The sequence below is a fragment of the Pseudoalteromonas sp. PA2MD11 genome, from assembly GCF_017808125.1.
GTDB lineage: Bacteria > Pseudomonadota > Gammaproteobacteria > Enterobacterales > Alteromonadaceae > Pseudoalteromonas > Pseudoalteromonas simplex.
Genome location: NZ_JADKNF010000011.1, coordinates 1 through 57,671 on the forward strand (window position 1 = coordinate 1; position 57,671 = coordinate 57,671).

Below are 57,671 nucleotides of genomic sequence, written 5' to 3' on the forward strand. Positions count from 1 at the left end.
GCGGGATGGAGCAGCCTGGTAGCTCGTCGGGCTCATAACCCGAAGGTCGTCGGTTCAAATCCGGCTCCCGCAACCAACTGAAATTGAAGATTAAAATTAAATGAGTTTGATAAGTAGGCACGCGAAAGCGTGTTTTTTTATGCCTGAAATTCAGGTTCAGAGCCGAAGGTCGTCGGTTCGCTCTCAAAATTCACAGCTCCCGCAACCAACTGAAATTGAAGATTAAAATTAATTGAGTTTGATAAGTAGGCACGCGAAAGCGTGTTTTTTTATGCCTGAAAAAGTAAGTCTTAAGTAATCATATCACAATCAGTTTGAAGCCGAATTGTGTTATTTGTAGGCTTTAGCCAAGGCGCTACTTTAGCGCCGAAAAACATTTCACGGCTAAAGTCGTTCCATGTTTTGATGTAGGCGTGAAATTTATTTCGCGCGTTATCTTTTGAATATTGCGCGATATAAAATCGCGCCTACAATGCTCGCTTACCGCTATGATAACTCACGCCTAGCATGCTTAAGGTAAGCTTGTAGACTTTCTTGCCAAAGTATTAGGGCTTCGGTTAATAGTTCTTTTAAGGGCTTGTTATCAAGTAACTTACGTTCGATGCGCTTCAGCTCTGTACCGTATCGATTAAATCCTAGCTGCAATGCTGTGCTTGCTTGACGGTGAATCAGTTTGATGCACTGCTCTTTATCATCATCTACAAGTTGTTGACAGCGAATGAGTTTATTTCTAGCAGATAAAACAAACTCATTGTAAATCGATGATACCTCATCCTCGCTGAATGAGCTTATCAATGTAGCAGCTGCCGTTTCATCGTAAAGTGTATCTCGTAATTCCACCGCGATACTCGCAGATTGGTTTGTTTGTGAATCGCTCAGAGCTTGACGTAATTTCTGCTGCTTTATTGGTTTGCCTACAATATCTTTTATACCTAGTGATAAATACTCTTTTATTTCATCTGGACTGAGGCTAGCGGTAAATGCTAATACTGGCGTGCGTTGATTTAAATGGTCGATATTTTTTAGCTTTTTTAAGACTTCTTGCCCTGTTAAATCAGGCAAATTCATATCGAGTAATACCACATCAAAGTGATGTTTCTGCATCAGTTCAATCGCGCTATTGCCATCTTTTGCAAGTTTTATCTTGTGCTCATCATCAGCCATAAATTCGATGGCAATTTTCTGATTTAAATCGAGATCTTCAACTAATAACACGTCTAGGCCAGTAACATAATCCTTTGATTGGTGACGCTGTTCAACTAGGCTAAGCTCACCAATAGCAAGTGAAATATCAAAACTGAAAGTACTGCCTTTTTTAAGTTCACTAGCGATGTTTAGTTTACTTCCTAGTTTTTCAAGTAAACGGCTGGTTATTGCTAATCCAAGACCTGTGCCTCCTTTCTCTTTTCCTGCACTACTTTGAACATAGGGCTCAGTAAGATATGCAATTTCTTCATCCTCAATGCCTGGCCCCGAATCTATAACGCTGATCCTAATCAGATGATCTAGCTGCCTTTCATTAAGAAGCTGTACATGTATTTTTACAACGCCTTGATCTGTAAACTTTATAGCATTGCCGACTAAATTTATAATGACTTGCCTTAGCTTTTGTTGGTCGCAGTAATAACATGCTTGTTCAGGTAAGTCATAGACAAGCTCAAACCTTAAGTGCTTTTGTTCTGCAAGAGGGCTAAGCAACAGGCAAAGATTATTTAGCCATGTCTTAAACTCTACATCTTCTTCATAAAGAGCTTCATCTCGCTGATCTAAGCTGGCGTAGTCGAGAACTTTATCTACCAATAGGTTGAGTGACTCGGCTGAATTGATTATCGCTTCGCAGTATGGTTTGTCACGTGGGTCACTCGATTGATTCATAATTAATTGTGCGCTACCTAAAATCCCATTTAAAGGTGTGCGGATTTCATGACTAATCGTTGATAAGAATAAACCTCGTATTTCTAGGTCTTTATGTGCCTTTTCAGCAAGCTGATTTAAATTTTGTTCGCGACGTTCATTACATAAAAGTGCCATACCTGTGGCATAAAATATTGGTGCAATAACACCATTAATTAATAAAGTGATGCTAAACCAATTTGAAGTTAATAAATTAGCTATATGAATATCGCCCATCATCAAAGTGCGGCTGGAAAAGAGCGCTAAAGTGATGCTAAGAATTAAAATGTAAACAATACTGCCATTGGGGTAGTTTTTTCGCCCATTACGAATGAATAATAGCAGTAAAAATGATGCCTCAGCGATATGTTGAAGATCTGAAATTAGAATTCGGTTGCGAAGCTGTGTGCTGTCAGTAGCAAGGTAAATCATGGTAAGTGATGATATGAGTGTAAATGCAATAAAGCCTTTAAAGCCTATACATTTTTTATTTAAAAACTGACAAATTGCGATTACATGAATAATGGACGCACAAAATAGAAGGGTGTTTGCAATCGCAATACTGGCAATACTACTAATATGACCAAAAAGTGCGAAGCTCATCACTGATGCAAACATGACTAAAGGGTAAAAAATATAAAGTAACGTCCCTGGTGTGTGTTTATTAGTACGCCAAGTTAAATAATTCAGTAGTGTCATTACTGCCATCATGGCAGCACTTGCATAGTATAAAGTGGCTGAATCGAGCATTTTTTTACCACAAAGTTGCTTAGAGTTTGAGGATAAGGGCTATTATGTTGTTTAGCAAGCAGAAACAAAAACAGACGCAAGTAGCGTCTGTTTTAACAAGTAGGATATATAGTGCAGCTTAGCGAATTTCGTCAGGTATATTTTGCTGAGCCCAAGAAAGTAGCTCGATACGGTTACGGCATTTAGTTTTACGAAATGCACTATATAAGTGAGTTTTAACAGTATGAGGACTAATGCTAAGATCTTCAGCAATCTCTTTATTTTTAGAACCTTTACTCATTAATGAGATTATAGCTTTTTCGCGTTTAGTTAACTTAACTGGCTCAATGTCACCATCAGTCAATTTATGTAATGCGTCTTTGTTAAATTGCAACATACGATTTAGTGCATTACACATGATGTCACGACGATACCACAGCTGATCTTCAAGTAACAAGCGGATGCCTTTCATAAGTACGTCAGCGTTATCAGTGGTATAAAATACACCTCTAATACCGCTTAAAAGAGCACGATTAGCTAACTCAGGGTTCTCATCTAAGTTAAATAATACGATATCGCATTTAATTCGTAGATTAACTAACTGCTCCTTCAATTTCCCCCACGGATCTGTACTTGACGTTTCAATGAATAGCAATCGTGTGCCTTCAGGTACTTCAGAAATATCAGTACCAGATGTCACAGCGAGTCCTTGTGTTTTTAACAGTGGTTCTAATACATTTACACCAATCGTGTTAATCGGTTCTGGATCTAATAATAAAAAGGCTGAACTACTCATATTTATTCACTCTTGAAAAAAGTTGACAATTGCATCCTATCACGCAATCCACCCCTTTCGTATTAGAAATTTCTGAGACTTGTGCAGGAAAAGTACAGTTTGTGTCTATTTTGTGTCAAAAAATACAGCTAGTTAACTAATTGCAATACATTAACTAGCTGATCTGTCACTATTATAGACAAAAACAGTATCTTTGTTCTACCTTTTACATATTTTTACATACTAAAATATTAGAGATTGGTTTTTTTCTTGTCTTGATACGGAGGCCAGCCCATTGTTTTACCTGCCAGCATATGTAGGTGTATATGGTACACAGTTTGTCCGCCATGGTCATTACAGTTCATTACGACGCGAAAACCGTCTTCACTAAAGCCAAACTGTTTGGCAAGTTTGGCAGCAACCACATATAAATGACCGACTAAAGATGCATTTTCTTCTGTAACATCATTAATCGTCGCTATTGGTGTTTTTGGGATGATCAGCACATGAAAAGGGGCTTGTGGGTTAATATCTTTAAAAGCTAAAGATAACTCGTCTTCATATACAATATCAGCAGGGATCTCTCGGTTAATAATCTTTGTAAAAATAGTCTCTTGGCTCATACTTAGCTCTCTTATAAATGTGGTTAAATGACCGCCCACTAATGACAAACTTTATTTGCAGTGTCAAACTGAAACTGCCGTAAATTGAACAACCAAGGAGTGAACATGCGTAAGTTAGTATTACTGAGTAGTGCGTTAATGCTATTAAATAGTTTAAGTAGTATCGCTGAGACTATTCACTTTCCAGAAGAGTTTGTACCCTTACAAGTCGGAGAGCGACTTATTGAGCAGTCGTTTTTCAGTCGTGTTGACGATGTTGAACTTGCTCCTGGTACTTACCAAGTGAAGATGAAATATACCGATCTTTACGAGCAAGGGTATGATGACCACCAAGTTGTTGAATCAGAGCCGTTTTGGGTTGAGCTCACGGTAGAGAGTGGCAAAGACTATGACTTAGTGTTTAATCGTGCCAGTAATGCTGTTGCTGCAGAAGTGTTTGCTGAATCACCGCAAGTAAGCTTAAAAGCTAAGGGCAGTGAACTCGCTGTGCCACTATCGATAGTTAGCTATCGTGCAGCTAGCGCGCCTGTACAAGCTGTGGCTAGTGCCCCAGTTGCTGCTACAAGCAACAAGCCTGCGACTGCAGTACCTGTCACATTGCCTGCAAAAGTACCCGGCGGACAAGCGGGTTTGAAAAATATGCCGAATGCGGCTGCGATGCTTGAGTTTTGGTGGCAACAAGCAAGCCCTGAAGAGCGCCGTGCGTTCTTGCAAAAAGTAACCAACTAATAAAATAATTAAAAAAGGCGCTGATTGCAGCGCCTTTTTTGTGTTTGATGACTTACTTTGCAAATAAGTCGTCAACAGTACCTTGTGCAAGTGGGTGGTAACCCGGACGTGCTTTTAAGTACACATCATGCGCCCAGTCTTTTTTACCGTTTTTAATAAGTGCTTTATAGAGTGGCACAATTAACTTACGACGACCGATGCCTGATAGGTGTTCATCAAGCGCTGGGTAAATTGGCTGATAACCATTACCTACCGCTAGCATAAACCAAGCGAAAGCACTCTCTGCATTAGTTGACTGTGTTAGGTTGAATTGATTATCAAGCTCAGTCATTTTTTCGATGCTTAAATCGCGAGGTAGATTATTTAAAAAGTGTAGCCACTCGTGAACTGACCAATCCGCTGTTGGTAACTGGGCTGCACTGATCTCACCGTTTAACCATGTTTTGGTTACAGCATCAACTTTGTCGAAGGCATCAGACGTTGGGTTAGGGGCATCGCTTGGTAAACCAGGCTCAAAGATCCACTCATTAACTTTATCCATGCTCACAACGCCTGGATATTTTTCGATCAAGTTAGCTTTTAAGTAAGTAACAAATTGCGCTGTTGTAAGAGACTTAAACGCAAATTGGTCAAAGTAACCCTTTACGAATGGGTCAAACTTATCACGGCCAAATTTGTTTTCTAGATAGATTAAGAAAAGCTGACCTTTAGTGTAAGGCACCGAGCTAAATGCATCATCAGGATCGCGGCCATTAAGTTTTAAGTTAAGTCGCGTATCTGGTGCTGGTAGAGTTTTAAGTAATGCACGTAAGCCTGCTGCATCAAGCGCTTGTTCCATAACTGCACGGTCACGGCCAAACACTTCTTCCATAATGCGGTTTTCAACGTAAGACGTGAAACCTTCGTTTAGCCATAAGTCTTCCCACGTCGCATTGGTTACTAAGTTACCAGACCAAGAGTGAGCAAGCTCGTGAGCAATTAGGTTTACTAAGCTTTTATCGCCAGCAACAACCGTTGGTGTGATGAATGATAAACGAGGGTTTTCCATGCCACCAAATGGGAAGCTTGGCGGTAGCATTAATAAGTCATAACGACCCCATGCGTATTCGCCATACATCGCGTTAGTTTTATCGATCATCGCTTGCGTGTCGTTAAACTCAGCAACTGATGCATCTAAAATTGTTGGCTCAGCAAAGATACCCGTTTGCTTAGACATGGCTTTAAATTCTAAATTACCTGCACCAATTGCGATTAAGTATGGCGAAATTGGTTGTGGCATATTAAATAGATAATCGCCGTCCTTATAAAGTGCATCTTTGTTATCAGCACTCATTACCGCACGAATGTCTTTAGGAGTGTGAATACGTGCCGAGTAGGTTACGCGCATTGCTGGCGTATCTTGTACTGGGATCCAACTACGAGCATGAATTGCTTGTGATTGGCTGTACATAAATGGGTGTGATTTACTGGCTGTTTGCTCTGGCGTTAACCACTGTAAACCTGAAGCTTCTGGGCGGCTGTTGTAATAAATACGTGCTTTAACCGCTTGGCTTTTAAATTTAATTGTTAATTTTGAGCCCTTTACGTCATCACGTGCAGCAAGGGTGAAGTCAGCTTTGTGCCAGCTGCCTTTTTGATCTTGATACATTACTTTGTCGATATCTAAATCGCGTGTATCAAGTACCAGTGTTTTGCTTGTTGCATTGTGCCAATCTAGCGTGTGCTCAACAAAACCTTCTAGTTGTTTGTCATCAAAATCAACATCTAAATCTAGTAGTAGGTGAGTGGTTGTTACGTCATCTAAGTTTGCGTAAGTGTGCTGGCTGATTGCATCTGCAGTTGCTTGAGAGCAAGCACCGGCTATAGCAAGACTTAAAAGTAATGGTTTAAACTTCATAATAACCCTGGAACGGAAATGAAAAAGAGCCCGTTTTATAACATGATTAGTGCAGTGGGTTGAGTGATTTTTACAATCTAATGCGTATTTTGCGACGATAGGTTACACTAATGCGATTAGTTACCGGTAACCTTTGAGGCGTTTTGTGGCTCAGTCCCTGCAATCTTTTCATACCTTTTCTTTGCCAAGCCAATGCCAGCATTTTTATCAAATTGATGAAGTGAATCAGCTTTTAAGCACAGACTTTTCTGCGCCATTTTGTATTTTAGGTGAAGGCAGTAATACGGTGTTTTTATCTGACTACCAAGGTGCTGTGATCTACATGAATACGAAGGGCATCGACATAGAGCTGCAAAACGATGGCTTTTTATTGCACATTGCAGCCGGAGAAAACTGGCACCAATTAGTTGCTATGACTATTGCTAATGACATGCCTGGGCTTGAAAACCTTGCTTTAATTCCCGGCACCGTTGGTGCTGCGCCAGTGCAAAATATTGGTGCATATGGTGTAGAGCTTGAAAAGTTTGTGAGTTATGTCGACTACTTTGATATTGCCACCAAAACCATAAAGCGCTTAACTAAAGGTGAATGCCAATTTGGCTATCGTGACTCTATCTTCAAGCATGCACTGAAAAATCAAGCGGTGATCACCCAAGTAGGGTTGCAGTTACCTAAAAAATGGCAGCCAGTTCTGAGTTATGGACCATTGCAACAGCTTTCAGAACCCTCTCCACAACAGGTATTTGAGCAAATTATCACAACCAGAAACAGCAAACTACCAAACCCTAGTGAACTTGCTAATGCAGGAAGTTTTTTCAAAAATCCAGTGATCAGGAATGAGCAACTTGCGTTACTTTTAAAACAGTACCCAGAACTACCTCATTACTTTGTGGATGCTGAGCATCATAAAGTTGCGGCGGGGTGGTTGATTGAGCAAGCTGGGTTAAAAGGCTTTAAGGTCGCAGGTATTGAAGTGCATCAGCAGCAAGCGTTAGTGCTAGTAAACCACGGTAATAGTACAGGTGATGACTTAATTGCCATGGTAAAGCATGTACAACAACAGATTTGGCATAAATATCAGATTGCTTTACAGCACGAAGTACGCCTGATCAATGCCTATAATGAATGTCACATTGAATTGGGAGCTTCATCATGAAAGCGCCAGATGGAAATAAACTCGCTATTTTACAAGCTTTAAATACCGGTGGTTTTATTTCTGGTCAGCAATTGGGCGAGCAGCTCGGTATTAGCCGTGCAGCAGTGGGTAAACATATTCACTCTTTGCAGGAAATGGGGCTCGATATATTTAAGGTTACGGGTAAAGGGTATTGCCTTAATAATAGTGCAGGCTTACTGAACAAAGATAAAATCGGTCTGCATTATAATGAGTTAGGTGGCAGCACCGCTAATGTTGAAGTGCAGCCTATTATTGACTCAACCAACAGTGAGTTAATGCGCCGTTTGCAAACAGAAGTATCACTGCCATCTGGCAGCGTATTAGTTGCAGAAATGCAGCAAGCGGGAAGAGGGCGCCGTGGGCGCGTTTGGCAATCTCCGTTTGGTGCAAACTTATACTTTAGTTACTTTTGGCGTTTGGATGATGGTTTGCAAGCTGCTATGGGGGTATCTATTGCTGTTGGGCTTGCTGTTTACGATACGCTTAAAGCCTTATATCAATTGGATGTAGAGCTTAAGTGGCCAAACGATATCTACTTAAACCGTGAAAAATTAGCGGGTGTATTAGTTGAGCTTGATGGTCAGCCGCAGGGGCCTTGCCAGCTTGTAATAGGTATAGGTATCAATTTACATATGCCAGAAAGTGTTAGCCAACACATAGATCAAGCATGGACTGATTTAAGCCAGCATGTACAGGGATTAGATAAAAACAAGCTGGTGGCCTATTTGTGCTTTTATTTAGAAAAACGCTTAGCCCAGTATCAGCAATCGGGTTTAAACGATATGTATCTACAATGGAATCAATTAAATGCATTTGCAGGCGAGTGTGTTGAGCTAAATACGGGTCATCGTAGCTGGCGTGGTATTTGCGAAGGAATTGATAATCAAGGTGGCGTACGTATTCGCCAAGATGGCGAAGTGAAAAGTTATTATGGTGGTGAAATTTCATTACGTAAGGCAGAGCTATGAAACTATTAGTGGATGTTGGCAATACCGCAATTAAAGCCGTTTTGTTTGATGGTAAGGATTACCAAACCTGTGAACTCAGCAATTTACCTTGGTCACAAATAACAGAGCTGGTCTATGCCTGCGTGGGTAGCACTGAGCTACTTAAACCGTTATTAGCACAGGCGCAGCAACATGCTGTTCCTTACTTTGAAGCAGAGGTGACCGCTAAACTCGCTACGTTAACCTGTGCTTATCAGCAGTTTCAAAACCTAGGAATTGATCGCTGGCTCGCGGTGATCGCTGCGTATGTAGAATATCCCGAGCAAAACTGCATTATTATCGATGCCGGTACAGCAACGACAATTGATGTGCTCAATATAGAAGGCGCGCATCTAGGAGGCTGGATCTTACCTGGCCTTGATTTAATGACCTCATCACTTACCCAAAATACGCAACGCGTGTTTGATGATGAGCAAACCCCATTTATGACTGAGTTAGGGCGTAATACGCCAAATGGCCTAAAAAATGGTGCTATGGTTGCTACTCTCGGCGCAATCGAGCAAGCAAAACAATATCTTAACCAACAGGGGTGTCAGTTATTATTTGCTGGTGGTTATGGAAAGCTGTTAGCAGATACATATATAGATGCTAAGTTTGACAGCTTGCTCGTATTTAAAGGACTGAATTATTGGCGTGAATTAGCTATAAAGCAGTAAAAATACGGCAATTTGCCTGAATAGTGAGCGTTTAACACATAAATTCACATTTTTTTTAATTTTATGGTTGCATCACAATAAACCTTACCTTAGAATCTCGCCCCGTACTAAAGCAGTGCCGACTTAGCTCAGTTGGTAGAGCAACTGACTTGTAATCAGTAGGTCATCCGTTCAACTCGGATAGTCGGCACCACTTTCCTTTTACCGGAAGTGACTTAGTAAAGAATTTTCGTGGAGGGGTTCCCGAGCGGCCAAAGGGATCAGACTGTAAATCTGACGGCTCAGCCTTCGCTGGTTCGAATCCAGCTCCCTCCACCACTTTATTCTTGACGGTTAGAGGTAGTTTAAGAACAGGTTCCTATGCGGGCATCGTATAATGGCTATTACCTCAGCCTTCCAAGCTGATGATGCGGGTTCGATTCCCGCTGCCCGCTCCAGACTTCTGGTGTTGCTGATATAGCTCAGTTGGTAGAGCGCACCCTTGGTAAGGGTGAGGTCGGCAGTTCAAATCTGCCTATCAGCACCAGTATCGAGAACTCATCTTAATTTCTTCCTTTATCTGTCAGAAAAAACTATTTGAAATTTGAAAAAATTAAATTAATCTACCCTCGGTGGATTATTTTCATATGTAATCTAGATACACAAAACTGATAGGTTCCGTCATGGCAAAAGAAAAGTTTGAACGCGTAAAACCGCACGTAAACGTTGGTACAATCGGCCACGTTGACCACGGTAAAACAACTCTAACAGCAGCAATCACTAACGTACTTGCAAAAGTATACGGTGGTGTAGCTAAAGATTTCGCATCAATCGATAACGCTCCAGAAGAGCGTGAGCGTGGTATCACAATCTCAACTTCACACGTTGAGTACGATACTCCAACTCGTCACTACGCACACGTAGACTGTCCAGGACACGCCGATTATGTTAAAAACATGATCACTGGTGCTGCTCAAATGGACGGCGCAATCCTAGTAGTTGCTGCGACTGACGGTCCTATGCCACAAACTCGTGAGCACATCCTACTTTCTCGTCAGGTTGGTGTACCTTACATCATCGTATTCATGAACAAATGTGACATGGTTGACGACGAAGAGCTACTTGAGCTAGTTGAGATGGAAGTTCGTGAACTTCTTTCTGAGTACGACTTCCCAGGTGATGACTTACCACTAATCCAAGGTTCAGCGCTTAAAGCGTTAGAAGGCGAGAAAGAGTGGGAAGACAAAATCGTTGAGCTTGCAGAAGCACTAGATTCTTATATCCCAGAGCCAGAGCGTGACATCGATAAGCCATTCATCATGCCTATCGAAGACGTATTCTCAATCCAAGGTCGTGGTACTGTTGTAACAGGCCGTGTTGAAGCTGGTATCATCAACGTGAATGACGAAGTTGAAATCGTAGGTATCAAAGAAACTACGAAGACAACTTGTACAGGTGTTGAGATGTTCCGTAAGCTTCTAGACGAAGGTCGTGCGGGTGAGAACATCGGTGCACTTCTACGTGGTACTAAGCGTGAAGACGTTGAGCGTGGTCAAGTACTAGCTAAGCCTGGTTCAATCACTCCACACACGAAGTTCACTTCAGAAGTATACGTACTTTCTAAAGATGAAGGTGGTCGTCACACTCCATTCTTCAAAGGTTACCGTCCACAGTTCTACTTCCGTACAACTGACGTAACAGGTGACGTACAGTTACCAGACGGCGTTGAAATGGTAATGCCTGGTGATAACATCAAGATGACTGTAGAACTAATCTGCCCAATCGCGATGGACGAAGGTTTACGCTTCGCTATCCGTGAAGGTGGCCGTACAGTTGGTGCTGGTGTTGTTGCAACTATCGTTGAGTAATCAACTATAGTGATGCATTAAGCATTAAGAAAAACCCGAGCTTAGTCTCGGGTTTTTTATGGGTGAAAAAAGCTGTCAGCTTTCAGACGTCAGATTAGATCGAGAGGGTTGTTTACTTCTGTGTATCACTCAGCATTCGGCCTGTTTATTCTTCTGGTAGGTTGATTTGAGCGCAGCGAAACCCAACACAATCCATGTAAACCTTTTCTTTGGTAAAGCCAAACCACATTAAAGCACTCCCAAGGTTATGCTTGGCCTATAACCTAGAGCCTTTACCCTCGCTAACTCGCATCTAAATCCAACCCCTTGATATCTATCTTGGTTATTCATCCCTAAATTGGGAAATGATTATGAATGTTAGCTGAACTGAACTACGCTTGATTAATAACTAATAATAAATGTGTAGATTTAGGGATGATCCGTTTTTTAATAGCGCTGTTAGCACTTCTGTTCTTACCTCCAGCTTGGTCTGCATTTCATAATTACGATATTGAGGATGGATTATCGCAAAGTGTTGTGTTCGATATTGTGCAAGATCAGCAAGGTTTTATGTGGTTTTCGACGCAGGCAGGTTTAAACCGTTTTGATGGCAATGAGTTTACCGTATTCACAGCCTCTGATGAGGCAAATAGCCTAGCAAATAACTATATCTATCCATTGGCACTTGATAGCGAATCACAGCTGTTTATAGGTACGCGAAATAGTGGTGTAAACCAACTTGCATTACATAATTATCAATTTTCTGAGCCACTCTTAAAAGAGCGTCGCATCACCAGTTTATTGGTAGCGCAACAGCACGTTTATATTGGTACTTACGACGGCAGCCTGTTTCGTTACGATAAGCGAACACAGCAACTTGAAAGGCTAATAACAGACTTAAAAAAGCCTATTTATGCGCTATCAAAAATTGCCGACATCCTTTGGATTGGTACCCATGGAGCTGGGTTACTTCATTATGATCTTATTAATAAACAACAAATTAATACTATTTTTTCTGGCTTTGCTGAGCCAATAGATATTCATGCCAGTATCTTTGCTATCAAACAGGCAGCTGATGGCAGTATTTGGTTGGCAAGTCAGGGTGGTGGCTTATACAAGATTGAGTTAAGCACTAAAACAATGACGCAGTGGCTTACCTCTAATGATGGCGGTGTTGGGCTTAGCAGTAATGAAATTCGTGATATTGAGTTTGATAGCCAAGGCCAAGTTTGGCTGGCAACGCGAGGTGGCGGGGTTAATGTTTACGATCCAATTAATGCAAGCTTCACCGTTTTAGCACATGACCCATTTGATAAATATAGTCTTGCTCATAACCGGGTTTATAGTATCTACCGAGACAGTAGCGACATTATGTGGTTTGGTACTGCCAATGGGATCAGTAAGCTCGACCCAGCATCATTGCAATTTAGTAAGTTAAAAAAGCCAGCGCCACTTTCAAGTAACGATGCGTGGGCGCTATTTGAAGACTCAAAGCAACGTATTTGGTATGGCAGCTGGGGTGGCGGTATCGATATTCTTGATCAGCAATTAAATCGTTTAGAGCGCATAACCACCGAAAGTTCACCGTATTCAATCAGTAGCAATGCAATTAAAGCCATTGCCGAAGATCGTAATGGCGATATATGGATTGGCAGTTGGCAGCAAGGGATTGATGTTTTGCATACCGATGGTAGCATCAGTCACTTTCGAGCAGGTGAAGGCGAGCATGGCTTAACTGAAAACAGTATATATGCTCTTTTAGTCGATGAGAAAAATAATGTCTGGGTTGGCACGAATGGTGGAGGGCTGTTTTGCTTTGATAGGCAGCGCAGCAAATTTATTAGTTTTGCACAGCCTGTAGCGAATACACAACTTGTAATTCCAACGGCGCGGGTGACGAGTTTATATAAAAGCTCTCAAGCAGAGCTTTGGATAGGCACAGATGGTGATGGGGCTTATCATTACAACGCTGCAACCGATACTCTCACTAATTATCGCAAAGGCGACTTAGCTTTATCTGATAATACAGTGCGAGCGTTTTTAGAAATTGACCAGCAAATGTGGCTCGCAACATCGAACGGCTTAAATATTATTGATTTGAGCAATCAGCAAGTGCATCAGTTTAATGTCGCTCAAGGCCTTCCTAATCAAGTCGTTTATGCGTTGTTAAAAGATAACGACGATTGGGTTTGGCTTAGTACCAACAATGGCCTCGCTAAAATAGACCCAGCAACCATGAGCATTAAAAATTATAAAGCTCGACATGGCTTACAAGGTAATGAATTTAATGCCGGTGCTTATTTAAAAACCCGTGATGGCCGCTTGATGTTTGGTGGCACACAGGGGGTGAGTGTCATTAATCCTGCTGACCTTGGATTCAATGCCATTGGTGGCCAGTTAGCGCTTACTAGCTTGCAATTTGATGATGAGGATGTGGTAAACGAAGGAGTCAGTCGTTTAGGCAGTTTATACCAAATAGAAAAAAGCCGTTCAGTGACTATTCCTGCGGGCATCAAACGGGTTCACTTTCAGATTGGTTACTTACACTACTCTGAGCCACAGACTAACCTGTACTCTTATCAGTTAGCGGGCTTTGAACAGCAATGGCGTAAAGCTACAGGGCCTTTTTTATCTGTTGATTATACTAACCTTCCTGCTGGTAAATATCAGTTGAAAGTTAATGCTAGTAGTGAAAGCGGGGCAAATGTGCTCACTCCATTACTGTTAAACATAACCGTTCTTGCTCCTTGGTGGCAAACTAGTGAGTTTTATCTGTTAGCGGCTATGCTTATTTTGGCGATGGTGTGGCTATTCACAGTGCTTTGGACTCGCCGGATACGCAAACAAAAATATTATCTGGAGCAAATTGTTAGTGAGCGTACCGACGAAATCGCAGAGCAAAAAACGCTCATCGAACAGCAAGCTGAAGCTCTGAGTGATTCACTCGAAAATAAAGTACGCTTCTTCACGCATGCATCTCATGAATTACGAACTCCTTTGAGTTTGTTGATTGCGCCGTTGCAAAAGCTAATAGCTGATGAGCGAATTACTGAAAAGCGTGAGCAGCTGAATTTGGTATTGCGAAATAGCCGGCGTTTAGAAAATTTGGTTGATAAGCTATTAACGCTGACTCGTTATGATGAGCGCCATGAAGAGATTATAAAAGTTGTGTCACTATCGGCAATTGCCAGAGAGGTCGCAGGGCAGTTTGCTGTGTTAGGTGAAAAGCCTATCGACTTTAAGGTCGATATTGAAGAAGCCGTATTTATCGAAAGCACCCGAGAAGGGGTGATCACGATTCTTACCAACCTTTTAAGCAATGCATTTAAATATACTCAGCAAGGTCAAGTCGGCTTAACCGTAAGCGTATCAGGTGAGCTTGCCAACATAGAAGTAACAGACACAGGTAAAGGTATCGCAGACGCTGAAAAAGGCAAAGTATTTGATACTTTCTACAGAGTGAGTAGTCATGCAAATGTAGAAGGTAGTGGCGTTGGCCTAGCCATCGTTAAGCGTTTGGTTGATAAGTACAAAGGCACGCTTGTGCTGGCAAGTCGCTTAGGGGAAGGAACTAGTTTTAAACTTTCATTCCAAGCAACGCAATTTGCCGCTCAAGCTTCTGCTGCAAGTATCAGTTTAAAATCAAATGAAGTGCAGAATAAAGCCAGTGTATTAATTATTGAAGACAACGATGAGTTACGCCATTACCTTAAATCTGAGTTACAACACCGCTACCAAGTTTTATTAGCGCAAGATGGTCAAGTTGGATTACAAATAGCTTTGAGCCAAGTGCCAGATTTAATCATCACTGATTTAATGATGCCTAAAGTTGATGGCTTTACTGTGTTAGACTCATTACATAACTCGCCCGTTACATGCCATATCCCAGTAATTATTTTGACCGCAAAGGGCGATTATGAAACTCGAGTGAGTAGTTTGCAGCAACACGCGCTAGATGTGATCACTAAACCATTCGATAGAGAAGAGCTATTTTTAAAAATTGAGAACTGGCTAGGCTGGGTAGCTCAATATGCACAACAATCGAAATCTGAAAAGTCGCCACATAAAGCTCAGCAAAGAACGGCCTTTTCACTCGATCCGAGAGACAAAAAGCTGCTTGAAAAGTTAGCTGAATATGTTGCTGAGCATTTTCATCAGCAGGGCTTTTCTATGCTTGAATGTGCGAAGCACTTAGCATTGAGTGAGCGTCAATTCCAAAGAAAGTTAAAAGTATTGTTAAATATCACACCAAGTGAATATCTTCGCGAATATAGATTGCAAAGAGCTGCTGAGTTGTTACAGCAGGGTCGCCAAGTAAGTCTAGTTATAGATGATGTTGGTTTTTCTTCACGTTCGTATTTTTCTAAGTTTTTCAAAGAAAAATATGGTGTGACGGCAAAAGAATATCAATGTCAAAAACTTTAACCTACTGTTTTTTAATTACATGTCGTATTTGAGTACATTTTTGTCGGCATTCAGTACACACAATTTGAATAACTCATCTACCATAAAATCTTAATGAAAAATGAACGGGAAAACATGCTTCGAAGTACTCAAATTGACGGGCAAACATAAAGTCTAATTTATGGTTAAAAGAGTGATCGAGCGCTGACCTTGTTCATACGTTTATTAAGATTTGCTTCCTTTGAGATTGGCAACTGCTCTGCAGTTGCCTCTTTTTAGTGAGCTATACCGCAATCAATGTAAGGATTAACATGATGAGCCCTCCAAATTTCAGGTCTATGAATTTTATAAAACAATTACTTTTTGCAGCCAGTATTATTAGCTTAACAGCTTGTGGTGGGAATAATAGCAATAACGAAGATGATACCCCTCCTGTTGCCGAAGAGAATAAAAGTCCAACAGTATCAATTAACAGTGACACAGAGTTATTAGAGGGAGAGGAGCTAGTTTTACAGGCGACAGCGACTGATAGTGACGGAAGTATTAGTCAATATGCTTGGACACAAGTATCTGGTCCTACCCTTGATCTTTCTGGTAGCGATACAAGCACCTTAACAATTACAGCACCTGCAGTTGAAGAAGATGCAGATATTGTTCTTGCTTTGACTGTAACAGATGATGACGATGCAACTGCAAGTGCAGAAGTTAATATAGCTCTGAAGCGCAAGGCACTAAAAATAACATTTGAAGGCATTGTAACAGATGAGCCAATTGTTAATTCTAGTGTTGTAGTTCAAATTGGTGATGAACAGTTTGAAGTAACCGCGGATGCCCAGGGTCGTTTTAGCGTAGATATTGAAGTGGATGACTCTGATGCAAATGAATTAGTGAAGCTAGTCGCATATGGTAATAATTCAATCAATCCCGGTGTAGAGTTTGTCTCACAGCTAAAATCAATTTCAACTTTGCTGGCGCAAGCAGGAGCTGATGGAAAACTTAGTAAAGAGGATAATTTTGGCGTTAATGTAACTAATGTTACTACCGCAGAGTTTGCATTATTGACTCGTGATGGTGCTGATATCAACTCCGAAGAAGCACTCGATGATGCATTGTTAGCTGTTGATGCGGATGAGAAGTTACTTTTAGCATCATTAATTAAAATTATTGTTGATAACGAAAACTATGAACTTCCTGAAGGCGTCGAATCAACCTTAGACCTAGTATCAAGTTCTGAGGATATTGATAACTTTGTTAATACCGTAGAGAGCCAAGAACCGGGTCTAATTGAATCGACAAAAGAAGAAATTAAAGAAGATGATGAACTTGTAGATCAGACCGTTACTAGCATTGTGGGTGAGTATATTTTAATGCAGCCGCAATACTATAGAGCATCAACTGCGCAGTTAGAGTTTAAGGCTGATGGAACTGGCTATGCTAGTTTGATTGATGTCGATACAAGCTTTAATTGGTCTCAGCAAGAGCAGGATATTACAATTAATTTAGCTGAGCCTGTACTTATAAACTGCTCATTTAGCAATGATGAAAATGATCAGCAGCAGGAGGTATGTGAGTATTTAGTTGAGTTAGATCTAATTATTCTCTTGGAAAATGATGCTAATAGAACTGTAGAGTTTTCTCGCAAAACTGAAACTCGTTTCAGTAACAGCGGTGAAGTGTATAACAGCTCTGAATCTAATTATAACGCCACCCTTATTGAACAACGACAAACACTTGCAGTGACAGCAGATGAGCTTATTGGTACTTGGGTTATTGATAATTTGAGCGAGTTTGGTGGGTATAGTAGTGCTGTAAGTATTGAGCTACTTTCTGGTGGAACTGGGACGCTCACTGATAACGATAAAGCGCCTGTAAGTGTTACTTGGCAAGTTGATGAGAATCAACTGCTTATAAGTAATAGCGCAGAAAGTATCAATTATGACATCGCAATTTGGTTAGTTAAAAATGTACAAGTTGGTTATCAATTTGCTGCATCACTCGAAGCTAAAACAGATGATAGCTCGCGAACAGTTACTGGTTTAATGGTGAAAGATAACCAGCTTTCATTTACTGAAGCAGATCTACTTGGTAAATGGACTGTGTACCAAGGTTATAACTCACCACAAACAGACCTTCATTACGACGTTTATGACGATGGTTTAATGAATTTTAATTTGAATCAAAACTTTCGTTCTTGGCAAGTAAGTAGTGATGGAGAATTCTTACGTTATAACTATTTTACAAGTAATGGCATTCAGCCAATCTGCCCTGAAGATGATGTTTGCCAAGTATATAGTGAGTTTTCTCAACGTCTGCTAGCAACCAATAACGGGCAAAACTTTACTTACCGTAAGTATCGCTTTTTTAATTATGACGGAACCGAACGCCCAGAGGATTACTCATCACATCTTCGTAACTTCTCAGTTTCTAAGGAATATGGCGTATCTAAATTTGCTCCCTACTGGTTAGAAGAAAACGCTAGCTATGATGAAAATGGTTATCCGATAAACGTTGGCTTTATTGAGCTTTATTCGCCAAGGGAACGTGGTGTTGAAACTATTAAAGTTGAGACAATCTATAACGATGAATTAGATGAATATAAACGTAGAATTAGCTTTTCATATCTTGGAGTTTTAACTGAATATGACTACAGCTTAGCCTCCGGCAAATTGATGTTTAATACATCGCAAGCAGAGGTTAGTGACTTTGATAGGTATTTCTTAACGGTTTGTGTTTATGCGCAGTCAGCGAATTGTACTGAAGGTGATAAGCAAGCTTGGTTCTTTGATAAAGCGATGGCGGAAGCGCAGGTTGATATTGATCGCCCTGCAACAGAGCACCCGTTAGATGGCGCCTGGCAACTTGCCGATGAACCTGATGTTGCAGTGGTTTTACGTGATGGGAAGTGGATTCAGATTCAAGCAATGGCAGATGAAGGCGTTGATGATGCTCATCCGGGATTTGAGTTAGGCGATTTTACTTGGAATGAGAGTACAGGTGAGTTTGCTGTTGAACTAAGCGAAGATACCAATGGAAGTTTTGGGATTGACGATGCTGGCAGCATTATAGCGTCTGTCTCTGCAGATACACTTACTCTTGAAATTGAAGGGGAAGGTGATGTTGTACTAACACGTATTTATAGTCTGGGAAATCCACTAGTAGGTGCTTATTTCGATGGGTCGCTTGATGGTGACTTCTTTATGGGCATATTTAAAGAAGACGGTACTTTCTTAGAGCTTGCTCATGACACTGAAAATGATGAGCTGGGTATATCTGGAGGCTACTATAATTATGACGTTGAGAATCAAAAAGTGTTTGTCGATTTCTATGAAAAAACATACGGTAGCCCAATAGAAGAAGCTGACCCGCACTTTATTGTCAAAGCACAAGGCAACTTTTTACAATTTAAAGATGGCGATGACTTCGGTGTAATGCAAAGAATTACGCGAGTTATTGAGCAAGATTCTTTTACCGAAGTCGACTTAATTGGTACACATATTTTCACCTATATGGCCGAGAGTGGTGGTGTTGAAACATCAAATATTGTCATTGCTGAAGATGGCAGCGCTTCATTCGAATTAGATGGTGAAGTTCGTAGTGCGTCTTGGGAGCTGCATTTAGGATCTTTAATGATGTTTAGTGAGGCTACCGAGAGTCAGAATTATGGTTATGGCGTGTTAATGACTCCTATCACAACCGTTGATGGAGGATTTAGCGTTGAAACTTTAGGTTTTGAAGTACCAGAAAGCTATAACGAAGATGATGACCCTGCATTACATACATTTTTGTCAGGCAGCTTAATTAAGCAGTAATTTATACCCAAACCACCTCAAGATGCAGAGTTCAGCGTTTCACAGGTGCTTAAAATCAAGGCGTTACTTTGCAAGAATGGCAGTCCCTTTTAAGAAGTAACAACGATGAAAGTAAGTGCCTGCGAAGCGCCCAAAGGGTTGGTTTAAAAGCGATTTATACTGCGTTATTGATTTTAACAATAGAACCACTATTACTTGCAATCAATGCCTTGCCTAAATCGCTTTTAATTCCAACTGAAACTCGCACCTTGAAATGGTTTGGGTATATAAAGCCCAGTACTGTATAAAGTACTGGGCTGTTTTTTAGGATTGATAGTCGTAGTAAATCAAAATACACACCAGCTAACCTACTTAGATCTAATCTTCGCTTAAAAGATTGAAAAGTTTATGTTACAACGGCACTAACATTACTTTTTAGTTACAAACATGACTGAACTTTACCATTGGTTTGATTTAATCGGCGTAGCCGTGTTTGCTGTTTCTGGAACGCTATTAGCGTACGACAAAAAAATGGATGGCTTTGGGGTTGTTGTGTTAGCCACAGTCACTGCTATTGGCGGTGGAACTGTGCGCGACGTTATTTTAGATGTGCCCGTATTTTGGTTACATGATCAAAGCTATTTCTGGGCTATATTACTTTCTGTATTTGTTACCACTCGTTTAATCAATAAACAGCGTTCGATTTCACTTAATGCATTGCAAGTGGCAGATGCTTTTGGTTTAGCATTTTTTGCGGTGATGGGGGCGCAAAAAGCCATGCTTGCCGGTATGCCTGATACCACCGCGATTATTATGGGTGTGATCACAGGGTGTTTTGGTGGCGTTATCCGTGATGTGTTGGCTGGAAATATGCCGATGCTGTTAAAAGGTGAGCTCTATGCTATTACTTGCATCGCAGGTGGGATTGTTTACACATTAAGTATCTCACTGGGTTTAGTGACCGAAATGGCCATGGTGTTGGCTATGCTTATGACTTTATCACTGCGTTTAGCTGCAATGAAATGGCACCTTACATTACACGTTTTTAAATATCCCGACTAAGATTAGTATTAAGAATGAATGATAGGGACATCATGGATCGTGTCTTTAGCTAGAATATTTTCTCGTGCACAAGTAGGTGTGCAAGCTCCTGAAGTGATTGTAGAAGTACACTTAGGCAACGGCTTACCTGCTTTTCATATCGTTGGCTTGCCTGAAGCGTCAGTCAAAGAGTCAAAAGATAGAGTGCGTAGCGCACTCGAAAACTCACAGTTTGGCTTTCCTGACCAACGAATAACCGTTAACCTTGCGCCTGCTGATTTACCTAAAGAGGGTGGCCGTTTTGACTTGGCTATTGCAGTGGGTATCTTGGTCGCCTCTGGGCAAATAAACTGCCCCGATATTCATCGTTATGAGTTTTACGGAGAACTGGCTTTAAATGGTGAGGTAAGAGGGGTGAATGCTATTTTGCCTTCGGTGTTAGGAGCGAAAGAGCAGGGGCGCTGTTGTTTTTTACCCGCCGAAAACGATAATCTTGCAAGCCTTGTTTCGGGCGTTTCTCGAAAGGCCGTTTACTCCTTACAAGATGTTTGGAATGACTTATTAAATCAGCAACCCCTGCCACTTAATATTTGTTATCCAGAGCAGCATCCGCAGCGTGACTCGCTACTCGATTTAAGTGATGTGAAAGGCCAACCTGGAGCCAAAAGGGTACTCGAAATAGCCGCTGCTGGAGGCCATAATTTATTGTTTCTTGGCCCTCCAGGTACTGGCAAGTCAATGCTTGCTCAGCGTATGCCTACGATTATGCCAACTATGTCTGATGATGAAGCAATAAGCACTGCCGCATTATATTCGATAATTGGTCAGTCGGTTGATTTATCGAATTGGCGTGAACGCCCCTTCAGAAACCCACATCATACTTGCTCTGCTGTTGCCCTTGTTGGTGGTTCCTCAAATCCTAAACCGGGTGAAATCTCCCTTGCTCATAATGGCGTACTGTTTTTAGACGAGCTGCCCGAATTTGAGAGAAAAGTGCTCGATTCACTGCGTGAACCAATGGAAACGGGCGTGGTGACTATATCGCGAGCGGCCCGACAAATGGAATTTCCATCGCAATTCCAGCTAATCGCCGCATTAAACCCTAGTCCCACAGGAAGCCATACTGATAAGCGTGCAACGCCAGATCAAGTATTGCGGTACTTATCTCGAGTATCTGGACCATTTATCGATAGGATTGATTTACAAATAGAGCTGCCGCGACTCACCAGTAGCCAATTACAGAGCACGCAAGTAGAAGAGAGCAGTGAACAAGTAAGAGCCAGAGTCGAAAGAGCTTATGCAATTCAACTTAACCGGCAGGGCAAAGTGAATGCGCGCTTGAATAATAAAGAAATGAGCATTCATTGTGAGTTGGCAGCTGCTGAGCTGCAGTTTTTAGCAAAAGCCAGTGAAAAACTGGCGTTATCACCACGCTCTTATCATCGTGTTATTAAAGTTGCACGCACCATTAGCGACTTAAAAGCACAGCCAGCGATTACCTTAAATGAATTAAAAGAGGCGTTGAATTATCGTGCGTTTGAACGGCTAATAAGCCAATTAACGCAGTTTTAGTGAGCTTTTAAATTGATAGCATGTAGCCTTTACCGCGAACGGTTACGATACGCTTTTGGTCTTTTTCATCGCTGAGTTTTTTACGTAAGCGGCCAATAAGTACATCAACGGTTCGATCGCTTGGGCTCCAGTCAGGCTGACCAATTTCTTCGGAAATTTTTTCACGTGATGTCGCTTTACCCGCATTTGCAATAAGGCAAATAAGTACCTTGTGTTCTGCTTCAGTAAGACGAGACTCTTCACCATTAGGGGTCACTAATGTGCGGTTATCTGGGTGCAGTTTAAAGTCGGCATATTCAATAAACTCTTCACTCTCATCATCTTGCTGAGAGCCTTTTATACGCTTGAAAAGAGCGCGCATTCTTAGTTCAAGTTCAAGTAAGTCAACCGGCTTGCAAATATAGTCATCGGCACCTTGTGCAAGACCTGCAATACGGTCAGCTTGCGAGTCACGACTAGACAGCACAATAACGCCAATGTCTGTTAGTGCATTAAGCTCTTTGGCAAGCAAAAGCCCATCGCGTTTTGGTAACACAATGTCGATAACGGCTAAAGAGATTGCTTTTTTTGATGAAGCACGCGATTGTACAATGCTTAATGCATCTGCACCCGTTGAATCTACCTCAATATTAAACTCAGTTTCATTAAAATGATTAAGAATGCGTTTAACGAGTAGTTCGTCGTCTTCAACCAATAAAACTTGAATAGTCATTCGCTTTAATTTCACACTTGATTTGTTGTAATGTTAGCACTGTATGGCAAAGGCTGAGAAGAGTCATGATAAGGTTTATAACTATTTCTTACAATTTAATGGCTTAGCGATAGTTGAAAAGGATGAAAGCTGAGCACTCACACAGTGCCCAGCCAAGGGATTAAACTACTTTTCAGGATAAAGGTATTGCCACCATTGCGGCTGATCTTTTAAATTTTTATCGAAATAAGCCAGCATGGTATTCCACCAGTCGAAACGTTTATCACGAGCAAAAATTTGGTGATCTGCGCCTTTATACTCAATCAGGTCAACATCTTTACCTAATAACTTTAATGCCGTGTACATATTGTGACTTTCACCAACCGGTACGTTGGTATCCGAATCACCATGAAGGAGTAATAACGGCGTTGTTACTTTGTCAGCATGAAAAACCGGGCTGTGTTGGCTGTAAAGTGTAGGATTGTTCCACGGGAAGCTATTTTTAGATGCTTCAGCTGAGTATAAGTAACCCCACCAGCCTTGGCCCCAGTACGAGGTGATGTTTGAAATTCCAGCATGAGCAATCGATGCACTGAACATATCTGTTTTAGTTGCGAGTAGCATGGTCATAAAGCCACCGTAAGAGGCTCCTAAATTACCCACACGTTTACTATCTACAAAGCTATATTTATCTAAAAAGGCTTTTGTGCCGTCGATGATGTCGTTGGCGGTGTATTCACCCCATGCGTTGACGTGTTTAGCCGAAAATTCTTGGCCAAAGCCGGTTGCGCCAGTAGGTTGTACAACGTAAACAACATAGCCATGCTCAGCCCATAGGTTAAATGGGTAGCGACCGGTAAAACCACGAGTTACTGGCGATGTACCGCCATAATAATAAACCAGCGCAGGATATTGTTTATTGCTATCTAAATCATGGGGTAAATAAACGCGACCCTTAATTTCAATACCATCTTTATTAGTAAAGTTAAACTCTTCCAATGAGGCTACTTGTGTATTTTCATAGCCAATTGGCTTAGAGTCCCACATTACTTTAGCGCGACCTTTACCTAAGCTTAGTTGTTTTAACTGCTGAGGTGTTGACGCAGTGGTGCCGGTAACCAAAATGCGCGGGGTGCGTTCGTGTGAGTAGCTAACTTGCTCAACAACATCAAAACCCGTATTCACTTTATTAAAACGCTTTTTGCTTAAGTCGAATTGATAAAGTTGTACGGTATCTTGCTCGGTCACTTTAATAAGCGCATCACCGTTTTTAAGTACGTTTAACTGGCCGATAGCCGGGTTAAACTCTTTACTTAGCGCTCTTGCCTTTTTACCGTCACGGCTGAGTAAATAAAGTTGACCGTCATAGTTATTAGCAAGCATTCCTTCAGGAAGATTACGACCTAAGCCATTATTAAAATCTGGTCCGGCAGTGACATAAATTCCGTCGTCAGTATATTTAGCCTGATTAAATGTATTGTATTGACCAAGTACCGTAAGAGCCGATGTAGCTAGGTTTAGCTCAACAAGTTCTGTTGTTGGCTGTGGTGATAGCTGCATTGCTTGTGCTGAGCGGCTCATTAAGACGCGACCGCTTTTAGCGTCAAAATCTTCAAGTGAATGGCTAAGTGGGCCTTGGCTTAAGATTTTGCTAAGACCTGTTGGTATATCGAGTAAATAGACTTGCGATGTAGTACGAGCATAAGACCAACGGTCTTGCAGGCCTTGGTAATGCTTAGTGAGCTTGCCATTGTCTGTTGGAGACTTTGACCAACTAAAAATTAAGCTGTTGTTATCAAAAAACTGAAAGCTATTCGCACCAGAGAGGTTTCTAGCAATGACGCTAAGTTGCATGGTTTTTAGGTTTAAACGCTTAAGCTCGCCATTTAATAAATACACTAAACTTTTGCTATCTGGGCTCCAAGTAATGTTACTTGGTTGGGCTGACTCAAAGCGATAAAGTGTATTGTTTTTTTCGTCTTTAAGTTCAGTAACATATTGCGCTTGATTAGCGGTTGCATCTTCGTAATGACGTTGGCTAGTAATGAAGTAATCACCATTTGGTGCCATTGAAATATAATTGACTGTTGGCGCATCAAATAATTGCTTAGCAGACAAACCGTGTTGTTGTTTAGCGCTAAATTGCACAGTATCTAGTTCTGACTTAGCCGTAAAATCAAGCTCAACCTCATTCCAGTTGGCTACTTGCTCAGTGATGATAACAAACTGATGATCGCCTTGGCTTAAAGCTAGCTCATAGCTTTTATTTTTTTCTGTTTGCTTTTCACCATCAATAAATAGCTGTGCGTTTTCAATGCCTTTAAGTGTTAATGAGCCTTGGCTAAAACGTTCAGTTGAGGCGGTAAATTTGAGTGCCTGTAAACCACCAAGTGTTAGCGCACTCACTTTATCGAATGATTGCCAGTCAAGCTCATCGCCAAATACGCGTATGCTATCGCCGCTTTTTTGCAAGCTAGGTAGTAGGTTAGCAATAATGGCATCGCGATGATCCGTTTGATATGGCTTAAGTTGCATATTTTCGCCAAGAGGGCCAATAAATTGCACCGCTGATTTATCAATGGCAGCGGCCATCGCAGTATTGCTTAACGCACATAACGCTAATGCACTAAATGTTGTTTTTAGCTTGGCTGATTGGCTTAGCCAAGTAGTTGAAAGTGTCATAGTTTCGCCTGTTGAAGGTAATTTAAACCAATATAGCACGCTGCAAATTACCCAAAAAGTGCTCTGCGTTAGATTGCAGTCTGGTTTGAGCTTGTGGTGTTCAATTGCTATGGTGAGCAGGTTAACTTTTTAAGAGGGCTTACAGTGACATTGTTACTTGTTTATATGTTTGTTGCCATTGCGGTTTCGTTTTTGTGCTCAGTGATGGAGGCAGTACTGTTAAGTATTACACCAAGTTATGTTGCCATGCTCAGAAAACAGCAACCACAATTGGCAAAACGTGTTGGTAAGCTTAAAGACAACATAGACCAACCGTTGGCGGCAATACTCACGTTAAATACCATAGCGCACACAGCAGGTGCCGCTGGTGTTGGCGCACAAGCTGCAGTAGTGTTTTCAGATGCTGCGGTTGGCGTTGCCTCTGCAATTATGACGCTATTGGTTCTGGTGCTTTCTGAAATTATCCCTAAAACATTAGGGGCTAATTATTGGCGAGGATTAACACCCATTGTTAGTGTGAGCCTAATTTGGTTGGTGTTTATTCTAAAACCCTTTGTGTGGTTTGCAGATATTTTAACGCGCTTTTTAGGGCGTAATTACGATGAAGCCTATTATATTCGCCAAGAAATTGAAGCCATGGCTGATATTGGTACTGAATCAGGAGCCCTTGGGCAAGATGAATCTGAAATCATTCGCAGCCTGCTGCATTTTCGTCATGCCAAACTCGATACCTTAATGACACCACGTACGGTGCTTTTTAAAGTACATAAAGATTTAACTGTAAACCAATACTTGGCGGAGCATGGTTCTTCTTCGTTTTCTCGGGTATTGGTTTATGACAAAAATGGTGATGATATTATTGGTTTTGTGCATAAAAATGACATTATGCTGGCTTATCATCGTCTAGGTGAAGACTATAAAATTAGCAAGCTCGTTAAGCCTATTTACACCGTACCAGAAACCTTGCATGTGCCGACCTTACTTGAAACCTTACTGTCTGAGCGCACGCATATTTGTTTAGTCGTGGATGAATACGGTGATGTGCAAGGTATTGTCACCCTTGAAGATTTAATCGAAGCATTAATGGGGCTCGAAATTGTTGATGAGCACGATCAATCAGCTAATATGCAAAAAGTCGCCAAACAGCGTTGGCGACAACGTTTAGCATCGAGTAATACCATCGTCAGTGACGATAAGCGTCAACCTTAGCGGCGATGCCCCGCTGCGGTTTTTACCATTTGTCGCCATGAGAGTGACCAATTTAAAAAGTCTTCTTTAGCTTTCGGGCGGCACAGCAAAAAGCCCTGCATAAGAATAAACTCTTTGTAGCGGTCGAGGTATTCGAGTTCTTCCACTCGCTCAATGCCCTCGGCTACAATAGCGAGATCTTCTTGTATCGCTATATTCACTAAGCTACTAACAATCACTTGGGAAAACTGATCGGTTTCAATATTGCTAATCAGGGTGCGATCGATCTTAATTTCGGTAAACGGTAATGTTTTGAGTTGTTGAACATTAGTAAAGCCAGTACCAAAGTCATCGAGCGAAATACCAAAACCGCGCATTCGTAAACGGTTGAGTGTTTCGAGCTGTGCCGCACTTCTAAGTGCATACTGCTCAGTGATTTCGAGGATGATTTCACTTGGAGTTAAATTATTTAAGTGTAAGATTAACGCAAGTTTATCTGGGCAGCTTAAGTCTTCTAGTTGCGAGGGTGATAAATTGAAAGCGAGCTTTAAGTTTTGATCAAAGTTTTCCTTTATTTCAATAAAATCGCTAGTGGCTTTTTCAAATAATTGAAAAGTAATAAGGTTTATCAAGTCCAAATCTTCAGCAACACAAATAAAGCGTTCGGGCAAAATGATTTCTTGTTCTTGACGCGTGTTGATCCGTGCTAATACTTCAATACTTTCAACCCGGTTGTCATGACGATTAATTTTAGGCTGATAAAACGGGATCACTTCATTGTGGCTGATAGCATGCAGTAGTAATGATTCAGAAATAGGCGCCTGAGTTCGTTCAACATGAATAGCAAAGTGTTCCAACTTTTGAAGTAGTAAGTAAACTTGATTTAATTGTACTGGCTTAGAAACATTACCAATTAAGTGAGCGTTATGCTTGCGAGCTAAGTCTGCAGCTAGGTCTATAACCTTAGGATCCATCTCAGAAATAATGGCAATTGCACCTTGGTATTTCATGGCACCTAAATGGCGGATAAGTTCCATGCCATCCATGTCTGGCATATTGAGATCAGTAAAAACAGCATCAAAGTATTTCGGGGCTTTTTTTATTTTTTCTAGTGCTTCCTCAGCACTTAAGCTGGTGGTGATATGAGGGACTTCGAGCTCATTCAAAATAGCATGCATGACAATTAAAATTGCTTTCGAATCATCTACGACGAGAATGTGTCTATTTGACTTCACCATATTCACTCCATGAACAAGAACGCTATAGTTAAAAGTAGTAGATAAACGGTATTTCGTCATGTTTTTTGCTTGTTTTGTGGTGCGAAAAATATACCTCCTTGTACCTAAAGGAAATTCGTAATTTTGTAAGGCCTCAGTATAATAGCCGCACTTTTTATTCGTATTTATAAGAACTATGGTCAGACTTCAGCTGAGCCTCGCAGACGAAACCTTTATTTTGCATTTAAGCGGCTCACAGTTAATTCAGCTTTTTCATCATCAACAAGCAATTGCCTTTGATAGTCCAGAGTCAGATCTTTATGAGTTTGATTTTCAGGGGCAGCGTATTGGCCTTGATACTAGTAAAGTGCACGAAAAAAGCTTAGCAATCTTTGTTAACCAGCAGCAGGTGAGCCAACTTGCTTTACCTGAGTTACAAGAAGCTGAACCAAAACGCGGCATTATTGGTTTGCTGGCACTAGGCTTTAAATTATTCAAAAGTGCAAAAGTCGTGAAAGCGGCTTTAGCGGGTGCTTCGGTGGCAGGCTATGCGTGGTTATTCTCAATCGAGTTTGCCTTGATGCTAATTGCTTGCTTGGTGGTGCATGAATACGGTCATGTGCGCGCAATGAAATATTTTGGCATTAAAACGAAAGGTATTTACCTTATTCCCTTTGTCGGTGGTTTGGCTGTTTCTGATGATAAAATTACCACGCGATGGCAAGACGTGGTGATCTCACTCATGGGGCCCGCTTTTGGCTTAATTACCTCTGTGCTAGGAGTGGTGCTTTACTACGCCACTGAAATGGAAATATTCGCCGGTGTGGCGGTACTCAGTGCACTGTTAAACCTATTTAACTTGTTACCTATTCTGCCCTTGGATGGTGGCCATGTACTTAAAAGCATTAGTTTTTCGATGCGTTCATGGATAGGCCTAAGTGTATGTTTATTAGGTGTGTTATTTGGCTTGTGGCTGAGTTACACCTTTGGCTTGATGCTACTGGTGTTTTTCTTATTTGTAGGGGCACTTGAGATTATCTTTGAGTGGCGCGGGCGTCACTACTCACACCTCATTCCTCTTGATACTTACGGGCAAGGTTTTTCAGCAGTAATGTACGCACTGGTTGTTGCAGGTCACGTTGCGGTGATGATGCACTTTGCCGACTCACAAAGCCCAATCCTAAGCTTACCAATGAAGATCTTAGCAAGTTAATTAATATTTAAGCACTAAGTTATATTCAGCTTAGTGCTTAAATTTAATTAATATATTTTAATTATTTTTCTACTTTATTTTAGTAATTAAACCTTCAATTTGTGATGCGATTCATATTTAGGAAAATTCTGATTTACAAAAATTAGAGTGTCCCGCTAATTTTAAATTCAAGAGATATAGCAAAAGGATTTTGTTATGAGCTTGTTTAGAAAGGAAGCGGTTGCACAACAAAGTGAACGTTTAACTGGCGTAATTACCTTAGCGCAACCATTATCGATTAAATTAACTGTTGTAACCTTAAGCTCTGTTGCAGTTGCGATTATAGTATTTCTTTTTACAGCAGAATATTCCCGCAAAGAAACCGTTCGTGGTTTTCTCATGCCTAGTAAAGGCGTCATTCAGAGTTTTGCTAATCAAGGCGGAACAATTGAAAAGCTTCATGTAAAAGAAGGTGACTTTGTCATTAAGGGGCAAGCACTTGCTTCAATTGTTGTTCAGCAAAATGATAGTCAAGGTTTAGATCTCAGTTCACAATTAGTTGAACAATTAACAGAGCAAATTAAACTTTTGAATCATGAGGTTATGCAAACGAAAGTGTTGCAAAAACAAGAAATACTTAACCTTGAAGCACAGCAAACGCTTTTAAATGAAGAAAAGCTTGCACTACAAAGTCAATTAACACTCGCAGATGAAAAGCTTGACCTATTGCAAAGTCAACAAGCCAATTTCAACCAGCTTAATAAGAGTGGCTTTTTATCGAATATAGAGCGTGAGCAGCAACAACAAGCTTTACTCGATGTTAAGCAAGAAAAGCAAAACTTAGCTCGAATACTGATGCAGCAGAATAATCAACTGAGTCAATTACGCTTTAATCTTGCTAACGTTCCACAACAATATGCACTTCGCATCAGTAACTTAAAACGAGAAATTTCAGATACACAAAACCAACTATCGCAGTTAAAAAGCAACTATAGCTACACAATTACGGCTAGCAATAATGGTGTTGTTACAGGCATTCAAGTAGTCGAAGGAGAGGTGTTAAGCCAAGCAAAGCTTTTACTGCATATTATACCTGAGGGTTCTGAGTTAGTTGCTGAATTACTATTACCAACGCGCTCCGTAGGGTTTATAGAAATAGGCAACGAAACTCGGTTACGTTTTGATGCCTTTCCATATCAACGATTTGGTTTTATCAATAGCACAATTAGCCGTATTGATAAGGCACTTATTACACCAAACGAAGTGCGGTTACCTATTACATTGCAAGAGCCAGTATATCGACTTAGGGCTACGTTAAGTCAGCAGCAAATGTCTGCGTATGGAAAGGCCTTTGCGTTAAAAAGCGGCATGCTGTTTGAGGCAGACATAATGTTAGAGCAGCGCACATTGATTGAATGGTTACTCGAGCCGCTGTATAGCCTTAAGGGACGCGTGAGTTAATAGTTAGATGTAGGTCGGAATTTATTCTGAGAACAAGCAAAATTCATCTGTTTATTTGCCGTAATGAGCATTATTAAGCAGAGAATAGAGTGGCTGACTTTAGTTAACTTTAGCGAGCAGCTAAAGCCAGCCGATTAACCGCTTATTTTAAAAATAAGCAATCAACAACCGCTGATGATAGATATAAATAATCAGCTATACAAATTTGGAGCATAGATATGCGCGAATTAAATGTAAATGAAATTCATGAAGTAAATGGTGGTTTAGCGCCAATTATTTGGTTTGCTGGTGGTTTTATAGCTAGAAGGTTTGGCTCAAAGATAATTGGTGGAGCGATTGGTGGGGCGATCGGTTGGCTGAGTGAGCCGTAGGAGGTAATCATGAAAGAACTAAATAAAAGCGATATAAAACAAGTGTATGGTGGGTTTTTGCCTGCGTTGTTAGCAGGTATAGCTCTGGGTAGTGCTGCTAAAAAACTATATAATAAGTACGTTTAGCAACCATAGCAAAAAATTGAGCCTCTCAATTTAGAGAGGCTCAATTTGAGGAGTATATATGATATTTTTATTTGAAATACTAACCCCTATTTTTTTTGCTGTAATTTTTACTGTTTTGTATGAAAGATGGAAAGGAGGTGCTGTACAATCAGCAAAAACACTGTTTTTTTTGAGTTTTGCAAGATTGATAGTTTGCTTCTTAAGTGTTTGTCTGGCGCTATTTATTTTCGGATACTTATTAGAGGCCAATGAAACTCAATTAATGATTATTATAGCAGTGGTATTTGGAGTTACATATGCGGTTGTTTCTTATCTCTTAGAGTTAAAGGGGGGCAGTCATTGAGTCAACATAAGATAAATTTTAAAATTTACTCGACCCCTCCCTTAATCCTTCAATCCGAAATTGCTGAATGCGGTCTCGCTTCTATGGCTATGGTGGCCTGCTATCACGGCCATCAACTTGATATGCCAGCAATGCGAAAGCGCTTTTCGGCGAACCTAAAGGGGATGAGTTTACAGCAGCTAATTGAGCTGGGGGATAGCTTAGGATTAGCGAGTCGTGCGTTACAGTGTCCATTTGAAGAAGTACATAAACTGCAGACTCCCTGTATATTGCATTGGGATATGAATCACTTTGTGGTACTGACAAAAGTTTCTGGTAAAGGAGCTTCAGCTAAATTTGCAATTAACGACCCTGCTCTTGGTAAACGCAATTTAAATAGCGAGGAATTTAGTAAGCACTTTACCGGTATTTGTTTGGAGCTAACTCCAACTAGTAAGTTCGAAGCTAAACAAGAACAGGCACGAATGAGGTTTAGTCAGCTTTGGAGTGCTGTTACTGGTCTAAAAACTGGCTTAATAAAATTAATTGCGCTGTCGCTGGTTTTACAGCTATTTGCACTGATGACACCCTATTATATGCAGTGGGTCGTGGATGAAGTGTTGGTGAGCTTTGATGAGTCTTTGCTCACGGTGCTTGCGCTAGGCTTTGCATTAATTACGATCATTTCAGTTATTACTAATGCAGTGCGGAGTTGGTTGATTTTAAGGCTTTCGAGTCTGCTAAACATGCAAATGGGGGTTAATCTATTACGCCATTTACTGCGCCTTCCCATGAACTACTTTGAATCCCGCCACATTGGCGATATTGTTTCGCGTTTTGGCTCACTAGCACAAATACGTGAACGTATTACCACAGGGTTTGTAGAAACATTTGTTGATGGCGTTATGGCTATCACCGTATTGATTATGATGTTGATTTACTCACTCAAGCTGACAGCTGTTGTTGTAGGCGCAATTACCCTTTATACGCTTGTACGCTTAGTGCTGTATCGACCACTACATCAAGCTACAGAAGAAATGATTCAAAACTCCGCTAAAGAGCAATCAAACTTTTTAGAAAACATTCGTGGTATGCAAACAATTAAATTGTTTGGTAATGAAGCGCAGCGCCAAGGTATTTGGCAAAACCGTTATGCTGAGGTAATAAATAGTGAAATACGTTTAGGGCGATTAAATATTAGTTTTGAGTCTTTTAATAAACTACTGTTTGGTCTTGAGAATGTAGTGGTTATTTACCTTGCTGCACTTTTGGTTATGAGTAATAGCTTATCTGTCGGTATGGTGTTGGCATTTATAGCCTATAAAAATCAGCTAACAAGTCGCTTTGCAAATTTCATCGAGCAAATTATTCAATTTAAAATGATGCGCTTACACCTTGACCGTATCGCTGATATTGCGCTTACTAAGCAAGAAGCGAATCGCGATGGTGACTTGACCTATAGAGGGAGTAGCGACAATAAAGTGAAAGGTCAGCTTAGCCTTGAAAATATCAGTTTTAGTTATAGCGATGATCAAGCACCTATTTTAAAAGATATAAATTTAACGCTAAATTCAGGCGAGTCTATTGCTATTACTGGCCCGTCTGGCGCGGGTAAAACGACGTTAATGAAAATCATGTTGGGTTTATTACAACCCACATCAGGCAAAGTATTACTTGATGGCATGGATATTACCCAACTAGGCCTTAAAAATTACCGCAAACAAATAGCCGCAGTAATGCAAGATGACACGCTATTAGCTGGCTCAATCGCCGATAATATTAGCTTCTTTGATCCACAACCCAATTACTTAAAAATAGAACAGTGCGCTCGTCATGCAGCAATTCATAGTGATATTACTAAAATGACTATGGGTTATAACTCATTAGTGGGCGATATGGGTTCTAATTTATCCGGCGGACAACTTCAACGGTTATTACTTGCCAGAGCGCTGTACCAATCTCCCAGCGTCTTATTTTTGGATGAAGCAACGAGTCATTTAGATCAAGAGAACGAAGCAAAAATCAGTGAGCAAATTAAGCACCTAGAGATGACGCGAATAATGATTGCTCACAGGCAAGAGACTATCAATATGGCGGATAAAGTGTTTGAGTTACAAGGTGGAGCTTTAACAAGTACAGTAGCTCAAAATGAAACTGCGTAATCGAATGTGATTTTAGTAGCTTGTATTTTACAAGCTACTAAAGCAAAGGCTAGGCACGTTAAATTTTGTCGGAAACGGCCTAACCTATTAACAATCCGGCAAAAAATGCGAATACATGGAGAGTATATTATGCGTGAATTAACCACAATTGAAATTGGACTGGTTATTGGTGGAGTGTTATCGAATACAACAGTTAATGAAGGAGACTTTGAAAGGAAAGATAGGCCTGGGTTTGGCATGCCACACTTGCCTGTACCAACAGAAACTGATGATTGAGTTATTTTTTAGATAAGGAGTAATGTTCTCCTTATCTAAATATCATTTAAAGAATAGTAACCTGGTTAGTAACTATCACATGCTTAAGTGAGTAGCTTTTATTACGCGCTTATTTTTATGCTGAAATGATTAGATGAGTTTGCTCTACTATTAGCTATTGAAAGTTCTGTTTATGAAAAAATTTTTATTAATTTTCTTTATCACTTACATCATAACCAGAGTGGCTTTTTTTACTTTTGATTTTTCTATTTCAAAAAGTAGTAGCTTGGTAGATTATTTTATCGATATATCTGCGTTCATTTTAGTGTACTTCGTTGTTTCTAAGATCGTTTGTTTTGTATTAAAAAGAGATAAAAGAAGCGAGAGCAGTGATTCTAACTTTAAGTGATAGACTGTTGTTTTGGTAGAATGAAGTACTGATTCGGCGGTGATTTAAGACCGAATGAGAGTTTTGGTTACCTTTGGTAAACAAACCGTTTTGAAGAGGGACTCTCGCTATGAGCTTTTGCCCCTCTCTAATAGGTGATGTTTATAAAGCTTTTAAGGGTAAAAACTCAGCATTAACGATATAAACACGCCAGTGATAATCAGCTGCACAAGGCAAAATCCCATGATGTCTTTTGCTTTTAAGCCGGCAATAGCAAGTACGGGGAGTGCCCAGAACGGCTGAATAAGGTTAGTCCAAGCATCGCCCCATGCGACAGCCATAGCAACCCGTGGCATATCCGCGCCAAGTGTTTGTGCGGCTGGAATAACAATCGGCGCTTGCACTGCCCATTGGCCGCCGCCTGACGGCACAAATATATTCACAAACCCTGCACTTAAAAAGCTCCAAAATGGCAGTGTTTCGGCTGTTGCAATGGCAATAAACCCTTCAGATATTTGTTGAGCAAGTCCCGTTTTTACCATAATCGCCATGATCCCGGCATAAAATGGAAATTGAATCACAATGCCAGCGCCACTAGGGATTGCTTGCTGTAAGCTGCTAAGTAAATTATGCGGTGTTTGATGCAGTAAAATTGCGCTAAATAAGAAAATTGCGATCACGCTATTTAAGTTTAAGCCGCCTCCGTTTAACACAAAATAATAAAATAAATAGGCAAGACCAACGGCACCTACTCCCATACCAAGCAAACGACTATGTTCTATGACTTCGGCAGGGCGGGTGGGTGTTGCTATTTGCTGCGTTTCATCATCAAGCTTTGCGGGGTCAACATAAACACTATCTTTTTCGCTTGGCAGCATATAGCGATTTACCAACGGCATGATAATAAACAAGCCCACAACAATAGCGATATTAAATGCCGAAAAAATTGTGTTTTCGGTACCTATCACCCCAATGCTTTGCTGTGCAAAGTGGCCATCGGTTGCGATGGTCAGCGGCACTGAACCGGCTAAGCCAGCATGCCAAACAATAAAACCTGAATAGGCACTGGCTACTAACAAACGGTAATCAACGCGGGTTTGTTTCGCAATTGCTTTGGCGAACAAAGCGCCAATAACTAAACCGAAGCCCCAATTTAGCCAGCTAGCCAATAATGACACGAGCGTAACGAGTATAATCGCTTTGGCAGAGCTGTTGGCGAAAGTCGCAAGCTTGTTGAGTATGCTGCGCATCACCGGGGTACTCGCTAGCATGTAGCCCGTTAGCAGCACCAGCAACATTTGCATGGCGAATTGTAGCAGGTTCCAAAAACCACCACCCCAAGCCGCGAGCACTTGCGTGGGCGTTGATGGCGTAAAGAGGCTCGCAACGATAAAGCTCAGCAAAGTGAGTAATATAACAAATACAAATGGGTCGGGTAGATAACGCTCTACTAGATTAGTGAATGGTTTAGCAACGCGATTTAGCATGGTTTTTATTGTTGTCGTCGAATCGATAGTGCCAATAAATCATGAATAACGATGATTGGCAAATTGCGACGTCGTTGCTTGAGCTTATGCCTTCAAAAACAAATGCTAAAATTAATTACTGTGAATCTTGCTCAAGCACCGCTTTTAAGCGAGCCTGAACTTCTTCGACTAGCAGTATTGGCTGGAACTTTGATAAAAACGCATTACAACCAACCTTCTCAACTAAAGCTTGATTAAAGCTACCACTCAAAGATGTGTTAAGCACGATATATAGGTTTTTCATGCGGCTGTCGTTACGAATTTCGTGTGTTAAGCGGTAGCCATCCATTGCCGGCATTTCTGCATCGGTGATCACCATGAGTAATTCTTTCTCAACATCTTTGCCTTGATCAGCCCAGCCTTTTAACATTTCGAGTGCTTCAAGTCCGTTACGAGCAGGTATGATTTCGATGCCAAGTTGCGACAAGGTATCGCTTACTTGTTTACGAGCCGTTGGCGAATCATCGGCATGAAGAATTTTGCGGCCTGCAAATTCATTCACGATACTTTTATCAAGAATGTCATTAGATATTTGTACTTCATACTCAACGATTTCGGCGAGCACTTTTTCTACATCGATAATTTCAACTAGATGTTCTTGGCCATCGCGTTTTACTTTAGTTAAGGCTGTTAGGTAGTGATTTTTACCAATTGCGGTTGGCGGTGGCATGATATCTGACCATGTCATATTAATGATCTGATCAACTTTACCAATTAAAAAGCCTTGCACAGTGCGGTTGTATTCAGTGATAACTAGGTTTGTATCTTCGATGTTTTTAGCTTCAGGCATATTAATCGCCTTGCGTAAGTCAATAACCGGAATTGATTCACCGCGTATATTGACTACCCCCGATACTTTTGGGTGCGCATGAGGGATCTTGCTAATTGGTGGCAGCTTTACTACTTCTTTAACTTTAAACACATTTAGAGCAAATAAGTGACGGCTGTGAAGGTAAAATAGCAAAAGCTCTAAGCGGTTTTCACCGACCAGTTGCGTACGCTTATCAACAGAAGCAAGAACACCTGACATATTTCACCCTAAACACCTAATACAGAGATAGTATAGTCTACTATTATTTTTCATCGACATGTATGTTCAATTTAGCGCCTGTTGCTAAATATCCTGCATTACAGTACCGTATCGATAATTTCCCCCACGATAGATTGCAAGGATCATGCACTATTTTTTTAATCGAATAGTAGTTCTTATTCGCAGCCATATTGATCAAGTAAGTTGGCAGGCTGTGGTGCTTACCACGCTTTTGCATATGCTACTAATTTGGTGGCTGCTTATGCTTGCAGGAGAGCAAGCTCTTACACCTCTTGGCACTTATTTTTATTATTATGTAGTAACTACGTCAACAGTTGGCTATGGCGACTTTAGTGCGAGCACTGAGCTTGGCCGTTGGATTGTCGCATTACTGCAAATACCTTTTGGTTTAGCATTATTTGGCGTTCTGTTAGGAAAAACAGGGCAAACAGTAACTTATTTAATTAGGCGCGCTATGACGGGTGATAAAAGCTTCGCACATATAAACAATCACATTATTATCTTTGGTTGGCATGATACACGTACTAAGAAGATGGTCGATTATATCTTGGCCGATCATAAACGTTTAGATCGTCGTATTTTATTGGCCGTTACGGAGCAAATGGAGCATCCATTTTTAGCAAACCCGATGGTTGATTTTGCACGCTTAACTAGCTTTACTGACCTAGATGAGTTGAACCGAATTGCGATTGGCCGGGCCGATAAAATTATTATTGATGGCCAAGATGATGACCAAACGTTTACAACGGCATTACGTATTAGCAAGTTGGTAAATGAACAGTGCCACATTAGTGCACACTTTACTGATGAAACGAAAATCGAAATGCTACATGAGCATTGCCACAATGTAGAATGTAGCAGTGCTAAATCAGCCGAGATATTAGTGCGTTCAATGCAAGACCCAGGTTCAAGTCGCGTGCAAGAAGAGTTACTATCGACATTGCACGGTGATACTCAATTTAGTTTACCAATTCCAAAAGGCGTGCAAGCAATGGAATTTGGCAAGCTGTTTCATCACTTTAAATGTAGTCACGATGCTATATTACTGGGTGTCGCACATAATTTGAGTGCAAAAAATATGGACTTAAACCCGCCGCTTGATTACGTGGTGAGTGAGGGAGATATTTTGCATTATATCGCTGCTGAACGAGTTTTGAGCGACGAAGTTGATTGGTCAGCGTTGGTATAGTACCAATCCGCAATAATACTTTTAATTAAGTGAATTGGTATATATGAATGAAGTTGTGTTTTTAATTATCGTACTCAGTGCCTACATTTTACCTGTGGTCATTGTGCTCAATAGTAAACGCACGCAAGGCCACGAAAAGAATGCTTGGTTAATCGCTATCATCTTCTTTTCGTGGTTAGCTTTAGTAATGTACTTAACAATTATCCCTAAACACGGGCGAGTCAAAAAGCACCGTAAAGTAAAACCCAAGAGCTAGAGCCTTTTACTAGTGGCAACTTACGGTTTTTTTATTTCCCCAACGCTTTATCTAGTTCTTCTCTTAAGCGTGGGCCTTTAAGGTTTTCAGCCATGATTTCGGCAACTTTTGCATTACTGCTATTCTCAAGAGTAGTAATTCGTTCTGCTAAATCACTGGCGTAACTGTTGTTGCCGTCTCTTGTTGCGCGGAAAAATTGGCCGATGAGGGCTGTGGCAGAAATATTGCGAACATAATCATTATCGTCAGTTTGTAACAGCTTTTGAAAATGCTCAGCGAGCTTTGGCGAGACGTTATTTTGGCGAGATAAATTCTCTAAAGTACTGACACGAATTTTAGGATCATTCGTGTATTCGCTAATGCTTATCATGGCATCGATTACTGCATTTGCCTGGCTGTCATCTAAGTCGCGTCTGAGCATGCTTAGGGTCATTTTTAGTTGCCCGTAGGCTGCTAAGCGCTCATTTTCGGACTTACTCAAATTGAGTAAGGCGGCTAGTGCTTCATTTATTGAGCTGTCGGCATATTGTGGATCTGCCTTGATGCGTTCGCGGTAGTCATCAGGTAAATTACTTAGCCAGCCAAGCACAGGATTTCTTTTCTCAATTTCGACTCGTCGCTCTTGTTCTTGCTGTTCCATTGCTTGTTTAACTAATGAGGCAAGTCGCTCAGGATCAATTGTTGGCGCTTTATTTTCAAGCTCGTGAATGCGTGTTTCGAGCTCTAAGATATAGCCATGTAAGGCAACTAGGTTCTCTCTCTAGCTCTGGAATAGTTAACTCTTTTAAGTTAGGCTTCGATTGCTGAATATCTACAGGCTTGTCAGTCGAGTTTGATGTTGTATAGCTATAAATAGATAAGCCCAGTGCAATGCTTGCAAATGCCAGCGCAGTATTCCCTTGCCAAGTTGACATACGACATCATCCAAGTTGTTTTGTAATATCAGCAGATTAAAACAAGCTATTTGTATTATCAATTATTCATGCTAATAAAAAGCGCAGCTAGTTAGCTGCGCTTTTAAATAGAGTTTATATCGATTAATGGGCTTTTGCGTATGCTTCAGCTTGTTGCCATACACGTAGCATATTGCCACTTAAAATCTTTTTGATGTCATTATCAGTATAACCGCGGTCCATTAGACCTTGCACTAGGTTAGGATAGCTAGATACATCTTTTAAACCAGTAGGTAGAGAGTCGCCTACACCATCGTAATCAGAGCCAATACCCACATAATCGATGCCAATTAGCTCAACTACATGGTCAATGTGATCAAGTACTTGTTCTAAGCTTGCAAATGGAAACGGGTTTTTAGCCCGATAAGCAGCATCAAAATCTTTGCTTAGCTTAGTACCGTCTTTTTTCTTTTCAGCCTTTGCTGATTTAAGCTGATCGTACCAAGAGCCAGCCTTTGCCGTAACAAAGCTTGAACCGAAGTTAATTTGAATAACACCACCGTTCTTTTTGAGTGCTAACAGCATGTCGTCATTCATATTACGCTCAAAGCCAGGGGTGTATTTACGCAGTGACGAGTGTGAAGCAATCACGGGTACTTTCGAAATTTCCATCACTTGGTAAAACGCATCATCAGAAATATGTGATACATCAACCAGCATACCAATGTTGTTCATTTCTTTTACCAGCTCTTTACCGAATGGGCTCAGGCCTTTCCACTTACGACGAATATCATAAGATGAATCAGAAATGTGGTTACTCTGCGAGTGAGCGAGCGTAATGTAACGTACGCCACGCTCATAAAAATGCTTAAGGTTTTTAATGTCGCCTTCGATAGGTGAGCCGTTTTCCATACCCATAGCAATCGACATTTTGCCTTGTTTAAACTGCTCTATAATATCGGCAGTCGAGTCTGCAATGGCGAACTTATCTGGCGCGCGTTGTACAATCGCTTCCATAGAGTCGATTAACTGATTTGCTAATTGGTAGCTTTTACCTTTGCCTTCAAATTCTAGGTTTGCAGGAATGTAAATTGACATGAAAGGAGCGTTCAAACCACCTTGCACAGCACGCGGATAATCAAAATCACCGTCGCTTGTAGCTTTGGTTACGTCAGCCCACTTGTTATGAATACGGTAAGGCACATCGATATGGGTATCGATTAAAATAGTGTCTTTTGCCAGTTTAATGGCTTTATCTGATGCAGTAACCTGATCTGCATTTGCTTGACCAATTAAGGCCAAAGAAACTGCGGCAACCAGTGAGCTTAGTTTTTTCATTTTTTAATGGCTCTTTAAGTTAAAAAGCCATTGTGAAGGGTTACAGTGTAACTTACAAGTTTAGTCGTTGAACGACTCTTGGTACTCTGGGTCAACTTGTAGAGCAATGAATTCAGCTTTGGATATAATCGTAACTGACTCATGTAACTCAGAAAAAAACACCATGGCTTCACCATTTTTAAGCTGCTGATGAACCTGCGCTACTTTGCTTTCAATGCTAAATTCTTGTTCGCCGTAATCAGTGCCTTCACGTAAAACATAACTTTCGATTAAATTATACAGAGTCTCTTTATCGAGGCGTTCGTGGGGAATGATCATAACTGCTCTTTTTTAACTAATTGTTGAAAATACTCAGGAACAATTCGTTCAAGCCAATATTCGGGCTTAAAAGGGTTTTTACCGCTAATAAAACCGACATGGCCCCCTTGTTCTGAGATGCGCAGCGTTACATGTTCACTCACATCTAAGCTATCTGGCACGGCTTTTATTGATAACATTGGGTCATCTTTGGCGTGCACAATCAGCGTAGGTGTTGCAATGCTTTTTAAAAATGGTTTTGCACTCGCTTGCTGATAGTAATCTTCAGCACCGGCAAAGCCGTGCAATGGTGCCGTGAGCATATTATCGAATTGCCATAAGTCATCAATCGCCATCAGTTTTTCTGGCGTTAGGCTAATTTGCTGTTCGATTTGTGGCAGCTTTCTTTGCATCGATTTTTTCATTCGATCGAGCAAATATTTTTGATAAATCTTACCTAAGCTTTTACGAATAACTTCGCACGATGATGACAAGTCAAATGGTGCAGACACAACGGCTGCGCCAGTTAAGTTCGATTTAGTACCATGCTCACCTAAATATTTTGCTAGTACATTACCACCTAGTGAAAAGCCCACGGCAAATAACGGGCGTTTTGGGAATTTGCTCTTAAGGTGATTGATGAAAAAGCGCAGGTCTTCTGTTTCGCCGCTGTGATAAGCACGTGCTAAACGGTTAACTTCGCGCGAGCAGTTTCGAAAATGCATTAAAACTACAGCAAAGCCTTGTTGCTTAAGTTTTTTCATCATGCCTTTAGCATAAAAGCTATTTATATTGCCTTCTAAGCCATGCAATACAATAGCGAGGGGGGCTTGCTCATTATGAGGTGTTGCCCAAGCCAGTTCTAAAAAGTCACCATCAGGGGTATCGATAGTCGATAAGTCATACCGGGTATTATGAAAAGGGCGAAAAAAGCGCGGCATTATGGTTTGTAAATGGCGATTGCGCATCCACCACGCAGGCTTAAACTCAGGTAACATAGCTGACACTTTCGAAACAAAATAAGCACCTATTGTAGCAAGTTTTTGCTTTTTGAGAACAGCTACAAGATTTTAGCTATACACAAATAAAAAGCCCCTAAACAATAAATTGGATAGGGGCTTTGTGCGTCGTGCTTAATTCTTACTTAGGAACTTCTGCGTCATGTACTTTTTTAATGAAGTAACCAACATAGAAAAGGCATAAAACGATAACAACTGCCAAAATGCCGAATGACATAAATAAAACTGGGTCGCTAAAAAAATCTCTAAAGAATACGTTCATGGTTGTGCCTCCTAATGTCTATGGGTTAATCATAGGCTGGCTTGAGGACGGCAGATATGATCCAGATCAAGCAATTTTCCTGATGCTATAGGAGGTGATTTAATTGTTGATTTGGATCAAGTTTAGATAGAAGAAACAGAAAAGCTAAGGCTGAGTAAACTTAAATAGCTGAAATTAAAAATGCTCTTTATAATGGCAATTTAACTCAAAACTATAAAGGGAAGTAATGATCAAGGGTATTTTACTTGGGGCAGTGAGCTTATTGCCTAGCTTAAGTCATGCGGCAATCGTTGGTGAATTTTTAATTGGAAAAACAAAGAATAAATATAACACATATCAAGATCATGACTTAGGGGATAGCTACTCATCTTCTCTTAATTCAGATTCTTTTGGTTTTAGGTTAGGTTATGAATTTAGTGACTACTTATCAATAGAAGTTGCGAAGCATGAGCATGGAGAGTCAGTCAATGAGTATACAGTGACTATCCCAGTTCAATTCCCAGGTGACTTTGAAACCTCTTGGGATGTAAGAGTACCATTAGAGGTTGAGTCAATTAGGTTTGGTGCAAAAGGAAAGTTTGAGGTTTATCAAGATTTCTTTATTAATGCTAGAGTCGGGGTTGCTCATTGGGAGTACAAAGATGCTAACCCTGCTCACCTTGTACCAACAGATAATATTAATGAGAAAGAGAGTGGTAATGATATTTATGGGGCTTTAGGTTTCGATTATCAATTTACAAAGCGCTTTTTCTTGGGGGTTGAATATTCGCTGTTAGGTATTAAAGAATCTAAAGAGTACGACTACAGTGGAGTTGTTAAGTATAAGCATGACATTCAGGATCTTTCTATTGTACTTGGCTGGAGATTTTAAGCTGTGTGGGACTGTTTGTCTAAGTACAAACATCTAAAGCGGAGTTTATATATTTGCCTTTGAATATAGCGCTATATTGTTGGGTTTAACACAAGGTATTAGCTCAAAATTATTTATTCTATTGACTAATATTGCTTGCTGCTTTTTTTCTAGCTTTAATTCTGCGCTAAGTAGCTCTTTGCGAATGGTAGGGTAGTCTGAAACCTCGTTTTGAATGGTTTTAAGGTAGGCGCGTGTGGCTCGTAGGGGCTGTAAAGCTTGTTGGTCAAATTCGACAATGCACGACTCAAGCTCACTCAGTTGAGAGGGTGTTACAGCCAGCTCTAACGAATCAAGATAATAAAGCAGCAGGCAAAGGTTAACATTTTTGCTTTGCTGGTCTTGATAGCCTAGTAGCTTGGTTTGCATGCCGTCTTTGCTGTAAAGCTTGCATGCAAACTGCCAAAACTGTTCGCTGTTAAGCGGTTTCATCGGCAAAGGCCTGCTCTTTTTCTTCAAGCTCTTCAAGTGCCATGAGCAGCTCTTCTTCAACGTCATTAAGCTTGGGTGTTAAGCTTGCTTGCTTAGCGAGTAGCTCTGTCAGTTTGGCTTTATTTTCATCATTGTATAAGTCATTGTCGGCAAGTGCGTTTTCGATTTCACCAAGCTCTGTAGAGTACTTATCAAGTTGCTTTTCAAGCTTGTCGATTTGCTTTTTCAATGGCTGCACTGACTTTCTGAACTCAGCTTCTAAGCGCTTTTGTTCTTTGCGGTTAACGCTTGAATGGGCTTTAGAGGCATTGTCTTCAGGGCTTTTAGCAGCTTCTTTATTGGCATTGAGTAGCCATTGGTAATAGGCATCAAGGTCATAACCAAATTGTGTTACTTCGCCATTATCAACAAGGTAATACTCATCAGCGGTATTCTTAAGCATATGACGGTCGTGCGATACGGTCACCATAGCGCCTTCAAAGCCTTGCAGCGCCATAACTAAAGCATGGCGCATTTCTAAATCGAGGTGGTTGGTTGGCTCATCCAGTAACAGTAGGTTTGGCTTTTGGTACACCAGCATTGCTAGCACTAAACGGGCTTTTTCACCGCCAGAAAATGGCGCAACTGGCTCAAGTGCTTTATCGCCAAAGAATGCAAAACCGCCTAAAAAGTCACGCAATGATTGCTCAGGAGCTTGCGGATTTAAACGTTGTAAATGGGTCACTGCACTGGCTTTTAAATCAAGTGACTCAAGTTGATGCTGTGCAAAGTAACCAATATTTAAGCCCTGATGCTGAAATACTTCACCTGCTTGAGGTTGTAAATCGCCAGCTAATAATTTGATCAGTGTTGATTTACCCGCACCATTTCGGCCAAGCAGCGCAATACGGCTACCCGGCACAAGGTTTAGCTTGATGCTATGCAAAATGGTGGTGTCGCCATAGCCTGCTTTGGCTTGGTCGAGAGTCATCAACGGGTTTGGCAGTGCTGTTGGCTCGGCAAATTCAAAATCAAAGGGTGAGTCAACATGGGCTGGGGCCAGCTTTTCCATACGCTCTAGGGCTTTTACGCGGCTTTGTGCTTGCTTAGCCTTACTGGCTTTTGCTTTGAAGCGCGTAATGAATTTTTCTAGGTGAGCAATTTGTTCTTGTTGCTTTTCGAACATCGCTTGTTGTTGTAATAAACGCTCTGCTTTTTGGCGTTCGAATTGCGAGTAATTGCCTTTATAAACATTTATTTTTTGTGCGTCTATGTGCCAAATTTGGTCAACAACGGCATCTAAGAACTCTCGGTCATGGGAAATAAGCACTAGAGTGCCTGTGTAGGCTCGTAAAAAGCGCTCTAACCAGTAAACCGCATCGAGATCTAAGTGGTTGGTTGGCTCATCCAGCAGTAATAAATCGGCATCACGAATAAGTGCTTGTGCTAAGTTTAAGCGCATACGCCAGCCACCAGAAAAGGCGCTCACTGGGTTGTCTATTTGTTCATTACTAAAACCTAAACCGTGCAATAGCTCTCCTGCTTTTGCCTCAATGCTATAGCCTTGAATATGTTCTAGGCCAATATGTGCTTTTGCCTGCGCATCGCCGTCGTTATTTTGCTCAGCTTCGCGTAGCGCAATTCTTAGCGCGTAATATTCAGGGTGACCTTGTAATACATAATCTAGAGCGCTGATTTCGAGCGCGGGTGTTTCTTGCTTCACAGAAGCAATTGACCAGTCTTTAGGAATTTGGCATTCACCGGCATCGAGTTGCAATTCAGACTTTAATAGTGCGAACAGCGTTGATTTACCACAGCCATTAGCGCCAACAAGGCCGACTTTATGCTCTGGGAATAAGGTTGCAGAGGCTCCCTTTAGTAAGGCGTTACCACCACGTAGAAGTTCGATGTCTGAAATTTGGATCATGAATGTTTACTTGCACAGCACTGATTTAATTGTCGCTATCATAACACGGATCACAATAGCCTTCGCAATCGTATCAAACAAAGAATTATTAGGCTAAAATAGCCGCCAACATGCCACGGGAGATCATCTATGAGACAAAAGAAACGCTTTATTGCTGGCGCATCATGCCCTGAGTGTAAGGCCATGGATACCATGATGCTTTATAAAGAACATGATGTGGAAAAAGTTGAGTGCGTACAGTGTGGCCACAAAATGACGCAACCAGAGCAGGCTGTTCAGGCCTCAACACGCCAATTTGAGCAAGTGATTGGTGTATTTAAGCCGGGCGATTAATTCCCGGCTCTATCACTACTTAATTAATAGTGCGGCGGTGGCGGCTCTTGCATTTGTGACATTAAAGATGGCTGCTGCGCTTCTTTAATCTTTTCTGCGAGTAACTCTGTCTGGCGTTTCATTTTAGCCAGCTGTTGTTGGTGCGCTTTAAGCTCATCGTTTAATATTTCAATTGTTTCATCTTGAAAAGCGACTTTCGCTTCAAGTTCCATTAGACGATCTTCAATTGTATTCATTTGATTCTCTTAGATTAAAACTTTCAGCGAATCCGCTGGAGCTTTCGGTTAATAACGCTTGGTTGTTATCAGTAAACGCAACATCTAACACCACGGCTGATTTCGGGCGGCTTCCTTCACGAGGAATCACTTGCCACGTTTGTAATTTTTTACCTGACTCTAGTTGCCATAAATCAACCAATCGATTGGGTGAACCTGTGGCAATTAAAGTGCCTTCATCGTTAAAACGGACGGCGGTAAAAATTTTCTGACGCGCAATATACGCCAGTTTGCTAACAAGATCACCTGTAGTCAGTTGCCATACATTTGCTTGCTTCATACTGTCTGCGGTAAATGCGTAACGACCTTGTGGATCAAGGGCGACTTGAGTAACGCGACTTGGGTGATTAAAGCGATGGATCACTTGCCCTGTGCGAGTGTCCCAAAAGTAAGCAACATAGTCATTTGAGCCGCTAATGGCGTAGTGACCGTTAGGTGATAGATCAACAACATTGACTTTTTCTTGGTGGCCAAGGAACTCTATGCGCCTGCCACTCTCTAAGTCGAGGTAAACGACTACACCGTCGGCGCGACCATATAATACACTGCGCCCTTGGTTACTTATCGCGATATCTCTAATTGTTGAGGCGTGTATTTTGTAATAACCCGTGTTGTTGCCCGTGGCAATGTTCCACACTGCAAAGGTGGACTTCTCAGCGGTAACTGCATGGCTGTTGTCGTACGAGATAGCAACAGTATGGACGAGACTATCTTGGGCTTGTTGTTGAAACCATTGGTATTTTAATACCTGCTGTTGATTATCCCACAATGCAACCCCATGGTGTATTGATGAGATTAAGCTGTATTTACCATCGTGCGACAGCGCGGAGGCGAAGGCACCTTTAGCCGCATGCTCATAGCGTGCAGTTGATTGCTCATGTTGCTCAGAGCAAGCTACAACTAAGCAAAGGCTGAGCAGATACAAAAAAGTACGAAATATCGACATATTACGAGTATTTCCCCTTAACTCTTAGTGATTGAGAGGTTAGACTAGGTCTCGTTGAAGGCCTAGGTTGTTAGTCTAATCGCTGATCATGCATTGGCATGACGTTAGTTATTAGACAAGCAGCCTACCATGTAGGTCGTTAATCTTTAACTAGTAATAATACAATAATTGACAACTGCAAAGTGTGTCGGAGATATAAAATGAAAAAGACGATTAAATTGTCATTGATTGCAGCGTCAGTTTTAGCGCTTACAGCTTGTAATCAGGAAGCAAAAAAAGAACAGCAAGTTGAAGTTAAACTAGAGACTGAAGCTCAACAACAAGCATACGGTATTGGTGCATCTGTTGGTAACTTCTTAAACCAAGACCTTGCTGATAAAAAAGCGCTAGGTGTTGAATTAGACGAAGCACTTCTCAAGCGTGGTTTTGAAGACGCACTAGCGGGTAACGCTAAACTTGATGACGAAAAAATTCGTGAAGTGTTAACAGCGCTTGATCAAAGCATTCGCACTAAGCAAGAAGAAAAAGCGAAAGTAGAAGCTGAAAAGAGCAAAGCTGAAGGCGAAAAATTCCTAGCTGAAAACGCGAAGAAAGAAGGCGTTACAGTAACTGAATCTGGCCTACAGTACGAAGTGATCACTGAAGGTGAAGGCGAAAAGCCAGTAGCAACTGACGTTGTTAAAGTTCACTACAAAGGCACTTTATTAGACGGTACTGAGTTCGATAGTTCTTACTCACGTAACGAACCAACTACTTTCCCACTTAACCGTGTGATCCCAGGTTGGACTGAAGGTTTACAATTAATGCCAGTTGGCTCTAAGTACAAGTTCACTATTCCATCTGAACTTGCATACGGTGAGCGTGATCTTGGTAAGATCCCAGCTAACTCAACGCTTGTTTTCGAAGTAGAATTACTTGAAATCCAAAGCGATGACAAAGCTGTACCAGCTGAGTAATATTTAACTCAATAAAAAAGGGCTTTTTAGCCCTTTTTTCATGCGCGAAGTTTATTAACTAAATGCCGTTTCTTTCATTTTCAATGTGCCACTATCTGCATCAAGCTCAACCACAGTGCCAACAGGCAGAATAAATTGGCGCTTAATATGGCCAATCATAGCCCCACGATAAGCAGGAATTCCCAGAGGTTTTATATAATCTGCAAAAATATCGTCAAGGGTTAACGAGCCATAACCACGACCAGGCTTACAGTCATTACAATCGCCAAATACAAAGCCTGCAATCTTATCCAGCGCGCCCATAAGTTTTAGTGTGCTCATCATCCTATCAATTCGATACGGCGCTTCGTCGATATCTTCTAAAAATAAAATTGCGCCATTAAAGTCAGGTAAGTAATTCGACCCTGCAAGGGCTGTCAGTACCGTTAAGTTGCCTCCTATTAATCGTCCCGTGACTTTACCAGGTGTAATCGTTTGGGTTAGGTACTGAGTGTTAACAAGCTGGTTGTCGGCTTTTGGCAAGTTTTGGAAATGCATCAATTTACGCGCTTCGAACATGCTCTTAAATTGCGCGACATGAAACGGGTTCCAGTCACTTGATGCATTTGGGCCATGAAAGCTGATTAACCCAGCTTGAGACAGTAATGCATTGTGAAGAGCGGTAATATCTGAATAGCCCATTAGAGGTTTTGGGTTGTTACGGATCATTGCGTAGTCGAGCAAAGGTAGAATACGAGCAGCGCCTGAACCGCCACGTAAACATAAAATGGCATCAACCTCTTTGTCGCTGAATAAACTATTTAAGTCGCCGGCTCGCATTGCATCTGTGCCAGCTAAATGACCACGTCTTGCTAAAATGTTTGGTGCAAGCTTAGCCTTGTAACCCAGTGCTTCTATAACGCCTTGTGCTAATAAAATATCAGCGTGTGCAGCAGTGGCAGCTGAAGGGCTACATATCCCAATTGTGCCGTCTTTAGGAAGAGCTTTTGGCTTAATTAATCTGTGGGTACTGCTATTCTGTGCTGCCATTAAAGGAGCTGATGTTAAACTTGCGCCGGCGGCAAGAATTGAAAATGACTTTAAAAATGACCGTTTATTCATAGCGAGCCTCATGTTTTTATAGTATGAGTATCGCATTGAAGAAAATATTTCAAATATTTGTTACGAAATGGAATAGATGATTCTTTTTGGAAAGGCAGAAACACTTCAGCAGAGAGTGCTTCTCTGCTGTGCAACTATGCTGTTAGCTGGTGTGATTCGAATATAAGTTGTCGATTAACTCATCTTCTAGTTCAAAGCGCAGTTCAAGTGCTTCGCCTAAGATTGATAGGTCTTTATCAAATTCATCAAGCAAGTCATCTTTGTTAATTTCTGCGTATTTGTCGTTAAAGTCGAGTGCTACATCTGTGGTTTCAGAAATGCGCGGGTATAAGGCATTCGCCAGCTTTTGGCTTTCAGGACCTTTTTCTTCACACGCTTTGGCAATGTCGTCGTAAATTTCGAAATGGCCAGCAGAAAGGTAATCCATCAGAATTTGGCAAAAGTTTTGAATTTGCAGTTGATCAGGAAGGGCGTGATCTTTCTTTTCGTACGGTGAAAAGCCTGCAATGCGGCAGAATAACACAAGCAGCTCTTGACGCTCTGTGAGCCATTTGTCGATTACAGAGTGACTACCACCCCATTTTTGTTGAGCTTTTTCCAAACGCGTCAGCATATTTCATCTCCTCGCTGAGTAGGTTTTCCTTTGTATATATAAAAAGGAAATATGACACAAAGATCAACTAAATTCTTAGTGTCTAATTGCAACAGATTGTAAAAGCCATTCTAAAGACATACTTTTCAGCGTTGAATAGGCCAAAAAACGACCTTGTTTTTAGAGCGGACTTTTTTGCTCTCATTGCAGTGTATGGGAATTGACTCAAAACTACTAGTATTAATTTTGCGATTTTTATCTAAGCGGATGAGTTGTAATTTGCTGATTTAGAAAAGAAAAAACCACCAAAATTGGTGGTTTAATTCTTTTTCTAAGACTTGTTAAAACAAGCGTTCTTATTATTATGGGAAGATTATTGTTCTTATTGTTATAAGATTTTTATTATTGTTTTTGTTAACGCGGGATAAGTTATACCAAGCTTTTTTGTATGTTGCAAATTTATTAATGAAAAGTTTTAAATTTATTTTGTTTGAGCTTAAAAAACAGACAATAGGACTAGGCGGCATTAAAAAACATGATCTATATCTAGCCTTGATTATCTATCCATAGTGAGACGCGCAATATGGTGATACAATCTGCTCAATTTCATTCAGTTCTAGGATTCTATACGCATGAGCGAATTAAAAAACGATCGTTATTTACGTGCACTACAAAAGCAACCTGTTGATGTTACACCGGTATGGATGATGCGCCAAGCTGGCCGTTATTTACCTGAATACCGTGCTACACGTGCCCAAGCAGGCGACTTTATGAGTTTATGTAAAAACGCTGAACTTGCTTGTGAAGTAACGTTACAGCCATTACGTCGTTATCCGCTTGATGCTGCAATTCTATTCAGTGATATTTTAACTATTCCAGATGCTATGGGCTTAGGTCTTTACTTCGAAACAGGTGAAGGTCCAAAATTTGAACGTCCGATTTCTTCATTAGCAGATGTTAAAAAAATCCCAAATATCGATCCAACTGATGAACTTGGTTATGTGATGAATGCGGTAAGTACGATTCGTCGTGAATTAAAAGGTGAAGTACCGCTAATTGGCTTCTCTGGTTCACCTTGGACCCTTGCTACTTACATGGTTGAAGGTGGTAGCAGCAAAACATTCGGTAAAATCAAGAAAATGGCCTTCGCAGAGCCACAAACACTGCACCTGTTACTTGATAAATTAGCTGACTCAGTAATCGACTATTTAAACGCGCAAGTTAAAGCGGGCGCGCAATCGTTAATGGTATTTGACTCATGGGGCGGTGTATTAAGCCCACGTGACTACAATGAGTTTTCATTACAATACATGCACAAGATTGTTGATGGCTTAATTCGCGAACATGATGGCCGTAAAGTACCAGTGACGTTATTTACTAAAAATGGTGGTCAGTGGATTGAAGCAATTGCAGCAACAGGCTGTGACGCAGTAGGTCTAGACTGGACTATTAACATCGGTGATGCAAAACGTCGTGTTGGCGATAAAGTCGCGCTGCAAGGCAACATGGACCCAGCAATGCTGCATGGCACGCCTGAGCGTATTCGCCAAGAAGTTGCCACTATCCTAGAGGACTTTGGTACCGGCTCTGGCCATGTATTCAACCTAGGTCACGGTATTACACCAGATGTAGACCCAGAAAACGCAGGTGTATTTATCAACGCCGTTCATGAATTCAGTGGTAAATACCACAAATAAGCAAAAGCTAATCGTAAAAAAGCCCGCATTAAGCGGGCTTTTTGTTGTAATTTATTTCGTTACTTAAACAAACGATTTAAGCCATTTAATGCAGCTACGCGATAGGCTTCAGCCATAGTCGGGTAGTTGAACGTGGTATTTACAAAGTAATCAATGTTATTACCGCCGTTCTTTTGTTCCATAATCGCTTGACCGATGTGAACGATTTCAGAGGCACGCTCACCGAAGCAGTGCACACCCAGTACTTCTTTGGTATCAACATGGAATAAAATCTTTAAGCTACCCACCTCGGTGCCTGCAATTTGTGCACGCGCTAAATGCTTAAATTGAGCGCGGCCTACCTCGTAAGGGACTTTTGCAGCTGTTAACTCTTGCTCTGTTTTACCCACTGAACTCATTTCAGGGATTGTATAAATACCTGCTGGAATATCAATGATCAGCTTTTCATCACAGTTACCACATGCAATCGCATCGGCTGCAATACGGCCTTGGTCAAATGCCGCACTTGCAAGGCTTGGGTAACCAATAACATCACCTACAGCATAAATGTTGTCGACTTCTGTTTGGTATGTTTCGTTTACCTTAAGCTGGCCACGACCATCCGCTTTTAGGCCTACAGCTTCAAGGTTTAATGTGTCTGTGTTACCAGTACGACCATTGGCAAATAAAATACAGTCAGCTTTTACGCGCTTACCTGATTTTAAGTGCATTACCACACAATCATCGCGAGTTTCTACGCGATCAAACTCTTCATTGTGACGAATAACAATACCGCTATTCCAAAAGTGATAGCTCAATGCATCTGATATTTCTGCATCCATAAAGGCAAGTAGGCGGTCACGGGTATTTACCAGGTCAACCTTGGCGCCTAAACCTTTAAAAATAGAGGCATACTCACAACCGATTACACCGGCACCATAAATCAGCACACGATGAGGGTCATCTTCAAGGCCTAAAATCGTATCGCTGTCGTATATACGTGGGTGATTAAAGTCTACACCCGGTGGACGGTAAGGGCGAGAGCCAGTAGCAATAACGATTTTTTGTGCGGTAAGTGTTTCAAACGAACCGTCTAGGTGCGTTACTTTGATAGTGTGTTTATCAATAAACTCAGCATCACCTTGGTACATATGAATGCGGTTACGCTCATAAAAGCTGCTACGTAAATTAGATTGCTTTGAAATGACGTTACTTGCGTGGTGCAAAATATCTGGGAAAGTTAAGCGGTTAGGGCGCTCACTAATATTAAATAGCGGATTTGCTTTATATTCAATATAACGACTTACAGAATGACGTAATGCTTTTGACGGGATAGTACCCCAGTGCACACAACCGCCACCTACCGCTTCTTGGCGCTCAATGACAGCGACTTTCTTGTTACTTTTAGATAGGTTCATGGCGGTACCTTCACCGCCAGGACCTGTACCTATGATGATCGCATCATATTGATAAGATGGAGTATCTTTTTGCTTTACTTGTTGTTTGGCCACAGCCGCTCCTATGTTAACTAAAAGAGGCTTTTAACAACCTCGCATTTAGTGCAAGCCAAGCCTGCTTTTGGTTTTCCCAAGCGGCTTCAAGCTCGTGATATTGTGTCATTAATGCTGATTTTTCACACTGTTTCATCATTTTATTACGTTTGATTTCTAACACGCGTTTTTGCAAGGCACAGAAGTGTTGCAGTTTTTTCAGCAGTAAATCGTACTCAGATTGTAATAATGTAAGCTTATCTTGCGCTAAAGGCAATTTTGCAAGGCGACCTTGAGTCTTATTCATCAAGGTTTCTGCTTTGGCTTTTTCGATTCGCTCAATCGGTGTGCGCTTTAACTTTGAAGCAAGACCGATTGCCGCTAGAGAGCGGATCATCCACTTAGTTGGATCATAGTGATACCACTTAATGCCATTGCGATAGTCGCTAGCAAAAATGTGATGGAAGTTATGATAGCCTTCACCGTATGTGAATAGCGCTAAAAAGCCATTATCGCGGGCGGTGTTTTTTTCTGTGTACGGACGTGAACCCCAGATATGCGCCAGCGAGTTGATAAAAAAGGTAAAATGTTGGCTCAATACCAAGCGTAGTAAACCAACCAGTAATAACATGCCCCATACATCGCCAAGCATTAAACCAAGTAGTAAAGGAATACCAAAATTAGTCGCGACGACTAACTTCATATAGTGACGGTGTTGCCACATAACGACTTTGTTTTTTTGTAAGTCTCGGCAGTTACTGTAGTTACCGTATTGTTCGCCTTGGTAATCGCGCAGCATCCAACCGATGTGGCTATACCAAAAGCCATTAGTAGCGGCGTAAGGGTCTTTGATTGGATCATCAACTTGACCATGGTGAATACGGTGATCGCTACTCCAGTGCAAAGCACTATTTTGTAATGCAAAAGCGCCGCCTAAGGCAAAAATCACTTCAATAACAGGATGCACATCATAGGCTTTGTGTGCCCATAAACGGTGATAACCTGCAGTAATAGAAAGTCCGGCGTAGAACATACAGCCAACAAAGGCTATCCACTGTGTACTGGTGTATCCGTAGCTAAAGCCATACCAAGGAACAAGGGTGATCGCGGCCAAAAATGTAAGGCTAAAAAATAGCACATTGGTCCAAATAATCGGTGGTTTTTTCATCTGAATAAATCTCGGCGTACAGTTGTACGCTAAAATAGTGTTTCATTCTCTCCGCGTCAAGTATTAGACTGTCTCATTAACCGAAAAATCATTAAAAGTTCACGCTGGGAGTTTCCATGTCGGGTGTTAGAGCGCAACAGAAACAAAAAACACGACAAGCACTAATCGAGGCTGCATTCAATCAATTGAGTGCCGATCATAGTTTTTCTAATTTAAGCTTGCGTGAAGTTGCCCGTGAAGCAGGGATTGCACCTACCTCTTTTTACCGCCATTTTAAAGACATGAATGAGCTTGGTTTGACCATGGTTGATGAAGCTGGTTTAACACTTCGCCAGCTTATGCGCCAAGCGCGTCGCCGTATTGAGAGTGGTGGTAGTGTGATCACGACATCAATCGTGACCTTTATGGAGTTTATCGATAACTCGAGCAACCAATTTAGATTGTTATTGCGTGAGCGCTCAGGAACTTCAAAAGCATTTCGTGCCGCGGTTGCTCGTGAAATTAAACATTTCATTTTAGAGCTTGCGCATTACCTTGAAAGCGAAACACCATGCGATCCAACTCATGCATACATTCAGGCCGAAGCCATGGTGACTTTAGTATTTAATGCCGGTGCCGAAGCCCTCGATATTGAAGGGACACAACGCGAAGAGCTGGTTGAGCGTTTAATCTGGCAATTACGTTATATTGCTCGCGGTGCCACTTTATACGTGCGTGATAGTAACCAATCGCAAAAGTTAATCTAAGCAATAGAGGCTTTACCTTCCGAAACTTTAAACGTTCAACACACTCAATGAGGGTTAATTAACCTTAAAAATGCATTTTTGTGGATTTTTAATTCTGGTAAGGCGATTTAAAAATCGGTTTTGTGGAAAAATTATGCTTGCAAGCAGGTTTTTTGAATGTTAAAAATACAGCCACTGAACACACATTTAGTAAATTAAGATGCAAATTACACATTCAATTACATTAAAACTAAACCTCTTACTGCTTAAATCAGTGAGCGGGGCTTAGTGTATTTGCATTTGTAGAACATTAAAAAACCCCGCAACCGCGGGGTTTTTTTTATCTCGCTAATGGGTCATTGGGAACGAGGACAGTTTATGAAAGATAAGGTTTGGATTTTTGACACAACGTTACGTGATGGTGAGCAAGCATTAAAAGCAAGCCTAACCGAAGACGACAAAATTCAACTTGCGCATACCATTAGCCGCTTAAATGTGGATGTAATGGAAGTGGGTTTTCCGGTATCTAGCCCGGCAGATTTTCGCTCTGTACAGCGAATCGCGACTGAAGTGAAAGGGCCGATTATTTGTGGCTTAGCACGTGCTGTAGCAAAAGATATTGAAGCATGTGGTGAAGCGCTTCGCCCGGCGGAGCAAGGCCGTATTCATACATTTATTGCAACCAGCCCATTACACCTTGAGCACAAATTACGTATGAGCTTAGACGATGCAACGGCAATGGCTGTTAAGTCGATTAAACTTGCGCGTAACTACACCGATGACGTTGAGTTTTCTTGTGAAGATGCAGGTCGTACACCGCATTGGGATTTATGCCGCATCGTTGAAAGTGCTATTGATGCGGGTGCATCAACTATCAACTTACCTGACACCGTAGGCTATGTAACGCCAGACGAATACGCTGCGATGATCCATCACTTAATGAACAATGTGCCAAATATCGACAAGGCGCGTTTAAGCGTGCATTGTCATAACGATTTAGGTTTAGCGGTTGCTAACTCAATCGCTGCAGTACAAGCCGGTGCTCGCCAAATCGAATGTACGATTAATGGTATTGGTGAGCGCGCAGGTAACTGTTCGCTTGAAGAAGTGGCGATGATCATGCAGATGCGTGAAGACCACTTAAAAGTGCATACCGATATTCGTAGTGAAGAAATTTACCGTGCTTCGCGTCAAGTCGCGAAGATTTGTAATATGCCAGTACAACCAAACAAAGCAATTGTTGGTGAAAATGCCTTTGCACACAGCTCAGGGATCCACCAAGACGGCGTATTAAAAGCCCAAAACACTTACGAAATTATGTCGCCAGAAAGTGTCGGTGTACCTAATAATCAATTAAACATGACTTCGCGTTCAGGTCGTCATGTTATTGAGCATCGTTTAGAAGAGTTAGGCTATCAAAAATCTGATTACGATATGGATAGCTTATACAGCAGCTTCTTAGCATTAGCAGACCAAAAAGGTACTGTGTATGACTACGACTTAGAAGCGATGATTTACTTTAATCAAATCAAAGATAAAGACGAGAAGTACCAACTTGAGTTTGTTAACTCTACGTCTAACTCACAATCAGTGGCGAGCTCAACAATCGGCATGACAATTGATGGCGAGTCTAAGCAAGAGGCAGCAACAGGTAATGGTCCTGTAGAAGCATCTTTCTTAGCAATTGAGCGCTTAACGGGTATGTCGGTTGAAATGATTGAATATAACCTAGAAGCAACAGGCCAAGGCGCCAGCTCGCTAGGACAAGTGAATATTATCGCTAAATACGATGGTCGCCCATATCACGGCGCGGGCATTGCTGCGGATGTGGTTGAAGCGTCAGTACGCGCCATGATCCGCGTTTATAACTTAATTTATCGTGCACAAAAAGTGTCTGATTTAAAACAACAGAGGAAAGCAGGATGAGTCAATCGAATTACAGTATCGCAGTATTAGCAGGCGACGGGATTGGTCCAGAAGTTATGGCAGCAGCAGAAACCGTCTTGGATGCTGTAAGCGAAAAGTTTGGTTTTACTTTGACTCGTCATCACCACGCGATTGGTGGTGCTGCCATTGATGAGTTTGGTCAGGCACTGCCGCAAAGTACATTGAGTGCTTGTGAAAATGCTGATGCGATTTTATTTGGCTCGGTAGGTGGTCCTAAGTGGGAAAACTTACCACCTAACGAGCAACCAGAGCGAGCTTCACTGTTGCCACTGCGTAAGCATTTTGGTTTGTTCTGTAATTTACGCCCAGCACAATTATTACCAGCACTAAGTGCTGCATCACCGCTGCGTGCAGATATCAGTGCACAAGGCTTTGATATCTTATGTGTGCGCGAGTTAACCGGTGGTATTTATTTCGGTGAAAAAGGCCGCAGTGGCGAAGGTGAGCAAGAAGCCGCTTTCGATACCCAAACATATTCACGTAAAGAAATTGAGCGCATCGCACGCTTTGCATTTGAAGCCGCTAAGCTGCGTAGTAATCATGTTACCTCGGTTGATAAAGCGAATGTGTTAGCGACCAGCGTACTTTGGCGTGAAGTGGTCTCTGAAGTGAGCAAAGACTACCCAGAGGTAAGCCTTGACTACATTTATGTTGATAACGCGGCAATGCAGTTAGTTAAACAGCCAAGTCAGTTTGATGTATTACTTTGCGATAACTTATTTGGCGACATTCTGTCTGATGAGTGCGCGATGATCACCGGCTCTATGGGCTTATTACCATCAGCGAGTTTAAATCAGTCTGGCTTTGGTTTGTATGAGCCAGCTGGTGGCTCAGCACCTGATATCGCGGGTAAAGGGGTTGCAAACCCAATCGCACAAATTTTAAGTGCTGCGCTTATGTTGCGCTACTCACTAGGTCAAGATGAAGCGGCTCGTACGATTGAAAAAGCGGTGGCAGAAGCGGTTGAAGCAGGTGTTGGTACGCCAGATATCTACCCAAATGCAGGGTACACCACCAGTGATGTTGCTGCGGCAATTGTGGCACGTATTTAATTAAAAATTGTTTGCGCTGAGCTCGTCACTCAGCGTAACTAAAATGAGGGAATAGCAAGTGGCCCAAACCTTATACGATAAAATTTGGCAAGCTCATGTAGTCGCCAGCATAAATGATCAAACCGATTTACTTTATATCGACCGTCACCTAGTTCATGA

Annotated in this window: 50 protein-coding genes and 4 tRNA genes (1 of these 54 running past the window's edge); 31 read left to right on the forward strand and 23 right to left on the reverse strand. The window is 41.3% G+C overall.

From position 1 onward, the window contains the following. Positions 1 to 486: 486 nt before the first annotated feature. The 3 genes from ISP07_RS12475 to ISP07_RS12485 all read right to left on the reverse strand — a co-directional run bounded on the left by ISP07_RS12475 (position 487) and on the right by ISP07_RS12485 (position 4,020). Positions 487 to 2,643 (reverse strand): ATP-binding protein, encoded by a 2,157-nt coding sequence (locus ISP07_RS12475; protein ID WP_209327817.1) that lies wholly within the window; start codon positions 2,641 to 2,643, stop codon positions 487 to 489. Between the two features lie 118 nt (positions 2,644 to 2,761). Next, positions 2,762 to 3,418, reverse strand: a complete 657-nt coding sequence (locus tag ISP07_RS12480; RefSeq protein ID WP_209327818.1) for a helix-turn-helix transcriptional regulator — start codon at positions 3,416 to 3,418, stop codon at positions 2,762 to 2,764. A gap of 230 nt (positions 3,419 to 3,648) precedes the next feature. Next, complete coding sequence (locus ISP07_RS12485) at positions 3,649 to 4,020, reverse strand: histidine triad nucleotide-binding protein (RefSeq protein ID WP_054554869.1); 372 nt, start codon at positions 4,018 to 4,020, stop codon at positions 3,649 to 3,651. A gap of 105 nt (positions 4,021 to 4,125) precedes the next feature. Between ISP07_RS12485 and ISP07_RS12490 the strand changes: the two genes are divergently transcribed. Further along, the gene (locus ISP07_RS12490; protein ID WP_209327819.1) at positions 4,126 to 4,749 is read left to right on the forward strand and encodes a DUF2057 domain-containing protein; all 624 of its coding nucleotides are present in this window, start codon (positions 4,126 to 4,128) and stop codon (positions 4,747 to 4,749) included. 52 nt (positions 4,750 to 4,801) lie between these two features. Here ISP07_RS12490 and ISP07_RS12495 read toward each other — a convergent pair whose 3' ends face one another. Then, the gene (locus ISP07_RS12495; RefSeq protein WP_209327820.1) at positions 4,802 to 6,646 is read right to left on the reverse strand and encodes a M1 family metallopeptidase; all 1,845 of its coding nucleotides are present in this window, start codon (positions 6,644 to 6,646) and stop codon (positions 4,802 to 4,804) included. A gap of 145 nt (positions 6,647 to 6,791) precedes the next feature. Here ISP07_RS12495 and murB point away from each other — a divergent pair, with 145 nt between their 5' ends. From murB to ISP07_RS12560, 13 genes are all read left to right on the forward strand, one after another. Beyond that, positions 6,792 to 7,802, forward strand: coding sequence for a UDP-N-acetylmuramate dehydrogenase (murB, locus tag ISP07_RS12500; RefSeq protein ID WP_209327821.1), 1,011 nt, complete (start codon positions 6,792 to 6,794; stop codon positions 7,800 to 7,802). After that, complete coding sequence (gene birA / locus ISP07_RS12505) at positions 7,799 to 8,791, forward strand: bifunctional biotin--[acetyl-CoA-carboxylase] ligase/biotin operon repressor BirA (protein WP_054554865.1); 993 nt, start codon at positions 7,799 to 7,801, stop codon at positions 8,789 to 8,791. Before murB ends, birA begins: the two co-directional genes overlap by 4 nt. Next, positions 8,788 to 9,486 carry a type III pantothenate kinase gene (locus ISP07_RS12510; protein ID WP_209327822.1) on the forward strand — a complete coding sequence of 233 codons (699 nt, stop codon included), beginning with the start codon at positions 8,788 to 8,790 and terminating at the stop codon, positions 9,484 to 9,486. The genes birA and ISP07_RS12510 overlap by 4 nt, the downstream gene beginning before the upstream one ends. Before the next feature lie 117 nt (positions 9,487 to 9,603). Beyond that, a tRNA-Thr gene (locus tag ISP07_RS12515) sits at positions 9,604 to 9,679 on the forward strand. A 40-nt stretch (positions 9,680 to 9,719) separates the two neighbouring features. Then, positions 9,720 to 9,804: transfer RNA gene (locus ISP07_RS12520), tRNA-Tyr, on the forward strand. A 44-nt stretch (positions 9,805 to 9,848) separates the two neighbouring features. Then, positions 9,849 to 9,923 (forward strand) — tRNA-Gly (locus ISP07_RS12525). Positions 9,924 to 9,936: 13 nt separating this feature from the next. Then, positions 9,937 to 10,012, forward strand: a tRNA-Thr gene (locus ISP07_RS12530). Between the two features lie 136 nt (positions 10,013 to 10,148). Beyond that, on the forward strand, positions 10,149 to 11,333 hold the full coding sequence (gene tuf, locus ISP07_RS12535) for an elongation factor Tu (RefSeq protein ID WP_054564107.1): 1,185 nt from the start codon (positions 10,149 to 10,151) through the stop codon (positions 11,331 to 11,333). 414 nt (positions 11,334 to 11,747) lie between these two features. Next, positions 11,748 to 15,737, forward strand: a complete 3,990-nt coding sequence (locus ISP07_RS12540) for a hybrid sensor histidine kinase/response regulator transcription factor (protein ID WP_209327823.1) — start codon at positions 11,748 to 11,750, stop codon at positions 15,735 to 15,737. 290 nt (positions 15,738 to 16,027) lie between these two features. Next, on the forward strand, positions 16,028 to 19,525 hold the full coding sequence (locus ISP07_RS12545; protein ID WP_209327824.1) for a PKD domain-containing protein: 3,498 nt from the start codon (positions 16,028 to 16,030) through the stop codon (positions 19,523 to 19,525). A 68-nt stretch (positions 19,526 to 19,593) separates the two neighbouring features. Then, positions 19,594 to 19,812, forward strand: coding sequence for a hypothetical protein (locus tag ISP07_RS12550; RefSeq protein WP_054554508.1), 219 nt, complete (start codon positions 19,594 to 19,596; stop codon positions 19,810 to 19,812). Between the two features lie 139 nt (positions 19,813 to 19,951). Then, positions 19,952 to 20,566: a trimeric intracellular cation channel family protein gene (locus ISP07_RS12555; protein WP_138600951.1), complete on the forward strand. Its 615-nt coding sequence runs from the start codon at positions 19,952 to 19,954 to the stop codon at positions 20,564 to 20,566. A 39-nt stretch (positions 20,567 to 20,605) separates the two neighbouring features. Continuing rightward, on the forward strand, positions 20,606 to 22,117 hold the full coding sequence (locus ISP07_RS12560) for a YifB family Mg chelatase-like AAA ATPase (RefSeq protein ID WP_209327825.1): 1,512 nt from the start codon (positions 20,606 to 20,608) through the stop codon (positions 22,115 to 22,117). A gap of 7 nt (positions 22,118 to 22,124) precedes the next feature. On the opposite strand, the gene ISP07_RS12565 is transcribed toward ISP07_RS12560, so the two are convergent. Then, positions 22,125 to 22,829, reverse strand: a complete 705-nt coding sequence (locus ISP07_RS12565; RefSeq protein ID WP_194442637.1) for a response regulator transcription factor — start codon at positions 22,827 to 22,829, stop codon at positions 22,125 to 22,127. A 165-nt stretch (positions 22,830 to 22,994) separates the two neighbouring features. After that, positions 22,995 to 25,490 (reverse strand): alpha/beta hydrolase family protein, encoded by a 2,496-nt coding sequence (locus ISP07_RS12570; RefSeq protein ID WP_209327826.1) that lies wholly within the window; start codon positions 25,488 to 25,490, stop codon positions 22,995 to 22,997. Between the two features lie 144 nt (positions 25,491 to 25,634). On the opposite strand from ISP07_RS12570, the gene ISP07_RS12575 reads away from it, so the two are divergent. After that, positions 25,635 to 26,699 (forward strand): hemolysin family protein, encoded by a 1,065-nt coding sequence (locus tag ISP07_RS12575; protein WP_209327827.1) that lies wholly within the window; start codon positions 25,635 to 25,637, stop codon positions 26,697 to 26,699. Here ISP07_RS12575 and ISP07_RS12580 read toward each other — a convergent pair. Next, positions 26,696 to 27,916 (reverse strand): EAL domain-containing protein, encoded by a 1,221-nt coding sequence (locus tag ISP07_RS12580; protein WP_054554503.1) that lies wholly within the window; start codon positions 27,914 to 27,916, stop codon positions 26,696 to 26,698. The two genes, ISP07_RS12575 and ISP07_RS12580, sit on opposite strands and share 4 nt — an antisense overlap. 175 nt (positions 27,917 to 28,091) lie before the next feature. Here ISP07_RS12580 and ISP07_RS12585 point away from each other — a divergent pair, with 175 nt between their 5' ends. The 6 genes from ISP07_RS12585 (at position 28,092) to ISP07_RS12610 (ending at position 33,805) form a co-directional block, all read left to right on the forward strand. Continuing rightward, positions 28,092 to 29,108 carry a metalloprotease gene (locus ISP07_RS12585; RefSeq protein WP_209327828.1) on the forward strand — a complete coding sequence of 339 codons (1,017 nt, stop codon included), beginning with the start codon at positions 28,092 to 28,094 and terminating at the stop codon, positions 29,106 to 29,108. A 195-nt stretch (positions 29,109 to 29,303) separates the two neighbouring features. After that, positions 29,304 to 30,548: an HlyD family efflux transporter periplasmic adaptor subunit gene (locus ISP07_RS12590; RefSeq protein ID WP_209327829.1), complete on the forward strand. Its 1,245-nt coding sequence runs from the start codon at positions 29,304 to 29,306 to the stop codon at positions 30,546 to 30,548. Positions 30,549 to 30,766: 218 nt separating this feature from the next. After that, on the forward strand, positions 30,767 to 30,919 hold the full coding sequence (locus ISP07_RS12595; protein ID WP_209327830.1) for a hypothetical protein: 153 nt from the start codon (positions 30,767 to 30,769) through the stop codon (positions 30,917 to 30,919). A 184-nt stretch (positions 30,920 to 31,103) separates the two neighbouring features. Then, on the forward strand, positions 31,104 to 31,388 hold the full coding sequence (locus ISP07_RS12600; protein WP_209327831.1) for a hypothetical protein: 285 nt from the start codon (positions 31,104 to 31,106) through the stop codon (positions 31,386 to 31,388). Continuing rightward, entirely contained in the window at positions 31,385 to 33,529 is a 2,145-nt protein-coding gene (locus ISP07_RS12605) for a peptidase domain-containing ABC transporter (protein ID WP_209327832.1), read from the forward strand. Before ISP07_RS12600 ends, ISP07_RS12605 begins: the two co-directional genes overlap by 4 nt. Positions 33,530 to 33,658: 129 nt before the next feature. Then, positions 33,659 to 33,805, forward strand: coding sequence for a hypothetical protein (locus tag ISP07_RS12610; protein WP_175078860.1), 147 nt, complete (start codon positions 33,659 to 33,661; stop codon positions 33,803 to 33,805). A 540-nt stretch (positions 33,806 to 34,345) separates the two neighbouring features. Here ISP07_RS12610 and ISP07_RS12615 read toward each other — a convergent pair. Together ISP07_RS12615 and ISP07_RS12620 are read right to left on the reverse strand one after the other, a co-directional pair. Continuing rightward, positions 34,346 to 35,659, reverse strand: coding sequence for a short-chain fatty acid transporter (locus tag ISP07_RS12615; protein ID WP_199529973.1), 1,314 nt, complete (start codon positions 35,657 to 35,659; stop codon positions 34,346 to 34,348). A gap of 115 nt (positions 35,660 to 35,774) precedes the next feature. Then, positions 35,775 to 36,728 (reverse strand): chemotaxis protein CheV, encoded by a 954-nt coding sequence (locus tag ISP07_RS12620; protein ID WP_054554500.1) that lies wholly within the window; start codon positions 36,726 to 36,728, stop codon positions 35,775 to 35,777. A gap of 145 nt (positions 36,729 to 36,873) precedes the next feature. Here ISP07_RS12620 and ISP07_RS12625 point away from each other — a divergent pair, with 145 nt between their 5' ends. Together ISP07_RS12625 and ISP07_RS12630 are read left to right on the forward strand one after the other, a co-directional pair. Continuing rightward, positions 36,874 to 37,938: a potassium channel family protein gene (locus tag ISP07_RS12625; protein WP_209327833.1), complete on the forward strand. Its 1,065-nt coding sequence runs from the start codon at positions 36,874 to 36,876 to the stop codon at positions 37,936 to 37,938. Between the two features lie 43 nt (positions 37,939 to 37,981). Further along, entirely contained in the window at positions 37,982 to 38,194 is a 213-nt protein-coding gene (locus ISP07_RS12630; RefSeq protein ID WP_209327834.1) for a hypothetical protein, read from the forward strand. 31 nt (positions 38,195 to 38,225) lie between these two features. Here the strand turns inward: ISP07_RS12630 and ISP07_RS12635 are convergent, their stop codons facing one another. From ISP07_RS12635 to ISP07_RS12660, 6 genes are all read right to left on the reverse strand, one after another. Next, positions 38,226 to 38,834: a hypothetical protein gene (locus tag ISP07_RS12635; protein WP_209327835.1), complete on the reverse strand. Its 609-nt coding sequence runs from the start codon at positions 38,832 to 38,834 to the stop codon at positions 38,226 to 38,228. A 55-nt stretch (positions 38,835 to 38,889) separates the two neighbouring features. Then, positions 38,890 to 39,108, reverse strand: a complete 219-nt coding sequence (locus tag ISP07_RS12640) for a hypothetical protein (RefSeq protein ID WP_209327836.1) — start codon at positions 39,106 to 39,108, stop codon at positions 38,890 to 38,892. Positions 39,109 to 39,231: 123 nt separating this feature from the next. After that, the gene (locus ISP07_RS12645; protein ID WP_209327837.1) at positions 39,232 to 40,425 is read right to left on the reverse strand and encodes a dipeptidase; all 1,194 of its coding nucleotides are present in this window, start codon (positions 40,423 to 40,425) and stop codon (positions 39,232 to 39,234) included. 60 nt (positions 40,426 to 40,485) lie between these two features. Next, positions 40,486 to 40,743, reverse strand: coding sequence for a YheU family protein (locus tag ISP07_RS12650; RefSeq protein WP_209327838.1), 258 nt, complete (start codon positions 40,741 to 40,743; stop codon positions 40,486 to 40,488). Next, the gene (locus ISP07_RS12655; RefSeq protein WP_054554494.1) at positions 40,740 to 41,720 is read right to left on the reverse strand and encodes a hydrolase; all 981 of its coding nucleotides are present in this window, start codon (positions 41,718 to 41,720) and stop codon (positions 40,740 to 40,742) included. Before ISP07_RS12655 ends, ISP07_RS12650 begins: the two co-directional genes overlap by 4 nt. A gap of 142 nt (positions 41,721 to 41,862) precedes the next feature. Then, positions 41,863 to 42,003, reverse strand: a complete 141-nt coding sequence (locus ISP07_RS12660; protein WP_074989877.1) for a DUF3149 domain-containing protein — start codon at positions 42,001 to 42,003, stop codon at positions 41,863 to 41,865. A 226-nt stretch (positions 42,004 to 42,229) separates the two neighbouring features. On the opposite strand from ISP07_RS12660, the gene ISP07_RS12665 reads away from it, so the two are divergent. Further along, positions 42,230 to 42,874, forward strand: a complete 645-nt coding sequence (locus ISP07_RS12665; protein ID WP_166341178.1) for an outer membrane beta-barrel protein — start codon at positions 42,230 to 42,232, stop codon at positions 42,872 to 42,874. 45 nt (positions 42,875 to 42,919) lie between these two features. Here ISP07_RS12665 and ISP07_RS12670 read toward each other — a convergent pair whose 3' ends face one another. Further along, entirely contained in the window at positions 42,920 to 43,345 is a 426-nt protein-coding gene (locus ISP07_RS12670; RefSeq protein ID WP_209327839.1) for a TIGR02444 family protein, read from the reverse strand. Next, positions 43,332 to 45,251, reverse strand: coding sequence for an ATP-binding cassette domain-containing protein (locus tag ISP07_RS12675; RefSeq protein WP_209327840.1), 1,920 nt, complete (start codon positions 45,249 to 45,251; stop codon positions 43,332 to 43,334). The genes ISP07_RS12670 and ISP07_RS12675 overlap by 14 nt, the downstream gene beginning before the upstream one ends. 129 nt (positions 45,252 to 45,380) lie before the next feature. On the opposite strand from ISP07_RS12675, the gene ISP07_RS12680 reads away from it, so the two are divergent. Further along, complete coding sequence (locus ISP07_RS12680) at positions 45,381 to 45,584, forward strand: YheV family putative zinc ribbon protein (RefSeq protein WP_054562906.1); 204 nt, start codon at positions 45,381 to 45,383, stop codon at positions 45,582 to 45,584. A gap of 23 nt (positions 45,585 to 45,607) precedes the next feature. On the opposite strand, the gene ISP07_RS12685 is transcribed toward ISP07_RS12680, so the two are convergent. Continuing rightward, positions 45,608 to 45,820, reverse strand: a complete 213-nt coding sequence (locus ISP07_RS12685; RefSeq protein ID WP_054554490.1) for a SlyX family protein — start codon at positions 45,818 to 45,820, stop codon at positions 45,608 to 45,610. Next, the gene (locus tag ISP07_RS12690) at positions 45,807 to 46,805 is read right to left on the reverse strand and encodes a WD40 repeat domain-containing protein (protein WP_054554489.1); all 999 of its coding nucleotides are present in this window, start codon (positions 46,803 to 46,805) and stop codon (positions 45,807 to 45,809) included. Before ISP07_RS12690 ends, ISP07_RS12685 begins: the two co-directional genes overlap by 14 nt. A 200-nt stretch (positions 46,806 to 47,005) precedes the next feature. Between ISP07_RS12690 and fkpA the strand changes: the two genes are divergently transcribed. Next, entirely contained in the window at positions 47,006 to 47,761 is a 756-nt protein-coding gene (gene fkpA / locus ISP07_RS12695) for an FKBP-type peptidyl-prolyl cis-trans isomerase (protein WP_209327841.1), read from the forward strand. 54 nt (positions 47,762 to 47,815) lie between these two features. Here the strand turns inward: fkpA and ISP07_RS12700 are convergent, their stop codons facing one another. Beyond that, entirely contained in the window at positions 47,816 to 48,862 is a 1,047-nt protein-coding gene (locus ISP07_RS12700; RefSeq protein WP_228290610.1) for a S66 peptidase family protein, read from the reverse strand. 142 nt (positions 48,863 to 49,004) lie between these two features. Next, positions 49,005 to 49,475 carry a sigma D regulator gene (gene rsd, locus ISP07_RS12705; RefSeq protein ID WP_209327842.1) on the reverse strand — a complete coding sequence of 157 codons (471 nt, stop codon included), beginning with the start codon at positions 49,473 to 49,475 and terminating at the stop codon, positions 49,005 to 49,007. A gap of 611 nt (positions 49,476 to 50,086) precedes the next feature. Here rsd and hemE point away from each other — a divergent pair. Then, positions 50,087 to 51,151 (forward strand): uroporphyrinogen decarboxylase, encoded by a 1,065-nt coding sequence (hemE, locus tag ISP07_RS12710; RefSeq protein ID WP_054562901.1) that lies wholly within the window; start codon positions 50,087 to 50,089, stop codon positions 51,149 to 51,151. Between the two features lie 59 nt (positions 51,152 to 51,210). Here the strand turns inward: hemE and sthA are convergent, their stop codons facing one another. Together sthA and ISP07_RS12720 are read right to left on the reverse strand one after the other, a co-directional pair. Continuing rightward, positions 51,211 to 52,641, reverse strand: a complete 1,431-nt coding sequence (gene sthA / locus ISP07_RS12715; protein ID WP_209327843.1) for a Si-specific NAD(P)(+) transhydrogenase — start codon at positions 52,639 to 52,641, stop codon at positions 51,211 to 51,213. Between the two features lie 13 nt (positions 52,642 to 52,654). Beyond that, positions 52,655 to 53,788, reverse strand: coding sequence for an acyl-CoA desaturase (locus ISP07_RS12720; protein ID WP_058586121.1), 1,134 nt, complete (start codon positions 53,786 to 53,788; stop codon positions 52,655 to 52,657). 116 nt (positions 53,789 to 53,904) lie between these two features. On the opposite strand from ISP07_RS12720, the gene fabR reads away from it, so the two are divergent. The 4 genes from fabR to leuC form a co-directional block, all read left to right on the forward strand. After that, positions 53,905 to 54,534, forward strand: a complete 630-nt coding sequence (gene fabR / locus ISP07_RS12725) for an HTH-type transcriptional repressor FabR (RefSeq protein WP_054562898.1) — start codon at positions 53,905 to 53,907, stop codon at positions 54,532 to 54,534. A gap of 357 nt (positions 54,535 to 54,891) precedes the next feature. Next, positions 54,892 to 56,439 carry a 2-isopropylmalate synthase gene (leuA, locus tag ISP07_RS12730; RefSeq protein WP_209327844.1) on the forward strand — a complete coding sequence of 516 codons (1,548 nt, stop codon included), beginning with the start codon at positions 54,892 to 54,894 and terminating at the stop codon, positions 56,437 to 56,439. Continuing rightward, on the forward strand, positions 56,436 to 57,512 hold the full coding sequence (gene leuB / locus ISP07_RS12735) for a 3-isopropylmalate dehydrogenase (protein WP_054554475.1): 1,077 nt from the start codon (positions 56,436 to 56,438) through the stop codon (positions 57,510 to 57,512). Before leuA ends, leuB begins: the two co-directional genes overlap by 4 nt. Positions 57,513 to 57,570: 58 nt before the next feature. Next, a protein-coding gene (leuC, locus tag ISP07_RS12740; RefSeq protein ID WP_054554474.1) for a 3-isopropylmalate dehydratase large subunit crosses the window boundary here: on the forward strand, positions 57,571 to 57,671 show its beginning. 1,300 nt of this gene lie beyond the right edge of the window; the window shows 101 of its 1,401 coding nt (coding positions 1-101); it begins with the start codon at positions 57,571 to 57,573; the stop codon falls past the right edge of the window.

Coding starts and splice junctions, on each gene's coding strand:
- fkpA (WP_209327841.1), top strand. CDS start 47,006: ATGAAAAAGACGATTAAATTGTCATTGATTGCAGCGTCAGTTTTAGCG.
- ISP07_RS12585 (WP_209327828.1), top strand. CDS start 28,092: ATGGTCAGACTTCAGCTGAGCCTCGCAGACGAAACCTTTATTTTGCAT.
- ISP07_RS12660 (WP_074989877.1), bottom strand. CDS start 42,003: ATGAACGTATTCTTTAGAGATTTTTTTAGCGACCCAGTTTTATTTATG.
- ISP07_RS12490 (WP_209327819.1), top strand. CDS start 4,126: ATGCGTAAGTTAGTATTACTGAGTAGTGCGTTAATGCTATTAAATAGT.
- hemE (WP_054562901.1), top strand. CDS start 50,087: ATGAGCGAATTAAAAAACGATCGTTATTTACGTGCACTACAAAAGCAA.
- ISP07_RS12495 (WP_209327820.1), bottom strand. CDS start 6,646: ATGAAGTTTAAACCATTACTTTTAAGTCTTGCTATAGCCGGTGCTTGC.
- ISP07_RS12655 (WP_054554494.1), bottom strand. CDS start 41,720: ATGTTACCTGAGTTTAAGCCTGCGTGGTGGATGCGCAATCGCCATTTA.
- ISP07_RS12640 (WP_209327836.1), bottom strand. CDS start 39,108: ATGTCAACTTGGCAAGGGAATACTGCGCTGGCATTTGCAAGCATTGCA.
- fabR (WP_054562898.1), top strand. CDS start 53,905: ATGTCGGGTGTTAGAGCGCAACAGAAACAAAAAACACGACAAGCACTA.
- ISP07_RS12600 (WP_209327831.1), top strand. CDS start 31,104: ATGATATTTTTATTTGAAATACTAACCCCTATTTTTTTTGCTGTAATT.
- ISP07_RS12690 (WP_054554489.1), bottom strand. CDS start 46,805: ATGTCGATATTTCGTACTTTTTTGTATCTGCTCAGCCTTTGCTTAGTT.
- leuA (WP_209327844.1), top strand. CDS start 54,892: ATGAAAGATAAGGTTTGGATTTTTGACACAACGTTACGTGATGGTGAG.
- ISP07_RS12610 (WP_175078860.1), top strand. CDS start 33,659: ATGCGTGAATTAACCACAATTGAAATTGGACTGGTTATTGGTGGAGTG.
- ISP07_RS12680 (WP_054562906.1), top strand. CDS start 45,381: ATGAGACAAAAGAAACGCTTTATTGCTGGCGCATCATGCCCTGAGTGT.
- birA (WP_054554865.1), top strand. CDS start 7,799: ATGAAAGCGCCAGATGGAAATAAACTCGCTATTTTACAAGCTTTAAAT.
- ISP07_RS12475 (WP_209327817.1), bottom strand. CDS start 2,643: ATGCTCGATTCAGCCACTTTATACTATGCAAGTGCTGCCATGATGGCA.
- ISP07_RS12650 (WP_209327838.1), bottom strand. CDS start 40,743: ATGATCATTCCCCACGAACGCCTCGATAAAGAGACTCTGTATAATTTA.
- ISP07_RS12620 (WP_054554500.1), bottom strand. CDS start 36,728: ATGTCAGGTGTTCTTGCTTCTGTTGATAAGCGTACGCAACTGGTCGGT.
- ISP07_RS12580 (WP_054554503.1), bottom strand. CDS start 27,916: ATGGTGAAGTCAAATAGACACATTCTCGTCGTAGATGATTCGAAAGCA.
- ISP07_RS12480 (WP_209327818.1), bottom strand. CDS start 3,418: ATGAGTAGTTCAGCCTTTTTATTATTAGATCCAGAACCGATTAACACG.
- leuB (WP_054554475.1), top strand. CDS start 56,436: ATGAGTCAATCGAATTACAGTATCGCAGTATTAGCAGGCGACGGGATT.
- ISP07_RS12510 (WP_209327822.1), top strand. CDS start 8,788: ATGAAACTATTAGTGGATGTTGGCAATACCGCAATTAAAGCCGTTTTG.
- ISP07_RS12565 (WP_194442637.1), bottom strand. CDS start 22,829: ATGACTATTCAAGTTTTATTGGTTGAAGACGACGAACTACTCGTTAAA.
- ISP07_RS12570 (WP_209327826.1), bottom strand. CDS start 25,490: ATGACACTTTCAACTACTTGGCTAAGCCAATCAGCCAAGCTAAAAACA.
- ISP07_RS12675 (WP_209327840.1), bottom strand. CDS start 45,251: ATGATCCAAATTTCAGACATCGAACTTCTACGTGGTGGTAACGCCTTA.
- tuf (WP_054564107.1), top strand. CDS start 10,149: ATGGCAAAAGAAAAGTTTGAACGCGTAAAACCGCACGTAAACGTTGGT.
- ISP07_RS12665 (WP_166341178.1), top strand. CDS start 42,230: ATGATCAAGGGTATTTTACTTGGGGCAGTGAGCTTATTGCCTAGCTTA.
- ISP07_RS12700 (WP_228290610.1), bottom strand. CDS start 48,862: ATGAATAAACGGTCATTTTTAAAGTCATTTTCAATTCTTGCCGCCGGC.
- ISP07_RS12670 (WP_209327839.1), bottom strand. CDS start 43,345: ATGAAACCGCTTAACAGCGAACAGTTTTGGCAGTTTGCATGCAAGCTT.
- ISP07_RS12555 (WP_138600951.1), top strand. CDS start 19,952: ATGACTGAACTTTACCATTGGTTTGATTTAATCGGCGTAGCCGTGTTT.
- ISP07_RS12590 (WP_209327829.1), top strand. CDS start 29,304: ATGAGCTTGTTTAGAAAGGAAGCGGTTGCACAACAAAGTGAACGTTTA.
- ISP07_RS12645 (WP_209327837.1), bottom strand. CDS start 40,425: ATGAAAAAACTAAGCTCACTGGTTGCCGCAGTTTCTTTGGCCTTAATT.
- ISP07_RS12595 (WP_209327830.1), top strand. CDS start 30,767: ATGCGCGAATTAAATGTAAATGAAATTCATGAAGTAAATGGTGGTTTA.
- ISP07_RS12545 (WP_209327824.1), top strand. CDS start 16,028: ATGATGAGCCCTCCAAATTTCAGGTCTATGAATTTTATAAAACAATTA.
- ISP07_RS12540 (WP_209327823.1), top strand. CDS start 11,748: ATGATCCGTTTTTTAATAGCGCTGTTAGCACTTCTGTTCTTACCTCCA.
- ISP07_RS12685 (WP_054554490.1), bottom strand. CDS start 45,820: ATGAATACAATTGAAGATCGTCTAATGGAACTTGAAGCGAAAGTCGCT.
- rsd (WP_209327842.1), bottom strand. CDS start 49,475: ATGCTGACGCGTTTGGAAAAAGCTCAACAAAAATGGGGTGGTAGTCAC.
- ISP07_RS12485 (WP_054554869.1), bottom strand. CDS start 4,020: ATGAGCCAAGAGACTATTTTTACAAAGATTATTAACCGAGAGATCCCT.
- ISP07_RS12630 (WP_209327834.1), top strand. CDS start 37,982: ATGAATGAAGTTGTGTTTTTAATTATCGTACTCAGTGCCTACATTTTA.
- ISP07_RS12615 (WP_199529973.1), bottom strand. CDS start 35,659: ATGCTAAATCGCGTTGCTAAACCATTCACTAATCTAGTAGAGCGTTAT.
- ISP07_RS12720 (WP_058586121.1), bottom strand. CDS start 53,788: ATGAAAAAACCACCGATTATTTGGACCAATGTGCTATTTTTTAGCCTT.
- ISP07_RS12625 (WP_209327833.1), top strand. CDS start 36,874: ATGCACTATTTTTTTAATCGAATAGTAGTTCTTATTCGCAGCCATATT.
- ISP07_RS12635 (WP_209327835.1), bottom strand. CDS start 38,834: ATGGAACAGCAAGAACAAGAGCGACGAGTCGAAATTGAGAAAAGAAAT.